Raw genomic sequence first — 56,842 nt, 5'->3', positions numbered from 1 at the left:
GTAAGCCATTCATCAACTCCATGGCGGCCTGCGCCGGCACTTCCCGATCCAGCATGACTCGTGCAACATCCTGGGCGAGCAGCGGATAAATTTCCGTCATGAAGTTGATCGCTGCCTGCCCCCGCTGCTTGCGCAACGCCAGTGCGGCTTGCTTATTGAACTGGAGCGTCGGAGCAAAGACCGCGCGACCATCATCGACAGGACGTGCCCGTGAGGGTAGTCCGCTACGAGAGAAAAGGATGATATTTGGCTCGTTACCTGACGGTTTATAGACGCCATCGGCAAAAATCCCCCCCCTGCCCCGGGTCAATTCAGCGATAGCATCCATGGCCGTCAAACCAAAACCTTGTATTCCGACAGTGCTGCCTGCCGGAATATTCAGGCTACTGAGTTCGGCGGTGTAGATATCAGCGATCATCTCTTGGCCGTTGGCCACTGGAAGCATATGACCGATAGCAACCACTACATGGTCACTGACAATTTTGCGCTGCGTAAGCAAACAGGTGACTTCTTTCTGCCCGGCCTGTTGTACATCGATAGCCTCGTCATCAATGTATTCCACTTGGCAATTCACCGGACAACGCTCCAACAAGCGCTGATACAGTTCATGGCAGTAAGCTCCAAACAGGCGTCTGGGTACGTAAGCGCCGGTATCCGCCGCGATCCCTTTTTGATTCAGCCAGGGCAAGAAATCAACAAACGTGCCTTTGAGCAATGATGTCTGAAATCCCCCCCCGGGGATCAAGGTCAGTAAGCCTGCCACTGTGTTCAGAAGAAACCTGTCAGAGAGGGACTGCTCATGAACGCCCTGCCCCGGCACGCCTTTATTAACGACAACGATCTGTACCTGCTGCTCCGGCTGTTGCGCGGCCAGCGACAAAATACGCTCCAGCACGCAAAGCCCTCGAGGACCCAGCCCGATAATGGTAATACTCACGGCTTTCATGGCATGTGACCTTGTGAATGACATTAAAACGCGTCGGATGTCGGTGCCTGGCGCTCGGAGAGAACCTTATGCGGCTGAGCAACCAGTGTTCTCAAGGCCTGAGCAATTCTTTGCGCTGCGCCAGCGCCTCCCAGCAAAACCCAGTTTGGCAGCGTAATGTGATGACGCCTTGCTGATTCAGCTTGGGGCAGTTGGTAACGCGTCGGCTCGAAATCGCCCTTATTGCTAAAGTTCTTTATTCGCGGGCTCGAGAGTGGGTTGTACAGCGTGAACTTATTCATCGGCTGATAAAGCGGGCTGACTTGAACATTCAACTCTTCGGTCATGGCCAGGGCCAAGGCGTCTATCGTGCATCCAGGGAAGTACTTTTCGAGCCCTACTTTCATTACCAGGTTGTAATAGGTACACCGTGTATTACGTGGATCACGTCGCAAGAAGGTGACGAAGTCCTCCTCACCTTTGAACAAAACCTGCAAGGTCTCTGCGCACTCTTCACGTTGCGCATTCTGCCGATCCAGGTGCTGCAGCCGGTCAAGCAATATGGCGGATTGAAATTCCGTCAGGCAAAAATTCTGCCCTTGTACCGTTCCTCGCTCTACCAGCTCCAAACGTCTCTCTTCAGGCGTCCCCGAAAACAGCCGGCCGTCAGCCCTCAATTGCTCAAGCTTCTCCGCCAGTACGGGATCCGATGTCACAACGGCTCCCCCTTCTCCTGAGGTCAGCACCTTGGCTTGTTGCATGCTGAAACATCCCAGGGCGCCAAATGTACCTACCTTGCGGCCACGCCACATTGCCCCGTGAGCCTGCGAGCAATCCTCAATAAGCGGGATTTTGTAACGCTCGCAAATGTCCACGAACGAGTCGATGTCCGCCGTTCGGCAGTAGGCATGTACAAGCAAGATCGCCTTTGTTTTCGAGTTAATCCGTGCTTCGGCCGCTTGCGGTGACATCGCCATGGACTCGGGATCAATATCAACCAGCACCGGGACTGCGCCCACGCTGCAGGTTGCGGAAGCGCAGGCCACCCAAGTCAGGCCGGGGATCAATACTTCGTCGCCCGCCCCTATGCCCAATGCCAGAAGCGAAATCGTCAGCGCAGAGGTTCCGCTAGTGACAGGCGTGCAATACCGAGTACCACAGTACTCGGCAAAAGCCCTTGCAAATCGTCGCTCATAGGCCTCTTGGCCGCTATAAGCTCCACTTATCGTCCACCGTGTCGACTTCAGCACCTCAGTAATGACTTTCAGAGTATCGCTGTCATGGGAAGGCCATTTTGGCCAAACGTGCGTTGTCACAGGTGTGTTGGAGCCAATTGAAGTTGTTGTATCGGTAATAGGAATACTCATGACTTTTCCTAATGATGGGTTATGGCCTGGTTAAAAGAAATGGCTCAAGAAATGAGATCCCAAAAAGGTTCGGAGCGATCGGACTTTCCAAGTGTGGTATGGGCGCGGTTGGTGCAGTTGGTACACATCTCGCAAGCACCTTTACGATTACCGATTTCCAACTCTCCTCGAATACGCGAGTAGTCATCACTGTTCCAAATCTCGGCAATGGACTGGTCGCATATATTGCCCATGACATGACTTCGATAGGCGTCCTCGTAACACAGGACAACATCTCCAGTGATCGTAACGATCAACATTTCCGTAGGTGCAAAACATCGTTGAGAGATATCCAGTTCCGTGGCCTTTGGCAGTTCCGCCATTTTTCCGCCACGATTGGTCAGCACCAGATCGTCTGAGAACTGGACAACTTGTTTGGGCCTGGGCGGGTGTGATTTTCCGCTGTGGGAAGTGATAACAATCATTTGCATGCCGGCATCGACCAGCGAGTCATACCGCTGCTGAGTAAGAAGATCCCCGTTTGTAAACAGTACAGGGCGGTATTTTGGAACCGCCTGTAAAATACGCCTGACGACACACTCCAAACCTTTATGTATTAGCGGTTCATTATAAAAATGAAAGGAAATTCTCCCGTCGAAATCTATTTCCTCCAACCGGAGAATAAACGACGACAGCACGTTCTCCTGAATTAATCTGGGCACCTGAGGGAAAGGCATAATCGACACAGGGCAATAGCTGCATTTTCGATTACACCGCGAATTTATTTCTATTTCAACGTTCAAAAGTCTCATAAAACCTCGCTTCGTAATTTTCAAATGACAGCGTTCACTATTGTTTTCAGCGGTGCTTCATCCTTTGACGATAGTTTCAATAGTGCGGCAGATTGCCAATGCATGTTTATGGTCAATAGCCGGGGAGCACAACATTTCAATACCGACCGGTAACGCATCTGGGCCCGTCACGGAGAAATTCATTGCAACTGTTTCAGCACAGCTGGAGACCGAAACATGGCGGGCCAGTGCCAGATGATCAGCTGAAAATTCATTTCGACTATTTATCGCAGGTGCTGCTATTCCGACGGTGGGATGTATCAGCACCTGGCATTTGCTTCTATTGAAATAATCGACAACGTCTTGCTTTATTTCCCCCGCGACCGCCTGAGCGCGCTCATACACGGGTAGACTAGGCCTGCCTGGTGGAAAAGCCAGTGCCTTGATTCTATTGGCTACCGAGGTATCACGACTTTCAAGTAGTTCTTCCAGTGACGCGGGCCCCTGTGATCGAGAACCGAGATAAGAGTTAAACGCTTCTAACAACTCATGGTTGACGATCGTTGCTAATGCATGAGCTGCCAACTCGAATGAGGCAGGTACCTCTTGCATGACAATATGGGCACCCGCGGCGGAAAGTTTAAATATTGCCTCGTGCATGCTCTCTTCAATACTCGGCGTCAATGCCGCCAGAGAAAAGTTTGCCGCAACGGCAATATGCAAATCGATAGGCTCTACGGCGGGTAACTCCTGGTACTCATGGATGAGACTGTCCAGCAACGAGATATCGTCAAGGGTATTCGCGATCAGCCCTAACCGATCGTAACCGGAGGACGTCAGCGGACAAACTCCATCCGTGGCAAACCCCGGGCAAGGCGCTCGATAAGCAGAAACGCCACAGAATGCCGCCGGGATACGTAGCGAACCCACTGTATCTTCGCCGACGGCGAAATAGACAGCACCGCCTGCTACTCCTGCTGCGCATCCACCGCTGCTCCCACCCGGAGAGTGATGAGGGTACGCAGGATTAACCACCTGCCCGAAGTAGGGGTTATCGGATGACCAGCCATAACTCATTTCATCCAGATTAGCTTTGCCGATACAAATGGCACCCAGGGATCTCAAGCGGCCAATAAGTGAATTATCAGCTGGCGGGTAATTGTTGTTCAGGACTAGAGTACCGTTAGTTGTCGGAAACCCTGCCACGTCAATACTATCCTTGACGATATAACTTATGCCGGAAAGTATTCCGTCTCGACGTTTCAATTCTGCACGGCCAGAAAAGTCACTTTCCGGAGCAGCAGATATCCGATTGACAAAGACGTGATAGTTGTCCACCCAGTCGCTGTCTTTATAAAACGGATGCGACGCATCCATTTTGATTGACGCCGATTGCTCCAACGCTTGACGCAGATTTTTCTTGCTAAGCATCTGCTGCACCCTCTGATATTTACCCTTGCGTACCGGAAAGACATGAGCGCAGAAAAGCGATATCGGCGTTCAGCCCATCCATGGAAAGTTTGGAGTAGTCATTTTCAAGGATGTAGGCTTCACAAAACCCCAGTTTCTCTATTCGTTCAATAATGGCAGCAACACGTCCTTCACCCTGCCCTAAAAGGGCATTACCATAACCAGGCAGTACACCATCCTTGACATGAACCTGGGAGAATAAATAGGGATGAACTGAAGAAATAATGTCTTCAACTGAATGCCCCCAGCGGACTGGATTAAAAATATCCAGAAGCACCCTGAAATTGGGTTCACCAACCTGCCCCACCAGCGCTAACTGTTTTTCCGCCGACAAACTGTTTTCGCTGGCAATCAAGACTTTGTGTTGTTGCGCCGATTGACACAACTCTTTGAAGAATACTGCCGTTTCGGCAAGGTCATCAGCCCCAACTATTTCATTTTTATTGAAGCTCGGGATATAAATGGCAGATATATCCAAAAATTCTGCTACATGGAAAACATGTAGGCAAAACTCAAAAAACTCAGTTTGGAATTTTTTCCCGGCATAACTATTCAGGCCAAAGTCCTCAACCAGATTCAATCCTAGGGCACTGATTTTCTGACGACTATCGCTACACCCCAGACATTGACGCAGCTGTTGCTCATTGCCGACACGACACGCCCTCAACATACGCATCTGGGACAGCGTCTGGATGCCCACGTGCATCATCATTCCATCAGGCAAAGTGCCAGGCAGGCCAGATTCGGGCAAGCTCCAGGCTGCGCAACCTACGTTAGTCATCGTAGGATTCCAGGTAAGTAACCGCCTGCTGCAACTGCCCGCAAGAAAGCTCACGCCAGTGTTCAATATAAGCAACCGTGCCAATCGTTACAGGGATAACCAGGTTCAGCGCTCCGGCACGATGCGCAACGATCGCCGCCAAGGATTCATACAGGGCTGCTGTCTCGACCTCTGCGGGGACAGTCACTCTCAAGCCTGCACTTTTCAGCGCATTAACAATGACATGGCAGGTATCCCACGCCAGCAGATTGCGTTGGGCACTGATAACGGCAGATACGGCAATGTCGATAGCCACGGCTTCACCATGACTCACTTTATAGTTAGTCGCCGATTCAATATGAGGGCTAAAGGTATGACCAAAGTCGACATACCGCTGATAACTATCAAGCTCATACAAATTCTCAGACAATTCCGTCAGCATGCCAGCCACAGAGCGGTCAATAACCTCCCAGCCTATTGCGCTTTGGAGTTTCTCCTCATTCATGTGAGCCGAGACGCTGACCAGTTGCCTGAAAAGTTTTGCATCCTTGATGATGGCTATTTTGATCGCTTCCGCAAAACCGGCTCTTAAATGCTCTACGGCGAGGGTCTTTAAAAAACAAGGGCAAACAAAGGTATACTCCGCCGGGTAAAATGCCCCCAAGACACTTTTTTTACCATCATAGTTAATTCCGTTCTTTATGCCGACCGAGGCATCAATCATGCCAATGAATGTAGTCGGAACCTTTATGCACTTTACACCGCGCCTGTATATCGAAGCTGCAAACCCGACAATGTCCAGGCATACGCCGCCACCGACGGCAATAATCTGGCCATTTCTTGGCAAGCTGACGTCCTTCGCCAGGCGACACACTTCCAGCGACATCTCAATTTCTTTATTTTCCTCGGTTACGGCAAGCTCAAAAAAATTGACACGCTCTCCTCCTTTCAACTGAGAGAATTTTCTGCGAATGGCTTCTCCATACAGAGCATTTACGGTCGGAGTGTAAATAACCATGACAGAGGCGGTGTCGACGATAGATTCCAGCAAGCCAGAGCTTTCTGAAAATATATTGTCAGAAAGAAAAATCTTGTACTCCCTTAATAGAGTGGTACTAATTGCATAACGATTGTCGCCCTGCTTTAGCTCAGATACTGAATGCCACCTATTTGAAAAGCTCATTAAGTTACTCATGATCTACGCCCCTCTTTATTCATTAACAACGTATCAAATCCCAGCGAAGTGGCGGCTACAGGCTCTGGTGCAACCTGCACAAGTCGCTTTATGACAAGTTTCACCGCACAACTACTGACTATCGCCTGAGATAGAAAAGCAAAGTTCGAGAGCAAGCATAACCATTGAAGGGTGACTTTGTTCAGACTGACCAGAAATAACAAGGGGAAAGCAAATATTGCCAGGCGAGTACAAATAGCCAGCAACGACCAGGCCGTTCGCCCGGACGCCTGTAATATCGAGCCATTGATATGTATCAGGCCCGATATCACAAAGTTCAACGAAATGCACGTCAGAAAATAGGCGGCCTTACCTTCTACATGGCTGTCGCTGGAAAAAAAAGACACCATGACACTTCCCCACAAAAAGCACCCTGCCGTCAAGCACAGCATAGTACTCACTACCATCGTCAACGAAACAACATATATTTTTTTGACTTTGCCAATATCGTTGGCGCCAAAACAGTATGCAGCTACTGGAACGCATCCATAAGCAACCGAAACGGATGGAATAAAAAGTGCCTGGATTAACATTAACCCAATCCCGACTGCCGCCTGCACTTGCGCGCCCAGTTTTGCAGCTGCCCAATACATCAGTCCGGTGTACACATAAATCACAAACGTTTCCAAGCCAGCTGGCAGGCCGACTGAGATGATTCGTCGTGCGATAACGCTCTCCCAGCAAAACGCTATTCTCGGCTGTGCAAAATGACGATAGCGAACAACCGCTCTATATAGGATGATCACCGCTGCAACCGAGGTTGCCAGGGTTGTAGCCATTCCTGCGCCTAACGTGCCAAGCCCGGTGATACCCGGTACACCGAAGATCAGTAACGGCGCCAAAACCAGGTTGATTGGAACGGAAATGCATTGAGCAACCAAGGGCCCATAGGGCTCGCCAGCTGCACGCAGCCCGAACGTTGTCACAGTGATAATAATTTGCAGCGCTAATCCAGGCATATAGCCATACAAATAGGATTCACCCATCTTTTGTGCGGCCTCACCTGAGGCAAACCCTGACATGGCGCGCCCGCCGCCCATATAACCCGCAACGACAACACATACACCGCAAGCGATAGCCATCAGCCCTGCATGAATAAAAACCGTACGCGCCTGTGCATACTTCCCTGCCCCCAACGCCTGGCCAATCAAGGACACAGCACCTATCCCCAGTAGTTGGCCAAACATGCCGGTAAGCAAAGCAGCGGTGGCTGTAGAGGTGACCCCTGCTATGGCATCAGCGCCCAACCGACTGACAAAAAACAAATCAATAACCAGATATAAGGATTGAATAACGATTCCCACCCCAATGGGAATTGACATGTGCGAAATGCTCTTTGCGACCCTTATATAATCAGCAAGCATAGCCTCTCACTCTAACGGAATTACAGCACTACGCGGGAGTGCCTTGCTGCAGTGCGAATGGGTAGAAGAATAGTACCTGCGTGGAAGCGCACAACTACCAAAATTGGTAGTTGTGCCTTAATTGCGTAGCCGGCACGATAACTGGTGAGCCATCGATTATCTGTCTGCCGAGGGGATGTTTTATATGGGTCATCGCACTTACGACAGCATTATAGACATGATCTTACATCACGTAACCGCTTCCCCTGATCGCGTCGCCGTTAAATGCGGGGCACAGTGGTTAACCTATAGGCAACTGAACGAACAAGCGGAGCGAGTGGCTGCGTACCTGGAGCAAACGGGTGCCGCAAACCATGGAATTATCGCTGTTGCCATGGAGAGAACAGTCCAACTGGTAGCCGTCTGCTTGGGAATCATGAAGCATGGCAGTGCCTATCTCCCAATAGACATCGAACACCCAAAGGAAAGAATCCAGAGCGTGCTGAACAACGCCAAGGTTGAGCATATTTTTTGCGACGCCCCTGTATCTTTTCCTCAGCGATTCTCTGAGAGGATCGTAAACCCCCAAGATATTGTCAATGATAGCTATCAACGGAAAAGGACGAATCTTCCAAATAGTGAGACGCCGGCTTACTGCATTTATACGTCTGGCTCGACAGGCGAATCTAAAGGAGTGCTAATAAGCCATGGTGGGTTACTGAATCATACCCAATGGTTTATAGATGAATTTGGCGTTACTGAAACAGACATCATATTGCAACGAACCTCGGTCGCATTTGACGCGTCCGTATGGGAACTGTGGACTGGGCTGGCGGCTGGCGCCTGTACGGTCATGCTGCCCGCCGCTTATGCTAAACATCCGTTTGGCATATTATTGACACTGCAACAAGAGCATATATCGATTGCGCAATTTGTTCCGACACTGCTACTTGAATTAGTGCGATTAAGGCAATTCGAGCATATTCCCTGCCGATTGGTCTTTTGCGGTGGTGAGTCATTAACCTGGGCGCTTGTCGATCAGTTCTTTTCGAAGACCCAAAGTCAGCTGGTTAATCTCTATGGGCCTACCGAAACGACCATCGACGCAACTTTTTGGCGCGTGAACCAGGATACCGGCAGAGATTTGCCTCCATCCATTGGTAACCCCATTCGCGGCATGCAGGTTTATCTGCTGGATGAACAGGGTGGCCCAGTCACGCGGGAGCAAGAGGGGGAAATTGCGATCGCTGGACCAGGTGTAGCGATAGGGTATGTCAATACTCCGGGCGATAACGCCCTGCGTTTTTCAACGCTCAACGTTGATGGAAAGCCAGTACGCATTTATAAAACCGGAGACATCGGGATTGTTTCAGCCTCCGGAGAGCTCTCCTTCCTGGGTCGGCGCGACAGTCAGCACAAGGTGAATGGGCACAGGGTCGAGCTATTGGCCATTGAGCAAATTGTCCAACAAACACCAGGAGTGCATTACGCCACCGTCTATCTCGACACTCTGGTTAGCGGAGAAAAACAGATTTGTGCGTGTTACGTAGCACAGGCCAACGTTGAGACTCACTTGCTTGAGCAAAGAATCAAACAGACAGTCTCAGCACAACTCCCCGCCTACATGCACCCCAGCCAGCTGTATTCGCTTGCCAATCTGCCTCTTTTGCCTAACGGAAAGGTCAATCACAACGCACTGCGTGAGATGAATGTAAAACCCAGTGTCATCATACCGTCAGTCACTGGCGACGCTTCGACATTGGATCGATTACAAGCTATCTGGAAAGAGATCCTCAGCCACCAGGCGATCTCGGCCGACAGCCATTTTTTTGAATGCGGCGCGACTTCCCTTTCGGTGATGATGCTGCTTGGCAGAATTGCCAACCTCTTCAATGTTGACCTGACCCCCAAAGATATTTTCGACCATCCGATACTGGCTCAGCAGGCGGGGTTGCTCAACGGCAGCGCACGCCAGGGTGATGAAAACAGCCTATTGCTGGACGCCCAAGCCTGGCGCAAGCGCGAAGGCGAAGATACGCCCGGACTGGCTCAACGCGAGATTCTTGAAAAGCCCCCCGAAACCCCAGCCTATCTGGAAAATGTGGTGATGGCGTTTTACATTCGAGGCGAGTGTTCAGTGGCCAGGGTTCGCGAAGCCTTCGGCGCCGTACTTGAACAGCAACCAGCGTTACGCTGCAGTTTCGAACTCAACTCACACGGCCAGTGGCGTCGTTCACAACACGCCCTTGATGAGTTTCCGTTGCCTTTTCACCTGATAAACCTGCCGCTTGAAAGCGATATCAGCCAAACCGTGGCCGATCTGATCGTTGAAGAATCATTGACCGCTTTTGACCTGAGACATCCACCGTTGATTCGGGCAACCTACCTTGAATGCCAAGGGACGGATGACGTGCTGATCATCACCGCCCATCACATTGCATTCGATGGCTGGTCAGGTGCGGTACTGATGGACCAGCTTTGCGCGCACTATCAGTCGTTACTCGCTACCGGCGTGCCTGACGAAGCCAAATATTGCCTGCAATACGCAGAATTTACTGATGCCCAACATCAACGTTTGGCTGAAAACCTGCTGGATAGACATAGCGCTTTTTGGCAAGAGACACTGAAACAACTGCCCGAACCCTTTCCGTTGCGCGGTGCTATTCAGCGGCCTCAGCAATTTACCTATCGCAGTGCCGTTCTACCGCTCAACCTGGATGCGCAATACCCCGCAATCGCGCAATTGTGCAGCCGAACAGGCTTCAGCCTTTATACCGTTATCCTCACTGCGTTCTTGGTTTCTCTCGCCAGAAACACAGGCACGATCGACCTCTACGTACGCTCTCCAGTAGCCAACCGGACCGACGCGGCCCTGGAGCCGGTAGTGGGGTATTTTGTTCACCCCATGGTGATTCGACCCCGGCTTTCTGAATGGTCTCCTTCTCTGCGGCTGCTGGAGCAGGTCAATCATTGTGTGTTGGATGCCTATGGCCACGCCATGCTGCCGCCGCATATTTTTGAGGCCAACTGTTCGCCCCGCGCTGTCGCTTACGGCTCCCGATTTCCCTATTGGTATAACCACCATAACTATCCCTCACGGCAGCGCCAATTAGGCACCTCACAGCTCCACGGTATCGGGGTTCCGTCCAGCGGGATTAAGACCGATGTTTCGCTTAACACACTACGTACCGAAAGCGGATTGGTCGGTAGTCTTTCCTACTACCGTGACGCCATTCCTGACGATTGCGTGCACGCCCTGTTGGTCAGCTTCAAGCAGGCATTGAATGAGTTACTTGCCATCGGGAAGTGACAGCAAGTAGTGGTGCAGTGTTAAGACACACTCTTTACAGGAGACGATCATTGTGATGGGTCAACTCACTGAAACACCTGAAAATAGTGATACATCGTTACTTCTGCATTTAGACGAACTGCCTAAGCTTGTAGAGAAGACAGTGAGATTCAGTGGCCGCTGCGAGGCTGTCCGGCAGCTGGGAGGCCTCACGTTCCTGCGAGTGGCCAGCCAATATTTTTCGTTGCAGGTCATTGTTCTGGATTCGACACTCAGAAACGCCACGGCCGAGATTAGCCGGGGGGACATCGTCTCGGTGAGCGGCCTGTTAAGATCAAGGCCGGATGCCCATGAGCGTCCAGCCAGCCCGCGAATAGATCCGAATAAATACGAGGTCGTTCTCCAGCAATTCTCCATCATTCTTCAATCGCAAAAAATTGATCTCTTGACGGAGAAGGATGCAAAAAGTCGGCAATCCCTCAGGCATCGCAATCATCAGGCCAGCCAACTCATATCGTTGGTCAGACTTCACCTTGAGCAGCAAGGCTTTGTGCAGCTTCAGGCGCCGTCGTCGACAGACTTCCATGAGCAGCAACGAATACGTGAGTTAACGGCACTGAGCGGTAACAGCTTTTTCAGCTCTCCCCTGTTCAGTGCTTACACGACCGAACAGTTGATGTTTGGCACGCAGCGTTTTTATTTTTTTGTCAAGGGAACAGGTGCCCTGCCCGACTTACTGCATCTCGTGATTGCTCATCATGAACCTGGTCTCCACGCGAACGAGAACTTACTGACCACCATCACTGGACATATTATCGAACTGCTCGCGCCTGATATTTCTTGGGAACTGGATGAGGCAACCGCTCGCTGGCAAGACTTGATCCTTCATACCCAGCCGTCACCTCGAATCTCCAGCAGTTACAACGGGTCCCCCCCAATTCAGCCCCTTGCCAGCGCGAAAAATGGTAAACGGATTGCGATACGTCGGCGCCTGCAAGGCGCGCGAGAAACGTCGGGCAGTATCGCCTCTGCCGTGAGTTTGACCCTGGGCCCACTCAAAGAGGCGCTGGAAGCAACCACCCCCACTAAACACCTCAAGCCCCCCGCGCACGAAGTTCTGGCAGACATGGACGCTGAAAACGGTACAGCCTACGAAGCCTACTCAAAACTGGAATCTGAACATCAGGCGCTGTTGGTCGAACAATCCTTACGGGCGTTCAACCCCTATCAAGACCTTGCTGCGGCCCAATGCTCATCCCGGGCAGCGCTACGCTACATGGAACCTGCCCTGCATCACTACGGAATTGATCCGGCCATGGCGCAACGATTTCTCTCGCTCCAGGCCCAGCTCCACGGAGACTTGAGCAACGCCGTTTGCCCCATTGTGCTGTTCCAGTTGCTGTGGACAGTGCTGGGCAATCCTTCGGCCAAACTGTTACTTCAGAGCAACACTAGCCGAGACCGCCTGCTTTCCACGTTTGTCAATCAACGGATCCTGACCGATATTCGTCAACTGGTGTTTATCCATCCCTCCGCGATCGACGCCCTGGAGTCGTTACTGGAGCGCATACGTGACAAAGATACGCTGGGGCGGCTTCGCACACTGTTGCGCAACGTGATCGCCAAAACGCCTACCGAGCTTGCCACGTTGCTGACCACCCTGGCCGCGATGGAACCCATCAGAGCAAACGCTGCAATTGCAGAAACAAAAATGCTCGAAAATGCCGTGAAGCACGGTCTTACCACACCTTACTGGATGTCTCTCTGTTTAGGTTGTAAAGACCTGGCGCCTTTCATCAACTCGTTACGCAGCAGCAATCTGCAATCCAGTCAGAGGATACTTGGCAATAATCCTGTTTTTTCACCAATATCAGAAAACAGCCTAAATATGCTTGATGGCGTAACTCTCGGTAACCACGAGAGCTTGCCGCTCGCCGAAACTATTTACACGCTATTCAGACCGGTCACCGCGGGCATTAGCGAGTTGAAAAACACACTATCTGAATTGCAAGACCATTGTGTGCATATAGAGCGCGCACGATTAAATAATTTCAGTCTGAATTTTATTCCACACCTGCACTGCTATCGCTACATTATCTGCCAACGGCGACAAATCCATGACCAGATCCGAATTTACCTATCTAAAAATGCAGCATCATTCTTTGCAAAATCAACGAGTGGAATTTGCACCGACATTAATCGGGAACTTTTCAAGCGAGCCGATCACTTCCATTTAAATATATTCAGTGAGCGTTTAGGAAAAGTAATAGGTAATGTACAGCTGTATACCTTAAGCATCCACTACGAAAATGCGCTGCTTATTCGCGGCATAAATCCGATAAAAAGCTATTCAACTGTTTACTTGGCGGATGAGCTATTGGATTGTGTCATTGCCTGCGCAAAGGATCTTGCGACCGAAAATGATTTTTCGCTGGTTTGCGTTGCAGAACAAAATGGCCTTTGGAATTCTAACTCCAATCGCCCTGAGATACGTGCCGCGCTGGCAAAACGGGTTGCGCATCAGGACCCTATTTTCTTGGAAGATCCCTTTCTTCTTTATAAACACTACACTACGGATATATATATTTCCTCCGTCTATCAGTTATGGCGTAGTCCACGTTAAACCACCCGGCGTACTTGTCAGCACTACGGGCTCCGGCGACGGCACCGAGTTTAACCAGGAAGGCACCGGTAACCAGGCAACCGGATTGCAACAATAATTGCGTAGTGGCCCTTGTGGGGATGGTCGCGATCTTTATTGCCGCACACGAAACTCAGGGAACGCATATTCTTCTGTAGATACCGTATTACCCCTCAAGGATTTTGCACATGCTGTCGACAGAAGACCTGGCACTGCTCGAAGCCATCCGCGAAACCGGCAGTCTGTCGCGGGCGGCGGCGCACTTGGGCTAGGCGCCGTCGACCGTGTCCTATGCGGCGCGGCAACTGGAGGAGCGCTTCGATGCGTTGCTGTTCGATCGCCGCCGCTACCGTTTGCAACTGACCCCGGCGGGCGAGTTGCTGGTCAACGAAGCGGCGCGGCTGATGCAGGACGTCTCGCGCCTGACCCAACGGGTCCAGCAAGTCGCCAACGGCTGGGAGAGCCGCTTGTGGATCGTGACCGACGAACTGCTGGAGTTCGAACCCCTGATCCCGGTGATCCACGAATTCGATGCGCTGCAATCCGGCGTGCCGCTGCGCATCACCCAGGAAGTGCTCAAAGGGGTCTGGGAAGCCCTGCGCGAAGGCCGTGCGGACCTGGTCATTGGTGCCACCAATGAACCGCCGGCCATTGCCAGCTTGCGCTGGATGCAATTGGGGGAAATGGAATGGGTGTTTGCGGTGTCGCCCAGACACCCGCTGGCCAAGGCCAAAGGCCCGATTACCCGGGCCATGGTCGCGCAGCACCGGGCGATTGTGGTGGCCGACTCGTCCAGAGTCACCGAGGGCAGCACCTACGGCGTCACCGGGGGGGCAACCGGTGCTGGCCGTGCCGACCATGCGCGCAAAAATCCTCGCCCAGTGCAATGTGCTGGGAGTGGGCTGGCTGCCGCGGCATAGGGTTGGCTCGCTGCTGAAAACGGCACGCTGGTTGAAAAGCCAATGGCCGACCCGCGAGAGCCGAACATCCTGTACGCCGGTTGGCGTGGCGACCATGACGGTCGCGCCCTGAGCTGGTGGCTGGAGCAGCTGAAGAAATCGTACCTGGCCACCTGACTGGTCCAGGGAACGGACCGGTTTACCTGACGCCCGACGTTCAGTTGGCAATCACGCTCATGTTCCGCCCACTGGCCTTGGCCACGTACAGCGCCTTGTCTGCCGCACCAATCAGGTCTTCGGGGCGGACCGGGGACGCGGCATTGCTGGCACAGACGCCGACACTGACAGTCACGGTGCCTTCCGGGCTGTCACTGTGGGCAATGTCGGCCTGCAGTACCGCACGGCGGATTTTCTCCGCCACCAGAAATGCCCCCACATAGTCGCTGCCGGGCAGCACCACGGCAAACTCTTCGCCACCATAGCGGGCGGCCAGGTCACCGGGACGCTTGATGCTGTCCGTGATGATCGCACTGACCTTGCGCAAACACTCGTCACCGGCCAGGTGGCCGTAGCGGTCGTTGAACGGTTTGAAATGGTCGACATCAATCATCAACAGCGCCAATTCGGACTGGCTGCGTCGGGCACGGCCCATTTCGGCATCGATGAAAGCGTCGAGCTGACGGCGGTTGGCCAGCCCCGTCAGCGCGTCCTTGAGGGCCAGGCCTTCGAGGTTGCGATTGACCTCCAGGAGCTTGTCCTGGGTGTCCAGCAACTCGACCTGCACCAGATTCTGCTGCCTCATCAGCTTGATAAGCCGAAACCCCAGTACCCCGAGAAAACCCAGCAACAGCGTGACGATACCGGCGCTGAGCAGCGTCTCCTTGCGCCAGCTGCCGAGCACTTCATCCTTGTTCACCGCGGTAAAAACGATCAGCGGATAACCCTCGACCCGGCGATAGCCAGTCACCCGCTCAACACCGTCAACGATCGACCTGAGCGTGGCGGTACCTGCGTCGCCCTTGGGCAACAACTCGTTGAACAACGGGCTCTTGGCGAGGCTGGTGCCGATGTCCGCCTCCTTGAAGGGTCTGCGAATGACAATGCTGGCATTGTCGGCGATCAGGTTGATCACGCCGTTACTGCCCATGTCGATGCTGTCGTAGAGCTGCAGGAAATGGCTGAGGTAAATCGTCGCCACCGCCACCCCGGCAAAGCTGCCGTCGGGATGATTGAACCGGCGCGAAACCGTCATGATCCATTCACCGCTCGAACGGCTCTTGATCGACGGCCCGATGTGCGGCCCACGACTGGGGTTATCGCGATGGAAGGTGAAGTATTCGCGGTCGGAATTGTTGACGCCGGTTTGGCCGGCGCCGTTGGAGTTGGCGATCCATTGCCCTTTTTCGTCGAAAACGAACACGCCATGGAGCTGACTCAACTCACTGCGCTGGGCATTGAGCAATGCCGGCAGCCGGGATTGATCCACACCCTCGTGCTCCAGCCGATCGACCAGGGTGAACAACAGTGTGTCGGCCTGCTTGATCGTTGCCTGCGCTTGCGATGCCAGGGTCTGCGCAAGGTTGGACATCGTCACTTCCTTGTCATGCAGGTAGTACTGGCGCGAGCTCCAGGCTTCCCAGATCACGATAGCCACCATCGACAGGCACACTGCGAGCAGCAGGATCACCGCCGAGCGAACCTTGAGCCGGGGCACCGCTGGCCGGAGCATTTCAATATGATCGTTGATCGATGGATGTCCCATGGTGCTCCCTGATTGTCTGTGACAGGGCGACTCTTCCTGATCGCCTCTTTTGCTGACTATGCCTGATACAGGCTCGCAATGATGTTAGCGCGACGCCTGCTTTACCGCCTCCAGCCACGTCGGATCCAGCCGCGTCTGTTCGGTGTCGATGCCCAGCGCTTGCATTCGTTCCTTGTGCTGATCCATTTCGCGGAGCAACTGGCCATGGTCGCTGGAGTTGCCATCGAGTTGATGCATCTGGTTCAACCCCAAATGGTAGAAACGCAACAGCTTCATCGCAACCGGATCGCCCTTTTCCACGGCCGCCGTTACATGATGCATGACATTGGTAACGCTCATCAGGCTGCGCTTGAGTTGCCAACTGTAGACCGCCGGCGCCATCCATTCCTGGCGCCAGAACACCTTGCGCATCAACGCTGCCATCGCCAGCACCGCAACGAACACGCCACCGGCATTGAAGCGCAGATTGTCGCCTCCCGGCGTGCCGAACAGAGCCACCGCCGCCGTGGACAGCACCATCGCCAGCGCCAGAAAGATCAGGGCAATGATGACCGTGCTGCGCCGTGTCTGTTGCCGGTAGGTCTGGGCGTTCATCGGCTGGATTTCGAACATTGCGTCGGGTTTCCTGAGCTTCAATGGTAAAAAGGGGTTTGAGGCAAAAAGACTGCGGGCCATTATCGCCTCTGCGCGGGATTTAGCTATGCTGGGGCCCCTTTTCATCTTTTCATCGTCAAGCGGGGACATGGCGAGACTGCGCAGTTCGTGCCATCTTCTTTCATGAATACACATTATTCGGATGCCATTCGTTGTTGTTGTGTGAATGACATCGTTTTAAGGATCATTGAATGACCCAACGCCAAGTTATCAACGCCTCCGTCAGTCCCAAAGGCAGCCTGGAAACACTCTCGCAACGGGAAGTCCAGCAATTGAGCGAAGCCGGTTCCGGCAGCACCTACACCCTCTTCCGCCAGTGCGCCCTGGCCATCCTCAACACCGGCGCCCATGTCGACAACGCCAAGACCATCCTTGAAGCCTACAAGGATTTTGAAATCCGCATTCACCAGCAGGACCGTGGCGTGCGCCTGGAACTGCTGAACGCCCCGGCCGACGCCTTCGTCGACGGTGAAATGATCGCCAGCACCCGGGAAATGCTGTTCAGCGCCCTGCGTGACATCGTCTACACCGAAAACGAACTCGACAGCCAACGCATCGACCTGAGCAGCTCCCAGGGCATCAGCGATTACGTCTTCCACCTGCTGCGCAACGCCCGCACCCTGCGCCCTGGCGTCGAGCCGAAGATCGTGGTGTGCTGGGGCGGGCACTCGATCAACACCGAAGAATACAAATACACCAAGAAAGTCGGCCACGAACTGGGCCTGCGCAGCCTGGACATCTGCACCGGTTGCGGCCCCGGCGTGATGAAAGGCCCGATGAAAGGCGCCACCATCGCCCACGCCAAGCAACGTATCCACGGCGGCCGCTACCTGGGCCTGACCGAACCTGGAATCATCGCCGCCGAGGCGCCGAACCCGATCGTCAACGAACTGGTAATCCTGCCGGACATCGAAAAACGCCTGGAAGCCTTCGTCCGCGTCGGCCACGGCATCATCATCTTCCCGGGCGGCGCCGGTACGGCCGAAGAGTTCCTGTACCTGCTGGGCATCCTGATGCACCCGGGCAATGAAGGCCTGCCCTTCCCGGTCATCCTCACCGGGCCGAAACACGCCGCGCCGTACCTGGAACAACTGGACGCATTCGTCGGTGCGACCCTGGGCGAAACCGCCAAGCAGCACTACCAGATCATCATCGATGACCCGGCCGAAGTGGCGCGGCAGATGACCCAGGGCCTCAAGGCGGTCAAGCAGTTCCGCCGCGAGCGCAACGACGCGTTCCACTTCAACTGGCTGCTGAAAATCGACGAAGGCTTCCAGCGCCCGTTCGACCCGACCCACGAAAACATGGCCAACCTGAAACTGAGCCTCGACCTGCCGTCCCACGAACTGGCAGCGAACCTGCGCCGCGCGTTCTCCGGCATCGTCGCCGGCAACGTCAAGGACAAGGGCATCCGCCTGATCGAAGAACACGGGCCGTACCAGATCCGTGGCGACGCGGCGATCATGCAACCGCTGGACCTGCTGCTCAAAGCCTTCGTCGCCCAGCACCGGATGAAACTGCCGGGCGGCGCGGCGTATGTGCCGTGTTATCGGGTGGTGGCATAACCCTTTCGGTGTAATAACGCCGACATGAGCTTTACCGTCGCGAGCCGCAGTGAAAGCTGCGGTTCGCGGCACTCTATGGAAAGAAAAAATGCGCCAACGTAATTCCGCCAGACTGCTGGTGATCAATCCCTCGCAACAGGTTCTGCTGTTTCACTTCCAACACAAAAACGATGCCCTCGCTGGCCAAAGCCACTGGGCGACGCCCGGTGGGGGGCTTGAACAGGGTGAATCCTTTGAGGTTGCGGCGGTTCGTGAACTGTTTGAAGAGACGGGTTTACGCATCGACACGGTGGGGCCGAGCGTTGCAGAACGCAGTTTTCCGATGATGCTGCCAAGCGGCGAAACGGTGTTGTCCGTTGAGCGCTATTTCGTGGTTCGTACCGACAGTGAACACCTGTCCCGGGAGGGATGGACGGCGAACGAAGTCCGGGTAATGGCTGACCATAAATGGTGGTCGGTGGCAGAGCTGCAAGAGACCCGAGAAACGGTGTGGCCGGAGCAGTTGATCACGATGCTGGAAAACGCCTGAAGCGTGCAAGCGAACACAACTCCTGTGGTGAGGGGGCTTGCCCCCGTTCGGCTGCGCAGCAGTCGCAAATCCACTCAGCGCGGTCAGCCTGAAAAACCGCATTGCCTGATTTTGGGGCCGCTGCGCAGCCCAACGGGGGCAAGCCCCCTCGCCACAAAGGTTCTGTGGTTAGTCCAATGGGGCAACATTATCCAGAGCGCGGTTGACCGCCAGGTCCGCCAGCATGATCACCTGCTGGATACCCAGCAGCATGCTGCGCTGGGGGCCGTCCAGAAACGTGGCGAAATCAGTCGCCATCACGCTTGCTGAAGCCAGCGATTCACAGGCGTGGGCCAACAGGGTTTCGGTGTCGATGTTCGGGGCGATGACGAACATCGTGCTGGGATTGTGAGGGGCGATGCTTTTGAGGATGGCAGGTTTCAGGTGGAGAGTTGATGCACGCTGACTGGTATCGGCTTTTGATTCGGGGGGATTTGGCGTGGGTTTGACCATGACGAAGCTCCTTGATTGATGGAGCCGCCACAATTCGCTGCGAAACGAAGAAGGAGGCGGCCATACGCGGGTTCGCAGACCGGGAATCAAGGAACCCGGCAGACCCGAAAGTCTCCCGCGCACAGCCGCCATAACGCAAAACAGTGGGCGAACAAAAGCGCCAACTGCAAGGAAACGGTGGCGCTGAGCGCCTTGATTAACCTGGGCTGCGAAACCCGATCGCTGAATTTGCAGCGACCCGGCAACGATAGAATCAGGGTCCAAGGCCCACAAGCCGGCGGATTCTGGCGTAGATGTAGGCAACGACGCAAGGCGGTGTAGCCTCACTCCTGGTCCTACAGCCGCCTCTGACATCCACAAATTCCTGTGGTGTGAGCCAAAGGATTATCGTTGGTTGTAAGACCGCCATCGCGAGCAAGCTCGCTCCCACAGAAGAGCAAAAAGCAGAGCATCCCGCACCACCGCGTCGCTTCTCACCACTCATCAGGCCGAGCGTTAGCTCGCCTGCAGCTTTTGATCTTGATCCACCCGCCCCCTCGGAAGGCTGAGTGGAGGTGTTTATCCGGGGATTGGCGCGCAGCGCCGTTCGACGCAGTCGAACTCATTGCATGTAGGTCGAAGCGAAGCCGACCGGAGGGCAATGCCCCCGGATGAATACCGCAGCGAAGGAACGCCGAGCCTCAGCGAGGGGCCGTACGTAAGGGGCGAGACTTTTTGGTTCCTTTTGTGTCGTTTGACAAAAGGGACTCGCCGTAAGGGCGAAACCATAAGCAGCCGTTACCGCAGCAATGGATATGTACACGGTCAACAAAAAGACAGGTCGGCTGTCAGGCCGCCTTCGCAAGCAATCCCGCTCCTGCGATTCAAGGCTGCAATGCCTGGGGCCCGGTGGACTGTTCTTTCGGCGGCCCGTCGGTACCTTCGAAGGAGACTTTCTCGGCCACAAACTGCCAATCCTTGTAGCTGGCCATGCCTTTGAAGTCCGCCCACTGGTTGGGAAAATTCTCTTGCTTGAGCGGCTTCTGCTCGGACGGGCAGTACACACCGCTGATCCGCCCGTCAAAATCACGCATCAGCTCCCATTCGCCCCCTGTCATCGGCTCCGGGTACAACTGCCGCAGATGATGCCTGGCCGACGGGAAACGCTCGTCCTGCAACAGGTCCTTGAGTTCTTTCGGATACTGGGCCATACCGGGCGAACTGCGGTAATAGCTGCGCAGCGCCTGGGCATATTGCGTACCGACCCAGAGCAACTGGTTTTCGCGATCGCGGCGCGAAGCGGTGGCCCACAACTCGCCGGCACTGGCCAGGCCCATGCCCAGCACGACGACCAGAAACAGCACACCCAGGTAGGTGAAGCCGTCCTGGTTCGAAGGTTTACCACTCGGAATACAGGCTGCCATCACGCGCCCTCCCGCTGGCCCCACTCTTGATATCGGCCACCCCGCCCGCCACGCCATCCGGTGGCGCGACTATGACCCAGGTGTCCTTGCGCTCGGCAATCGGGTCCAGAGGCTGGTTGCGCAGGTAGCGCAGTTCGACCAGCTGTTCGATGGAATCGGGATAACGCCCGGTGTCTCCATAGTAATGATCCAGCGCCTCGCGCATGGACGACAGGCTCTGATGCAAGGTGGTCTCTTTGGAAGCTTCCAGGCTGCTGAAGTAGCGTGGCAAGGCGATCGTCATCAGGGTCGCGATGATTGCCATGACCACCATCAGTTCAATCAGGGTAAAGCCCTTTTGCCGACGCATATGCTCACCACTCTCGGTAGGCGATGCCATTGAGGCCCTTGCCGCGGGCCTTGGAGTAAACGTCAAAGACGTCCTGGCCCTCGCGCGGGTTCTCAGCCGAACTGTCATAGGAACGCAGGCCCCAGCCGCCCTCGTCGTCACGCTTGACGGCTGCCAGCGGGTCACGGGGGATGCGCCGCAGGAAGTAGAACTTGGCGCCCTTTGCGCTGCGCGTGTCACGCACACCCTCGACCAGTACTTGCAGGTTCGGCGGGTAGCCGCTGCTGTCGATCGACTTCTCGATGTAGCCCGCGTCGAAGGCTTGTTTGTAAGCGTCGATGGCATCGCGGATCTGGTACAGCGCGGTTCGCAGGTCCTGCTCTTTGCCCCGACGCACCACGGTCTCGGTCAACGGTGCGGCCATGCCGGCCAGCAGGCCGACCAGGGCGAGCGTCACCACGACTTCGACCAGGGTAAAACCGCGTTGCGAGGCGTTCATGATCAAGGCTTCCCGACGGTAACGGTGGTGGCGATCGGGGCGGTCATGGGGTTGGCCTGAACCGTGGTGCTCATCGAACGGTCCGGTGCCTGGATGTGCATGCTGGTTTCGGTACCGGTCGGGAATTCCATGTCCGACGGACTCTGGTACGGCAGATTGCGCACGATCCGCGGGGTGATCGACAGCACCAGTTCGGATTTGATGACGTCGTCCCTGTTGCTGCCGAACAGGCGACCCAGGCCGGGAATGTCGCCAAGGCCGGGAATCTTGTTGCCGGTGGCGCCGTGGTCGTCGCGCACCAGACCGGCGAGGATCTGGGTTTCGCCGTCATGCAGACGCAAGGTGGTCTGGGCGTTGCGGGTATCGACCTGGACCGGAATGGTGCCCTGAGCGGTCGGTGTCAGCGGCGTGGCGTTACTGACTTCCAGCGCGATCTTGATCGCCACTTCGTTGTTCAGGTGCACGATGGGCTGCACTTCGAGCTTCAGACCGACGTCGAGGTAGGTCACGCTTTCGGTGATCACCGGGCCCTGGGTCGAAGGCACCGAGGTGGCGCTGATGATCGGTACGCGCTGACCGATGTGGATGCGCGCCTGTTCGCGGTTGCTGACCCGAATCACGGGGCTGGCCAGGGTATTGATGTCCTTGTCCTGGGCATTGATCTTGGCCTGGGGCGATGGCGAGATCGTGATACGGCCGGAGTTGATGCCCTTGAGCTGATCGAGAAGGGTCACCGCCGACCCATCGCTGTTGACCACGCCGAAGGTGTTTGGCCATTGCAGGCCAAGGTCGAGAATGCGCTGGCGGGCGACTTCCATCACTTCCACTTCCAGCACCACTTCCGGGTTGGACTGGTCCTGCGATTGCAGGAGTTTTTCCGCCATGCGCACCGCGTCACCGGTATCGCGCATGGTCAGGGTGTTGAGGCGCTCATCGACGAACACATCGCGGGTCTTGAGCATGGTCTTGATCATGTTCAACGCCGTGTTGGCATCGATGCTGGTCAGGTAGAAGGTGCGCATCACCAGCTCCTGGTAATCCTTGAGTTTCTGCGGCGAGTCCGGGTAGATCAGCACGGTGTTTTCATTGACCACTTTCTGATGCAGCTGGTTCTGTTGCAGCAACAGATCCACGGCGTCTTCGATACGCACGTCACGTACGAAGATCGTGGCTTTCATGTCCGGGCGCAGGTCCTTGTCGAAGATGAAGTTCAGGCCGGCGACCTGGGACAGCACTTCGAAAATGGTCTTGAGGTTGGCATCGCGAAATTCCAGGGTCACCGGCCGGTCAAGGCGCGTGCGCAGTTGTGGGTACTGCACCACGTTGCGGCTCTGCACCAGGCGGATGCTGCCTTGCAGTTCCAGGGCGCCTTCGTTCTTCGGGTCCAGTTCGAGAATCTGTCTGACCTGGCGGTCGGCACCGTAGATGTCACCGCGACGCAGGTCGCCACGGGCCAGTTCGAGTTTCTCATCCATGCTGCGCAGGTAGTCGAGCTGGCGCAGGGAATCCTGGGCACGGCGGTTGTTCGGTTCGATGTTCAAGACCCGGCTGTAAGTCATGCGGGCCCCGGCGAAATTACGCTGGGTGCGGTCCATGTCGGCCTGGGTCAGCAGCGCCGTCACGGCGCGGGCCCGTCCGCTGTTGAGAGCCATGTGCAGTTCGGTATCGCGAGGGTTTTCCCGCAATCCCTCTTCGATGCGCGCCAGACCGGCTTCATACTGGCCCGATTCGATCAGGGCCGAAGCTTCATCCCTGGCAACCTGCGCCGAACTGCATGCGGCCAGCCCCGCGCAGAGACAAAGGCTCATCAGCAAACGGGATTTGTTCATTCCGTACTCCCCACAGACAAGGTCTGCGCCAAATGCAGAGGCAGGTAGACCAGGCTCAGTTCCTTATCGGAAATCCGCTCGATCCGCCAGGTTTCGTCGATGACATCCCCTTTGCGCACGACGTATATTTTTTCGCCGCTCTGCAAAAACACCTGCAGATCGGAACGGTCATCCAGCCTGCCGACAAACTGGAAGGGCAACGGTGGTGCAGTGGGGACTTGCACCACAGGAGTAACGACTACCGGTTGTTCAGTGACGGTGCCAAGGGCCGGCGCCGCTATCCAGCTGCGGGCGGCGAACAGGTCGCCTGCCGGGCTCAGGTCCTTGATCGGCGCCAGCGCAGCGGCGCTCGATGCAGCCGTCGATGCGCCAGGGGTCTTGCCCTTGGCTGGCGTAGCCACGGTGGCCACCGCAAGGTCGCTGTCGCCGGTCTGATTGAAGTATTCGGGGAGCCAGGCGAGCGCAGCCGCTACACCGAAGAACGCCACCCAACCCGACACTCGTTTGGTATTCATCATGACCTCGACAGGTAAAGGGTCATGCGGATCCGCCCGGTCAGGTCGGTATCGGCGATATTCTTGCGCTGTAGCTCCACATCCTCGAGCACCACCGCCGGCAACTGGCCGAGCAAGGCGTGCAGGAAACGCCGCAGTTGCGGATAGCTGCCACGTACCGGCAGCAGAATCTGATAACGGGCCAGGTGGGTCTTGGGGTCCACGCCCAGGGAGTACTCACCCCGGGACAAGGTGATGCGTTCCTGGGCGGCCAGGGCGTAGATCTTGTCGATGGCCACGGTGGCCTGGGGCTGGGACGGCAACTTGCTGCGAAAATCGTCGAGCTGGCGCTGCGGCACCACCGGCGCGGCCACGCTGCCGTCTTCGACCTTGGCCAGGTACTCGGTGGCTTCGCGAGTTTGCTGGCTGAGGCTTTGCAGCGACTCCCAGTTCGGCAGCAACCCCACCAGGCCATAGCTCAGCGCCAGCACCAGCATGGCCATCCCTGCCAGCCCCGGAACGCCCAGGCCTTGCAGGTATTCGTGGACGATCAATTTATGGATTTGCATCGCCGATCTCCCAGGTAGCCGACAGGTTGAACTGCACCGGGTGTTCCGGCACGTTGGCGACAATTTCGTGGCTCAGCAGCGATACGTCGGACAGCTCGTCGCTGGCTTCGAGACGGCGGTGGAAATCGAGCATGGCGTCCAGGTCCAGCGCCTCGGCGCTGATCCGCACCTGGCCCTTGCGGGCGTCCGGGGTCAGGGTCAGCAGAGCAATGTTGTCCCGCGGCATGGCTTCGAGGGTGGCGAACAGGCGTTCCCAAGGGCGACGCAACTGCTGGGAGACCTTGCGCATTTCCGCCAGGTTATGCGCCTGTTCGCGAATTTGCGCCGGGGTCAGGCTGAGCTTGCTGCCGGTATCGCCGGTGAGCACTCGCTGTGTGATTTGCAGATGACCTTGCTGTTGTTCGGCCTCGTGGCTCAGGTGCTGTTGCACCAGCAGGCAGGTCAGTGTCAGCACCACGCCACCGGCCAGCAGGCTCCAGCCCAAGGGGCCTGCACGGCGGCGCGGCTGAAAGTCGAGCATCAGGGGGCGCATGTCAGGCCACCGCCCGAGACATGAGGTACAGGCAATCGCGTACGGCTGTCCGGTCTTCTTCGAGGGTGCGCAGATGCACACCAGGCACGTCAGGAGGGGAATCGATGCGCGCCGGTGCATGCAGGTAGACATTCAACGGCCGTTCGCTGCTGGAAGCCTGCAACTGGTGTTCTCGACCGATCAACGCGGTCAGCGCCGCATCGCTGTCGCTGCTGCCCACCGATCGCACCGAGGTCCAGCGCCCTTCCCTGGCCAGCAGCAACACGCTGCGCACCGGTTCGGCGACCACGAACAGGAAATCCCCGGCCTCAAAGCTTTTATCGAAATGGTTGAACGCCGTCATCAGGTACGGCTGTACCGAACGCAAGCGCAAACCGCGAGCCCTGACCAGGGCGCGCAGGCGTTCGAGCAAGTCCTGTGGCAGCGCGGTGGCGATGCGGTCGTAACCGGCGGGTTCGGCCGACAGCACCAGGCTCCAGGGTTGTGTCGGGGCACCGTAGAGGTCTTCGAAACACAGTTGGGCGAAGCCGAGCAATTCGGCCGGGCTACTGATCTGCTCACTCCAGGGCACCAGGCAATAGCGACTGAAGTGCCCGGAGATCACCACCGTCAGTTCCGCCCTGGCAACGGTGTGTTCGGCCAACAAACGGTCGAGGGTATCGAGGGCCACCGTCCAGGCCTGGAAGCCTTCGTCAATGTAGCCGACGCTGCCCAGCCAGTGGGTTGCAGCGCCTTGCCGCTGCCCCAGGCCAACACCGCTTGCGCCGAGCACGGCGACAAATTGCTCACGAGATAAAAGTGACACGATTGATCTCCTCGAGAGTCGTCCGGCCTTGTTCCACCATCTCCAGCGCCGACTCGCGCAACAGGCGCAAGCCACGTTTACAGGCGTGCGCCTTGATTTTCGAAATGGGTTGGCGCTCGACGATCATTTGCCGCAATTCGTCGTCCAGGTGCAGCAACTCGGCAATTGCGCTACGCCCGCGATAACCGGTACCCCGACAATGCCCGCAGCCCTTGCCGTGGACGAACCGGTAGTGAGCGACCTTTTGCGGATCAAGCCCCGAGACCTCCAGCTCTTCTTGCGTCGGGCTGTAGGGGCTGCTGCAACTGGTGCAGACCAGGCGGATCAAACGCTGGGCCAGTACGGCATTGAGTGCCGAGACCAGGCTGTAGGGATCGATTTCCATCTGGGTGAAACGGCCGATGACGTCGAACACGTTGTTGGCGTGAATGGTGGTGAACACAAGGTGACCGGTGAGCGCCGATTGCACGGCGATCTGTGCGGTGTCCGGGTCGCGGATTTCACCGACCATGATCTTGTCCGGGTCATGGCGCAGGATCGAGCGCAGGCCCCGGGCGAAGGTCAGGCCTTTCTTCTCGTTGACGGGGATTTGCAGCACGCCCGGCAGTTGATATTCCACCGGGTCTTCAATGGTGATGATCTTGTCCACGCCGTGGTTGATCTCGGTGATCATCGCGTACAGGGTAGTGGTCTTGCCGCTCCCGGTCGGCCCGGTCACCAGCACCATGCCGTAGGGTTCGGCGGCCAGCCGGCGCAGCTGGCGCAGGGTTTCTTCTTCAAAGCCCAGGGCCTGCAACTGCACGCCACAGACCTTGTCCGCCAGGTCCTGTTTGTCGAGTACCCGCAGCACCGCGTCTTCGCCGAAAATGCTCGGCATGATCGACACCCGGAAGTCGATCTGCCGGCCGCTGATGCCGATCTTGAAGCGACCATCCTGGGGCACGCGTTTTTCGCCGATGTCCAGTTCGGCCATGACCTTGACCCGGGAAATCACTTGCTCGGCGAACTCGCTGCCCTGGATTTTGCTGATGTTGTTGAGCACGCCGTCGATCCGGTACTTGATCACCAGACCGCTGCCGGTGGTGCCGAGGTGGATGTCGCTGGCGTGCATTTTCAGCGCGTCGTACAGGGTCGAGTTGACCAGTTTGACCACGACGCTGGAATCTTCGCTGATGCTGGTCAGGGACAGGCTTTGCAGGTTATCGATTTCGGCGCCGGCGTCGCTCTGGGCGTTGAGCGACTCCACCGCATGGAAGCTTTCTTCGTGACGCGCCAGATAGGCCTTCAGGTCATCGGCATGCACCAGGTACAGCGGCGCGCCTTGCAGGCACTCATCGATCCAGGCCAGGCGCGCACTGTCGAAGGGGTCGGCGAACACTCCGATGACCGCATCGTTGTGACGCAACAGGGTGAATTCGCGCTTGAGGCATTGGGCCAGGGTCACCCGGTCGAACACCGGCGTGGAATTGAACAGGCTGTCGGTGTCGAGCACCGGGTAGTGCAGGGTTACGCCGAGGCATTGAATGAAAGGCATGGGAGCCAGTGCGCACAGCCGCCCCAGGGCGTCCAGCATCCGCTCGCCGGAACTGGTGGCCAGGGCTCGGGCCTGGGCCAGTTGCTCACTGGTAAAACGAGTCGGTGAACATTCCGGTTGCGCCGGTTCTACGGCAAAGGATAGACGGTCCATGGCTTGCTCTCCTACGCCCGGGGCTTTGGGCCCTGTCGGCGCGGCGAGCCATTCGGCGGAGGCCGGAACGTCTTGTCGCGCCACTACTCCCCGGTGAGCAACTGTTCGTCGTCTGGCGCCTTGGAGGCCGATGTATTTTTTCGGCGATCTGCCAGCACCCAGCTACCGTCGTACAACTGCAGCGGGAAACTCTCGGTCCTGCTCTGGCGTCGTTCGACAAAGCCTTCGGAAGTGCTCACCCCCACTTTGGGTTCGCGTTGCCTGCCCAGAAGATCAAGCACGGCACGGGCCAATTCCGCCAATGGAAACGGTTTGAACAGGATATGGCTGACACCCAGTTGCCGGGCCCGCTCGCAAACCTCTGCGGTTGGATGCCCTGTGATCAGCACGAAATGACACTTCCTGTTCTGGCGGACGGCATCGAGCACCTGAAAGCCTTCCATATCGGGCAAGCGGTAATCGAACACCATCACATCGGGTGCGAAATCATCGGCTTCAGCGATTCCTTTCGCACCGTCGTGGGCAATCCGGACTTCCAGTGCTTGCGCCTGCAGGTAACCCTGGAGGTTCTCCGCCAGCAACTGTTCGTCATCAACAACCAGTACTTTATTCAACAAGGTGGACTCCTTGAAACCGCAGGTCCGGATTTTGAACCTGACGGAGTGCGCGTCCTGACAGGACTAACGCACACTTCATGCCAGGCTGGGCACCGGTAATTTGAGGACTTCATGTCCTTGAATTTAAAAAACAATGCCATTTCGTAGCGCAGTTCCATCCCCCAAAAACGGGGAAAGCGACGTGATTAGCACTGGACTTTTCCCCCCACTGTTGGGGAAACCCCCTATTGATCGGCAATCCGTTCGATTCGATTGCGCGAGCGCAATGGCGCCGACGCCCTCATCCCGGTTAAGCGTAGCCCTGCGGTTTCGCCAGTGGAAGCGTCTGCACCGGGCGGTATCGAGTTTCATGATCGGCCTCCGGTCAGGGCGTGGCAGCAATAGGTTTATAGGGTGCGACCAAATAGAAACGCTGGTCCGGCAGATCCACCGTGACGATATGGGCACCGCTCAAGCCCAGGCGCCGGCCCGGACCAAAGCTGATCAGCGGTGTCAGCCCGGTATCGAAGTCACGCAAGCCTTCCAGGGCCCTGACCAGCTTCTCGCGACTGGCATTGCGCCCGGCCTGCTTCATGCCTTCGCTGAGCAGCATCATCGAACTGAACGCGCCCACTTGCAGCACCGCATGCTGGCCACCGAGGCCCTGGTGTTCGCGCAACTGGGTCAAGGCCAGGCGCCCGGCCTGGGTCCAGTCGCTTGGCACGAACGGATAGGCCAGGAATACCCGTCGGGAAAATCCGCTGGGCACCTGCATCAGATTGCCCGCCACCTGGTTCGAGGCGGCGAACAGGTAAGGCACCTGCCCCGCCGTTTGCAAGCGCTCGGCCAGACGACTGAAGCCGCTGCTGCTGCCCAGGTAAAACACCGAGCGCGACCCCAAGGGAAAATCATCCCCGGCCGGGTCATAGGCTTGCAGGCGCACCTTTTGCCAGGCGTGCCCCTGCAAGTACTTGCTGAGTTCCTGCGCCGCCAGGCGTTGGCCGGGTTCGTCCGGATAGGCGATCAGCGTCGGCCCCTGAAGCACCCGCAGGCTCGTACTGGCGTAGTTGGCCAGGGCGATCAATTGGTCGCGAAGGCCCGGCAGTGGCTCGAATATCTGCGGGCTGGTGTGGAGCGTGCCCTGCAAGGACAGCGGCCCGATCAGGGGAATGCCGGCCTGTTCCAGACGCATGGCGAAGTTCAGGTCCAATGCCGGCGCCATCGGTGCGATCAGGGCAAACACCTGCTCTTCATTGATCAACCGGTCCAGCGCCTTTTCGGCACTGGCGCGGTCGGCACCGGGGTCGAGGATGGTCAGGCGCAACTGCCGGCCATGAATTCCGCCCGCCTCGTTGATTCGCGCCACGCAGCCATTGAGCACCGCCGCCACCGTGATGCCCTCTTCGCCCAAGGGGCCGGATCCCGGCAACAACGTACCCAGGTGCAGACTGTCGGGGGCCAGTCCCGGAACGCGGTCTTCGGCCAGGTGTTTGAGGTACGCCGTGAGGTTGCGTTGATCGATCATCGACAACACGAACCGTGGCATCGTCGGATCGAGCCGATTGTTGCCCGGGTCGCGCCCCTCCTGCACCGCCCGCGCCAGGGTGATTTCGCTGTAGGCCGGATAACTGCGGCCGTTGATGTGCTGCTGGCCTTGACTGCTGGCCAGTCGAGACCAGCGCAGGTCCGGCGGTCGCACCTCGCCTTCCGGGCGCCCGAGGCCATCCTCGCCATGACAATTGGCGCACGGCAGGCGGGTGGCCGGCAGCAGCACGCCCGCTGCGCCGACCCGGACCATGATCGGTTCGCCGCTGGCCGACACGCCTTCGTGGTACAACCGTTTACCGGCACTTTCGCTGAGGCTCAGCGGCAGCGCCTGGGCGGTGAGCGCGATGCTGCCGAAGAGCAGCAGGCCAAGGACGAGGGCAGTATTCATGGCCGTGGCTCAGCGACGGGCCACGGGCATTGTCAGCAACTGTAAGCGCTGGGCAATGTCGGCGGGACGGATTTTGCTCCAGCGCTTGTTCGCCGCGTCACCGACGATCAACCGTGTGGAGTGCTGCAAGGGGGTCGGCACGATCTGGTCGATGCGACCCCATACAAGGTCCATTTGCACCTTGTCTTCGGTAAGAAAAAACCAGTGGGGCCCATCGATGCCCTGTTTCAAGGTGCAAGCCTTGAGTACCGCTGGCGTGTTGCGCAGCGGATCACTGGTAAGGGAGATAAAGGTGCTGCCGTTCTGGTCCTGCACGGGTATGTCGGGGAAGCAGGTTTTCCTGTCGAAGGCGCTCATGGCTGGTGCTCCATGGCGATGGCGGTGTGCTTGGCGTGGGCGTTGCGTTCGCCTCTGAGCCTCTCGACGGCCCGGGCCAGCTCTGTCGGTTCGGTGAGACCGTAGTAGCGGGTCCAGTAGCGGTTGTTGCCGTCCCCCACCAGAATCAGTGGCGAGTGGTTCTCGAAGTTGCCGCTGTAGACACCCAGGCCCTTGAGGGTGGCATCGACCGCCTGCGGCGAACCGGTCAGCCAGCTCCAGCCCGGCCCTTTCTGGAAGGTGCGGGCGTAGTCGTTCAGGCGTTGGGGATCATCACGCTGCGGGTCGATGCTGATGGACACCAATTGCACCTCGGTGCCGACCCGCGCGCCCAAATGTTTCTGTACCCTGCCCATGATCGAGGACATCACCGGGCAGACCGTGGTGCAACGGGTGTAAATGAAACCCATGACCACGATTTTGTTGCTGACCAGGTCTTTTTCCAGGTTGACGACCTTGCCGTTCTGGTCCAGCAAGGCCACGTCGGCAAATCTGATCCGGGCGTTCTCCGGGCTGGCGGTGCTGGCCGCCGTGTCGTGCCCGGTGTGCTCGTCCGCCGAGTGAGCCAGCGCCTGGTCGATACCGAAGGCCAACAGGCAAAACGTCAGCAGGCCGCAATGCGCGAATCGGTCCATGTCGGTTTCCTCGTTAGTGGGTATCACCGGGACTGACCCGAAATCCCGGCACGACGCCGGACAAGGGTTGGTCCTGTTTTCAGCAACATTCCTCTTTACCGATCTGTACCTGTCTTACCCGCCCCGTTGTGGGAGCGAGCTTGCTCGCGATAGCGGACTGACAATCGACATCGTTGGCGACTGGAAAGCAGTCATCGCGAGCAAGCTCGCTCCCACAGGGGGGGTAAGCAAATCAATCAAGGACCAAGCGTGGGATATGCCGATCATGGACTCGGGCCTCGCTGCGGGTTATCGGGGGAACACTTCTCGATAAATCGACCGGAGCAATCCGCATGCCACAAAAAAATACGTTATTAATCAGCTTGTTATGATCACGACTTGATAGGCCGGGGGATATTCCCCACCCAATCCCCCCCCTTTTTCGCCGGGGCCACTATTCCCCACTATTGGGGAAATTTCCCCGGGTGTTCGATCACAGCGGCGCATCCGCGGGCAACCCCTGCAAACGCCGATACTGCTTCAGCACACTGGGCACATAACGCTGGGTTTCGGCGAACGGCGGGACCACGTTGCCCCGGCTGAGCACCGCTTGCGGGCCGGCGTTATAGGCCGCCACGGCGAGCCGGATATCGTTGTCGAACATCGTCATCAGGCGCTTGAGATAGCGGGCGCCACCCTGGATGTTGGCCTTGGGGTCGTAGACATTGGTCACCCCCATTTCGCGGGCGGTGGCGGGCATCAATTGCATCAGCCCGCGAGCGCCCTTGGGTGAGGTGGCGCGGGCGTTGTAGCTCGATTCGGTCTTGATCACTGCATGCAGCAGCGCCGCCGGCAGTTCGTTGGCCGTGGCCGCCGCCGCCACCAGCTCGGCATAGGGTTGCGCGGCGATCATCTGCGGTTGCTGATCGAGGCTGACCACCGGCGCATCGGGCTCACGAATCACCCGTTCATAGTGGCGTCCGGGGCGGTGGACATTGGACAGGACGTAGCCGCCATTGGCGTCCACGGAAACAAACACATCGGCCTGTGCGGCGCTGGCCAACACAAGGAAACCCAGCAATCCGGCGGTGAGTGTCTTCATTGTTATACCTCCCCTTTCCGGCCCCGAAAATTGGGGGTATTGCCCCAATGGCCAGTCGTGCACCAGCCATACGCAAGCACTGTGCCGTAAGCGAGAAGGCCCGTAGCAAGGGGGGCGCGCAAGGGTCAGCAATCGTGAGCATGGCAATTGCATGCAACTACATGGCAACTCTGCTGCCGACTGTTATGAGGTCATCATGAATCAGCGACTGTGTTATGCCCGGCGAACCCAAAGCGGGTTCACCTTGCTCGAACTGTTGGTGGTGCTGGTGGTATTGGGGCTGTTGGCCGGCATCGTGGCGCCGAAGTATTTCGCCCAACTGGGCCGCTCCGAAGTGAAAGTGGCCAAGGCGCAGATAGAAGGCTTGAGCAAGGCACTGGACCTTTACCGTCTGGAAGTTGGCCATTACCCGTCCACCGAACAGGGTTTGCAGGCGCTGGTCACCGCCCCCGCCGACGAACCGCGCTGGACCGGCCCGTACCTGCAGAAAAAACTCCCGCAAGACCCCTGGGGGCGCAACTACGCCTATCGCTATCCCGGTGAAAACAGCGAGTACGACCTGTTGTCCATGGGCAAGGACGGGCAGCCCGGTGGCGAAGGCGAGAACGCCGAAGTCACCAACTGGAACTGACGGGAATGGCGACCATGCGCTTTCATCTCAAGGCCGTCGGCAAGGCCGGTGTGGTCTCGATGACCGTCGAGGCACCGGGGCACAGCGAAGCCAGGCGCATCGCCGAAGATCAGGGCCTGCGGGTGGTCAGCCTGCACGCCGAACGACATTGGCGCGCCTTGCGCCTGCACAAGCGCGAGACGTTCAACCTGGTGTTGTTCAGCCAGGAACTGACCACCCTGCTCAACGCCGGCCTACCGTTGATCGATGCCCTGGAAAGCCTGGCGGAAAAGGAAAACGCGCCACAGGCCCGCAAGACCTTGAACGAGTTGGTCCGCCTGCTTTACGAGGGCAAATCGTTTTCCCAGGCCCTGAGCCAGCTGTCGGCGGTTTTCCCCCCGTTGTACGTGGCGCTGGTGCAGTCCAGTGAAAAGACCGGTGCCGTGGGCGATGCCCTGGGCCGCTATGTCAGCTATCGCCAGCGCATGGACGAGGTTCGCCAAAAGATCATCAGCGCGTCGATCTACCCCTTGCTGTTGCTGGTGGTGGGCGGTGGCGTGGTTTTGTTTTTGATGGGGTATGTCGTGCCGCGCTTCAGCCTGGTGTTTGAAGGACTGGGGTCGAACCTGCCCTGGATGTCGCAGATCCTGATGAGCAGCGGCATGTTCCTGCACGCCCACCAGGGTGAATTCTTCGGTGGCTTGCTGGCCATCATCGTCGCCCTCACCCTGCTCCAGCGCCAGCCGGCCTTTCGTCGGGGGCTGGACCACCTGATCGAAAAACTCCCTGCGGTGCACCAGCGCATCTTCATGTATGAACTGGCGCGCTTCTACCGTTCACTGGGGATTCTGCTGCAAGGCGGCATTCCCCTGGTCACCGCCATGGGCATGGTCCGTGGCCTGCTCACCGTCGCCTCCCGCACGCGCCTGGACCAGGCCTGCGACCGGGTGCGCGAGGGGCAATCACTTTCTGCCGCGCTGGAACTCAATCACCTGGTGACCCCCGTGTCCCTGCGCCTGCTGCGAGCCGGCGAACAGTCCGGCAACCTCGGGCAGATGATGGAGCGCAGCGCCGACTTCTACGACGAAGAAATCAGCCGCTGGATCGAATGGTTCGTGCGGCTGTTCGAACCCTTGCTCATGACCTTCATCGGTCTGTTGATCGGGGTGATCGTGATTCTGATGTACATCCCGATTTTCGAGCTGGCCTCGAGCATTCACTGACTCTTTGAAACTGACCCTTCAGACGCGGGTCCGGCTGAACGCTGCACTCTTTTTCAATTTTCCCGCCGAATAAATCGGTGCGCTGAACTGTTCATCAAGTTCCCTCGGGGAAAAAATCAGCACATTACACTGTTCATCAAGGTTCCAATCTGAATTAAAGGACGGAGAACGACATGCTCATCAATAAGCTTTTACTGGCAGTAGCTATTGGCGCGGTTCTGTCGGCGTCTACCGTATTGATTCCGGACAGTCTGTCTGGAGTTTCCAGTGCTCAGGCCAAGGATGGGGGTAGTGGTGGCGGTGGTGGCGGAAGTGGTGGTGGCGGCAGTCACGGTGGCGGCGGTGGTGGTAGCGGTGGTGGCGGCGGCAGTGGCAGCGGTGGCGGCGGCGGCAGTCATGGTGGAAGCGGCAGTGGTGGCAACAGCGGCAGCGGCCACAGTGGCGACCATGGCAGCAACAGTGGCCATGGCAGTGCCAACAGCGGTTCGAGCCACTCCGGATCGGTCTCGTCCTCAGGACGCAGCGGCACCCATGATGAACCCGGGGACGACCATGGCGTTCATCGGTCCGGTGAAGTCGGCGACGATCATGGCGTCCATGCCAATGGCGAGCCCGGTGATGACCGCGGTGTCCATGCCGAGCCCGGTGATGACAAAAGGAGCTGATTCCCACTGATTCCCATGCAACACAAAACCCTGTGGGAGCGAGCTTGCTCGCGATGGCGGAGTGTCAGACGACTTCAATGTTGGATGACAGGACGCCATCGCGAGCAAGCTCGCTCCCACAGTGGCCGATGTGAGTCAGGCAATCCGCCGCTCTACAACCCACCCTCAGACTGATCCAGTTCCTCGCGCAAGAACTCAACCAGCGCCTGCACCGGCCGCGAACTCTGCCGGTGTTGCGGATAGACCGCCGACAACGTCAGCGGCTCCGGCCGAAAATCCTCCAGCACTTCCACCAGCCGTCCATCCTTCAACGCCGAGCCGACAATGAACGTTGGCAAATACGTGATCCCCAGCCCGGCAATCGCCGCGTCCTTGAGCAATTCACCGTTGTTGACCCGCATCCGCCCGCTGACATTGACGCTCAATGGCTTGCCCTGCCCTGCAAACCGCCATTGCACCTGTCGACCATGGCCGTACGGCAGGCAGTCGTGACCGTGCAAATCTTCAGGCTTGAGCGGTGTGCCGCGTTCGGTCAGGTACGCAGGGCTTGCGCAGTACACCCGCTCAATGGAGGCAATGCGTCGGGCGATCAGTGTCGAGTCTTCCAGTGTGCCGATGCGCAGCGCCAGGTCGTAGCCCTCACCGAGCAAATCCACGGGACGATCGCTCAAATCCATCTCCACCGTCACGTCGCGATAGCGCTGCAAAAACACCGGCAACAGGCAGCCCAGATGCGCCAGCGCGAACGACAGCGGCGCACTCACACGAATGGTCCCCCGTGGCTCGGTGGTCTGGCCGGCGATGCCCTGCTCCACTTGTTCGACTTCGCTGAGCAGGCGCAAGGCTGACTCGTAATAGCTCTGCCCCAGCGGCGTGACATCCAGGCGCCGGGTCGAACGATTGAGCAAGCGAACGCCCAGGCGCTCTTCGAGTTGCATCAAGCGGCGGCTGACAAACTGCTTGGACAGCCCCAGTTGATCGGCGGCCGCCGTGAAGCTGCCGGAGTCCATGACCTGGCAAAAAATACGCATATCTTCGAATGGGTTCATTGTCACTTCCCGGTTGACAGTCAAACACTTTATAGCCGCTTGTTCCCTTTCAGGCACACCATTAATCTTCGTTCACCGCACTGAAATCACCTTCCCCGAAGGATCTGCGATCTGTTTGCCTCAAGCATTTAAATGGAGTTTCCCCATGTCCTTTCTCCTCGGTCACCTGCTCTCACTGAGCACCCTGCTGCTGGCCATCGACGCCCTGCTCTGGCACCTCGCGCCGTTCAAGCATCGCGTCAGCCGGGTCGGTGTGCGCCTGGCGCTGTTTGTGCTGTTCAGCGCGGTGCTCATCAACGCCGGCGTCAGCCCGTTGCAGGCGCCGTTGTTTGCCGATGATCGCGTGGCACAACTGGGGGCCACGGCACTGGGGATTCTCTGGTGGCTGTACGCCGCGCGGGTGCTGACCGAAGTGATCGGCCTGGCCCTGATGCGGCGCATCGGCCATAGCGGCCGGCTGTTGCAGGATGTCATCGGTGCACTGGTGTTCCTGATTGCCGTGGTGGCCGCCGCCGGCTACGTGCTGGAGCTGCCGGTGAAAGGTTTGCTGGCGACCTCCGGCGTCGTCGCCATCGTGGTGGGTCTGGCATTGCAGAGCACCTTGAGCGACGTGTTCTCCGGCATCGTGCTCAATACCACCAAGCCGTATCAGGTCGATGACCGGGTTTCCATCGACGGTATTGAAGGCAAGGTGCTGGACATCGACTGGCGCGCCACCCACCTGCTGACCAGCGCCGGCAGCACCGCTGTAGTGCCGAACTCGGTGGCGGCCAAGGCAAAGATCGTCAATCTCAGCCGCCCGTTCAATATGCACGGCGTGTCGATCAGCATTCAGGTGCCCAACCACATCCGCCCGCGTCGGGTACTCGATGCCCTGGACCGCACCCTTCAGGGCAGTAGCAGCCTGCTGCTCGATCCGGCGCCGAAAGCCGTGCTCAAGGAGGCCGGCGAAACCATGTCCGAATACGTGGCCAGCGGCTTCATCGCCGAATTGGGCAAAAAGGGTGAAGTACGCAATCAACTGTTCGACCTGGCCCATCGGCACCTTGAAGCGGCGGGCATTTCCCGGCAACCCGATGGCGTGATCGAGCCGTCGACCCGCGCACGGGCCTTGCTCGATGAAGTGAAAATATTTCGCTCCCTGAGCGCCGAGGAACGGGATCACCTGGCCCAGAACATGGTGGCGCAGCAATACGCGGCCGGTGAGGTGGTGCTGGATCTGGATGAAGTACCGGACAGCCTGTTCGTCATCGCCACCGGCGTGGTCAGCGCCACCGTCCCCAACGGCAGCACGCAGATCGAAGCCGGGCGCATGGGGCCGAGTGAAGTCATGGGCGAACAAAGCATCCTCGCCGACACGCCGTCCCAGGCACGGTTCACGGCCATGACCTCAAGCATCATCTACCGCCTCGACAAATCACTGACCCGCAACTGCATGGCGCAACGGCGGGAAGTCGACCGGGCGTTGAACAAGCTGCAGGCGGTGCGCCAGCAGAACAGCCGGATGGCGTTGATGGCCAAACCGGTAGCGGTCAGGAAAGGTGGGTTTTTGAGTTGGTTGCAGAGTCGCTGATCAAGTGATCACACAAAAAATCTGTGGGAGCGAGCTTGCTCGCGATAGCTTTCTGTCAGTCAACATGTGTGTCGACTGATACGCCGCCATCGCGAGCAAGCTCGCTCCCACAGGTGTACTTCTTACTTGGCAGTAAATTTGGTGTAGCTGTTGATCAGGTTGCGATAGTTCGGCAGGCGTTCGGACAGCAGGTTGGCCAGGCCTTCCATGTCGTTGCGCCAGTCGCCTTGCAGCTCGCAGGCCACGGAGAACCAGTTCAGCAGTTGTGCACCGGCGGCCGACATGCGCGCCCAGGCCGCTTGTTGCACGGTGGTGTTGAAGGTGCCGGAAGCGTCGGTCACCACAAACACCTCAAAGCCTTCGGCAATGGCTGACAGTGTCGGGAACGCCACGCACACGTCGGTCACCACACCGGCAATGATCAGTTGCTTGCGACCGGTGGCCTTGATCGCCTTGACGAAGTCTTCGTTGTCCCAGGCGTTGATCTGGCCCGGGCGTGCAATGAACGGCGCGTCCGGGAACTGCGCCTTGAGCTCCGGCACGATCGGACCGTTCGGACCGCTGTCGAAACTGGTGGTGAGGATGGTCGGCAGTTTGAAGAACTTGGCGATGTCGCCCAGCGCCAGTACGTTGTTCTTGAACTCGTTGGGCGAGAAATCCTGTACCAGCGAGATCAGACCGGTCTGGTGGTCGACCAGCAATACCACAGCATCGTCTTTGTTCAGGCGTTTGTACGGAACGTTGCTCATTGGAAACTCCTTGGTGGATGGTTGTTGCAGTCAGCGCCGACCTGTTGGGCCGGCGCTTTTTTAAAAGAGTCAGAAGGCAAAACACGAGCAGCCAAAGGCGCCCCAGAAACCGGCGAAATCGCTGACCGGCGCGTTCGACAGACGCGCCCGTTCATGACTGTGGGAATGCACCGCGCACGGGCCGCTGCAATGGTGAACCTGGGCCTGCATCGGCGAAGTCGGGCGCCAGTGGCCCGGCACCTTCACCACCGGCGACCAGTCCGGCAGCACCGGCACGCTGGCCGGCCCGAGCTTCTCGAAGTCACCGGCGCCATACACCACCTTGCCGCCGACCACGGTCAACACCGACTCGATCCACTTGATCGCCTCTTCATCGACGCTGAAAAAATCCGCACTGAGGGCCGCGACGTCAGCCAGTTGCCCAACCTTGATCTGGCCCTTCTTGCCTTGCTCCGAGGAGAACCAGGCGCTGCCGTGGGTGAACAGCTCCAGCGCCGTCAGGCGTGAAAGGCCTTCGGCGTGCAATTCCATACCTCCGACGGTGCGACCGCTGACCATCCAGTACAGCGAGGTCCACGGGTTGTAGCTCGACACCCGCGTGGCGTCGGTACCGGCACCCACCGGTACGCCTTCGGCCAGCATGCGTTTGATCGGTGGCGTGGCTTCGGCCGCTTTCGCGCCGTAACGCTCGACGAAATATTCACCCTGGAACGCCATGCGATCCTGAATCGCGATGCCGCCGCCCAGCGCCCTCACCCGCTCGATGTTCTGCGGGGTGATGGTTTCGGCGTGGTCGAAAAACCACGGCAAGCCGTTGAACGGAATGTCGCGATTAACCTTCTCGAACACATCGAGCATGCGGCTGATGGATTCGTTGTAGGTGGCGTGCAAACGGAACGGCCAGCGTTGCTCGACCAGATGGCGCACCACCGGCTCCAGTTCGGCTTCCATGGTTTGCGGCAGGTCCGGGCGCGGTTCGAGGAAGTCTTCGAAGTCCGCCGCCGAGAACACCAGCATTTCCCCGGCGCCGTTGTGTCGCAGGAAATCATCGCCCTGGTGCAGCTTCACGCTGCCGGTCCAGTTCTTGAAGTCGGTCAACTCTTCCTTCGGTTTCTGGGTGAACAGGTTGTAGGCGATGCGCACGGTCAGTTGCTCGTCCTTTGCCAACTGCTCGATCACCTGGTAATCGTCCGGGTAATTCTGGAAACCGCCGCCGGCATCGATGGCACTGGTCAGGCCCAGGCGATTGAGTTCGCGCATGAACTGACGGGTCGAGTTGACCTGATACTCCAGCGGCAGCTTCGGCCCCTTGGCCAGGGTCGAGTACAGAATCATCGCGTTGGGTCGCGCCACCAGCATGCCGGTCGGCTCGCCATTGGCGTCACGCACGATCTCGCCGCCTGGCGGATTCGGTGTATCACGGGTGTAGCCGGCGACACGCAACGCGGCGCGGTTGAGCAAGGCGCGGTCGTACAGGTGCAGCACGAAAACCGGCGTGTCTGGCGCCGCCTGATTGAGTTCCGCCAGGGTCGGCATGCGCTTCTCAGCGAACTGGAACTCGTTCCAGCCACCGACCACCCGCACCCACTGCGGGGTCGGCGTGCGGTCGGCCTGCTCCTTGAGCATGCGTAAGGCATCGGCCAGTGACGGCACACCTTCCCAACGCAGTTCCAGGTTGTAGTTCAAGCCGCCACGGATCAGGTGCAAGTGTGAGTCGTTGAGCCCGGGGATCACGCAACGCCCCTTGAGGTCGATCACCTGGGTGTTCGAGCCCCGCAGGGCCATGGCTTCGGCATCGTTGCCGACCACGACAAAACGCCCGTCGCTGATCGCCACGGCGCTGGCGAGCGGTTTTGTGCGGTCAACGGTATGGAATTGACCATTGAACAGAATCAGATCGGCGTTCATCACGGTTCCTCGTGCAATGTGGCGGGAGACAGCCAGGGCGCGAACAGACGCGTCGCCATGGGCATGAAGATGTAAACCACCGACAGCACGATGGTCAGGGTGATCAGAAACGTGGCCACCACGTAATTGGAGAGCAAGGCGTTGAGCCGCAACAACGGCCCCCAAAGCAGCGGCACCAGCAAGGTGTGCGGCAGGATCACCAGCAGCGTCACCACGGCCTGCTTCCAGCGCGGCGGTGGCGTACTGGCCTCGGCCTGGGGCGAGAACCAGAACTCGTTGACCGGATTGACTTCGGTCTGGTCGCCATCGGCCAGCATCGGCGCGGCTTCATCGACCAGTTCCTGGCGTTGCGGTGAATCGAGCCAGCGCTGCATCGCCTCGGTCGAACAAAAGCGCAGCACGCAGGTGTAGGTGTCCAGGCCGGCATTCTTGCCACGCACCACATCCACGCCCAAGTGCCCGACGTTCTGCGCGGCCACCTTGACGATGTTGCGCAGCCAGGCTGCATAAGGCACTTCGAAACCGGCCTTGACCCGGTGCTTGACGATCAGGGTCACCACCTCATCAGGCCCCGGACTTGCCGGCTCACGGCGATTGGATTCAGACATAACGCAAGGCTCCGGCGAAACGGACATTGAGTGCCAGGCGTCCCGGCCCGGCGATGAAAATGCTGGTGAACACGATCAGCAGCCAGCCGAACTGGCCTTCGAAGAGTGTCCACTGCGGATGCACGATCAACATCGACACCCACAGCAAAAACAGAATAGGCAAACACGCTAGACGCGCCAGCAACCCGGCGACGATCAGCAGCGGGCACACCACCTCGGCGAAAATCGCCAGCATCAGCGTCAGATTCGTGCCCAGGTGGAAAGGGTCTTCGATGTTTTGCAGCTCGGCACTGTAGTGAAGCAACTTGGGCAAGCCATGTACCCACAACAGGAACAACCCGCCGCTGACCCGCAGGAACAGCAGCCCCCAGTCTTGCGCCCGATCATCACTTCGCGAAGTGTCCATGGCCTACCCGCACAAATGAAAAACCACCGGCGTCAATGCGCCGGGACAGGATTCGATAGTGCCGGGGCGGAGGAAGGAAAAATTGAATGTACGTGCTCTGTTTGCGTGAAGACCGAGATCGACCAAACGACATAGAACCCTGTAGGAGCGAGCTTGCTCGCGATGGCGGCATTACATCCGGCATTGGTGTTGACTGATACACCGCTATCGCGAGCAAGCTCGCTCCTACTACAGTGGATCAGCGTATGTCTGTGAGAGATTGGTCGGCTGTCAGGCCGCCTTCGCGGGCAAGCCCGCTCCCACAGGTACTGAGTACATCAGCAAGTGATTGGGCGGCTGGCAGGCCGTCTTCGCGAGCAGGCTCGCTCCTACAGTGGATCAGCGTATGTCTGTGAGAGATTGGTCGGCTGTCAGGCCGCCTTCGCGGGCAAGCCCGCTCCCACAGGTGCTGAGTACATCTGCAAGTAATTGGGCGGCTGTCAGGTTGCCTTCGCGAGCAGGCTCGCTCCTACAGTTGGGCTGGGTACACTCGTAAGAAAGTGGTCGGCTGTCAGGCCGCCATCGCGAGCAAGCTTGCTCCCACAGAAGAGCAAAAAGCAGAGCATCCCGCACCACCGCGTCGCTTCTCACCACTCATCAGGCCGAGCGTTAGCTCGCCTGCAGCTTTTGATCTTGATCCACCCGCCCCCTCGGCAGGCTGAGCGGAGGTGTTTATCCGGGGATTGGCGCGCAGCGCCGTTCGACGCAGTCGAACTCATTTGCATGTAGGTCGAAGCGAAGCCGACCGGAGGGCAATGCCCCCGGATGAATACCGCAGCGAAGGAACCCCGAGCCTAAGCGAGGGGCCGTACGTAAGGGGCGAGACCTTTTGGTTCCTTTTGGGGCGTTTGCCAAAAGGGACTCGCCGTAAGGGCGAAACCATAAGCCGCCGTTACCGCAGCAACGGATATGTACTCAATCAACCAAGAACCTGGTCGGCCCAGAGGCCGCCAAGGTCAACACCTATGAAACATCCAAAGCCACAGACATGAACTGACCGATCCGCGACCGCAACCACCGCTCCGCCGGATCATTGTCATGCACCCCGCTCCAGGCCATCGACAACTGCGCCGCCTCAATCTCGAACGGCGGATCCTCAGCGCGCAAGCCACAGCCCTCGACCAACGCACACGCCGCATAATCCGGCACAGTGGCAATCATCTCGGTCCCGGCGAGCAACGCCCGCAACCCACTGAACTGCGGCACCCCCAGCACCACACGACGACTACGCCCGACCTTCGCCAGATCCAGGTCGATGTTGCCACTCAGGTCGCCGGAAAAAGACACCATCGCATGGGGCCGCTCGCAGTACTCATCCAGGGTCAGCGTCCCCGGCCGGGTGTCGCCGCGCAGCACTTTGCAGGGGATATCGCGCAGCTTCTTGCGCTTGGCATTGGCCGGCAGATCCGTGGTGTAGCTCACGCCCACCGAAATTTCCCCCGACGCCAACAGCGCTGGCATCAACAGGTAATTGGCTCGCCGCACAACCACGACGATGCCCGGTGCTTCCTCTTGCAACTGACGCAGCAACGGTGGAAACAAACCGAACTCGGCATCGTCCGACAACCCGATGCGAAACACATCGCAACTGGTCGCAGGATCGAATTCCTTGGCCCGGCTGACCGCACCGGAGATGGTGTCCATCGCTGGCTGCAATTCCTTGAGAATCGCCAATGCGCGCGCCGTCGGTTCCATGCCGCGTCCGTTGCGCAGCAGCAACGGATCGTCGAACAGATCGCGCAAACGCCCCAGCGCGGCGCTCACCGCCGGTTGGCCCATGAACAGTTTTTCCGCGACTCGGGTCAGGTTCTTTTCGAACATCAGGGCCTCGAAAATCACCAGCAGGTTCATGTCGACGCGACGCAGATCGTTACGGTTCATAGGCACGGGTTCCTTATGTGTGTTCGGCCGGGCGCGAGGATGAGAATTGTGTCTGACTTTACCCAAGACTTCCCGCGGTGAGCGAGAAATTAACAACGATTAACTCGTAAGCCAGAGCCTTCGGGTCCAAGAATGAAGCCTACCGACACGGACATTCGCCATGGCTCACGTTCAGCAAAATGCCGCCCCCGCGTCATTCACGCCGGTGCCAAAGAAAAGCACCGGCGGCCTCAGCCCGCAGCGCGAAAAGCTGGTCAAACAACTGATCCTCGAACGCTTGGGCGACAGCCTGGAAGTCACCGAACTGGCGCAGGCCTGCGCCCTGTCGCGCAGTCACTTCTCCCGCGCGTTCAAGTGCAGCACCGGCCTCTCGCCACAGGACTGGATTCGCCAGCAGCGCATTGCCCTGGCCAAGCAATTGATCCAGCACACCAACCTCAGCCTCACGCAGATCAGCCTCGAATGCGGCTTCTGCGATCAGGCGCACTTCTGCCACATCTTCACCCGCAGCGAAGGCATCAATCCGTTTGCCTGGCGCTGTCAGTTTGTCCGCGGCATCGTCCACAATGGCAAAAGATCGCAGCCTTCGGCAGCGCCTACGGGTATGCACGTTACCGTGTAGGCGCTGGCGAAACCTGCGATCCCTTGATCCGGCTTTTTAACCTTTCAAGAACGCCAACAGGTCAGCGTTGAGCTGATCCTTATGGGTGTCCGTCAAACCGTGAGGGGCGCCCGGGTAAATCTTCAGGGTCGAGCCCTTTACCAGTTTGGCGCAGGAGACGCCCGCCGCTTCATACGGCACGACCTGATCCGCGTCGCCATGCACCACCAGCGTCGGCACGTCGAACTTCTGCAGGTCTTCGGTGAAGTCGGTTTCCGAGAACGCCTTGATGCAGTCATAGGCGTTCTTGTGGCCGGCCATCATGCCCTGCATCCAGAACCAGTCGATCATGCCCTGGGACGGTTTCGCGTCAGGCTTGTTGAAGCCGAAGAACGGGCCGCTGGCGAGGTCGATGTACAGCTGCGAGCGATCGACCAGCGAGGCCTGGCGGATGCCGTCGAACACTTCCAGCGGCAGGCCGCCGGGGTTGGCTTCGGTCTTGAGCATCAGCGGTGGCACCGCGGAAATCAGCCCGGCCTTGGCCACGCGGCCGGTGCCGTGGCGACCGATGTAACGCGCCACCTCGCCACCGCCGGTGGAGAAGCCGAACAGCACGGCGTTTTGCAGGTCGAGCAGCTCGATCAACTGCGCCAGATCGTCGGCGTAATGGTCCATGTCATTGCCCGACCACGGCTGGCTGGAACGCCCATGACCGCGACGGTCGTGGGCGATGACCCGATAGCCCTTGGAGGCCAGGAAGATCATCTGCGACTCCCAGCTGTCGGCGTTCAGTGGCCAGCCGTGACTGAAGACAATCGGCTGACCGGTGCCCCAGTCCTTGTAGTAAATCTCGACGCCATCGCGGGTAGTGAAAGTGCTCATTGGTGATGCCTCCTTAACGAGGGTTGGGGGTGAATCAAACGGGTCAGTGGCGCAGGCGATCGGCCAGACGCGCCACCCGCTCGCCCAGGTGCGCGGCGGTGCAGCGATCCTCGGGCGGAGGGGCATCGTCGGGGGATTGCTCGACATTCGACTGGGCCATGGCGCCCAGTGAGCTGCCCAGGCGATTGAGTTGGCCGTTGAACGCGCCGGTGCTGGAGCGTGCCGGCAGCAGGTCGAGGCCGACCCAGATCATCGAGTGCTGGGAGGCGAACACCGTCATTTGCAGCAAGGTGTTGAGCTTGTCGCCGCACAGGCTGCCGGAATTGGTGAAGCCCGCCGCGAGTTTGTCGCGCCAGGGCTGGGTCAGGTAGAACGCCGCCGTGGCCTCCATGAACGCCTTGAAGGCCGCCGAGGCGCTGCCCATGTAGGTCGGCGCGCCGAAAATGATGGCGTCGGCGTAGTGCAGCCGCTCCCAGTGCTCGTCTACCTCTTCGACCGGGATCAACTGGCAGGTGCTGCCAAGGTGCCGTTCCACGCCACCGGCCACGGCTTCGGCCATGACCCGGGTGTGCCCGTAGCCACTGTGATAGACCACCACCACGTTGCTCATTGGTTTGTCCTTGAGATGGGTTGAAATCCCTTGTAGGAGCGAGCTTGCTCGCGATGGAGTATCAGTCGACACCCATGTGGCTGACACACCATCGCGAGCAAGCTCGCTCCTACAGGGAAGAGAGTTTTGGGCGCAGACCGGACGCAGGACGAGTTAAACGTTGTTAATTTTCCCTGGCGCGCAAAAAGCCCCGGCAAACGCTGTCCATCTGTCGCGCCCAACGATCACGGGGCCGACAGCCGCTGGCCGATACGCTAGAGTCAATGCCTGCCCCTTCAGTCACCCAAGCGACGCATTGCGCTCCGTAAAAAACCTGAGGAATATGCTCGAAAACCGCGTACCAGACGGATGCAGCAGGAGCGACTCGTTGACCCTTTCCCCCGAACAGGCTGTGCATTTCGGCCCCTACCGGGTCTACCCCGGACAACGCCTGGTGATGGAGGCCGACCAGCCTTTGCGCCTGGGGCGGCGCGCCATGGACATCCTGTTGATCCTGCTTGAGCACGCCGGCAACGTGGTCAGCAAGCAGCAACTGATCGCCCGGGTCTGGCCCAACAGCGTGGTCGAAGACATCAACCTGCGGGTGCACATGGCCGCGTTGCGCAAGGCGCTCGGCGACGGTCAGGCCGGCCAGCGCTACATCGTCACCGTGGCCCAGCGCGGGTACAGCTTCGTCGCCCCGCACTCACTGGAGCAGGCCGAGCAACCGCCAGCGCCCGAGGCTTGCGCACCGAGCCGGCATAACCTGCCGGTGCGCCGCACGCGAATGATCGGCCGGCAGACCCTGGTCGACAATCTGGTGGTGCAACTGCCACGCCAGCGCTTCATCACCCTCGTCGGTCCCGGCGGCATCGGCAAGACCACCGTGGCCTTGCGGGTCGCCGAACAAATGATCGGTCGCTACCGGGACGGCATTCGCCTGCTGGACCTGGCCCCGATCAACTGCCCGCTGATGATCGACGGTCATCTGGCGACGTTGCTCGAACTGGCCCTGCACAACGACGCCCCCCTGAGCGGTCTTGCCGACTGTCTGCGCGACAGGCAAATGCTGTTGGTCATCGACAACTGCGAGCACCTGGTCGACGCCATCGCCCATCTCTGCGAAACCATTCTGCGCAGTGCGCCGCACGTGCATATTCTCGCCACCAGCCGCGAGAGCCTGCGGGCCGAAGGCGAATTCGTCCAGCGCCTGGAATCACTCGACTGCCCGCCGCCCATCGCCGTCCTCGACCGCGCCCAGGCCATGACCTTTTCCGCCCTGCAACTGTTTGTCGAGCGGGCCATGGCCAGCCATGACAGCTTTGAACTGACGGACAATGAACTGCCGCTGTTGATCGACATCTGCCACCGACTGGACGGCATTCCACTGGCCATCGAACTGGCGGCGGCGCAAGTGGGCAACTTCGGATTGCCCGGCTTGTTGACGCAGTTGCAAAGCAATTTCCGGGTGTTGACCCAGCCCTGCCAGACGCCCCTGGCACGCCATCAGACCCTGCGCGCGACACTGGACTGGAGCTTCGAGCTACTCAGCGCCTGCGAAAAGACCTGCTTTCGCCGACTGAGTGTGTTTCGCGGCGGTTTCACCCTGGAGTCGGCAGCGGCGGTGATTGTCGGCGAACACATCGAACCCCGCGAGGTGTTCGGCTCGATCACCCAATTGGTCGCCAAATCCCTGTTGAACGTGGAGGTGGGCGACGAGGATGTTTACTACCGCCTGCTCGATACCACCCGCAGCTATGCCCTGGAAAAACTTGCGCAAACCACCGACCTGCCCGGGACGCGGGAGCGGCATGCCGAGCGTTGCCTGGCAACGATGCAACAGGCGCAGGACGACTGGGAGAAAACGTCCACCGGCTTGTGGCTCGAACGCTATGGCCGGGCCCTGGAGGACATCCGTGCAGCCCTCGATTGGGGTTTGCACGGGCAAGGGCCGCAGGCACTGGCGATACGCCTGGCCGCGACGTCCACGCCGCTGTGGCAGGAGTTGTCACTGCTCAAGGAACACGGCGGTTATGTGCGCAAGGCGCTGGCCTTGCTCGAGCAGTCTGCCGAGCCTTGCCCGCGCTTGCAGATGGCCCTCAAGCTGGCTTTGGGCAGTGCCTGTTATCACGTTCAAGGAGGTAGCAGCGAAACCGTTGGCGCCTTCGTCAGCGCCAGAGCCCTGGCCAGCCAACTCAACGATGTGGCCGGTCAGTTGCGGGCGATTTCCGGGCACCTGGCGGTCAATCTCAGCTGCGGCCAATACCAGATGGCCCTGGAACAGAGTCGGCAATTCGATCACCTGGGGCTGCATGACGACGCCCTGATGTCCCTGAGCATGCATCGATTGCGGGTGCTCGCCCTGCACTTCTCCGGCAACCAGCATCAGGCTGGGGAGCATGCCGAACAAGTGCTGCAACGCATGGCCCACAGCGGTCATCTCAACCGTTTCACCCATGGCTTTGGCGTGCAATACGACCAGAGTGTGGCGGCGCTGACCCTCCACGCGCGCATCCTCTGGCTGCAAGGCCAGCCGGAACAGGCCTGGCGCACTGCCCGCCAAGCGCTGGACATCGCATTGCAGATCAACCACGGGACGTCGATCTGCTACACCCTGGCGCTCGCCGGCTGCCTGATCGCCCACTACAACGGCGATACCCGCAGCGCCCGCGAACTCCTGCGCCTGCTGCTGCAACAAGCGCGGAAACACTCGGTCCTGCTGTTCCATGACTGGGCGCAACACTATGCGCGGGTGATCGGCGGTACCGATGTTCAGCCAATCGGCCGACAAAGCGTCGGTTTGATCAAGGACATCATGGTCACGCTGGATTCAACCTGTGTCGACGATGATTTGCTCGAACGTGCGCAAAGCGGTGTTTCGGACTGGAGCACGGCAGAGATACTGCGGGCCAGGGCCAGGACGTTGCTGGCAACCGATTGCCCGCTCCAGACCGCGACGGCCGAAACCATGCTGCTCAAGGCACTCAACGTGGCAAAGGCCCAGGGTGCCCTGGCCTGGGAGCTGCGTAGCGCCACCTCACTGGCGCAGTTGTGGCAGCGTCAGGGCGATCCCCAACGGGCGCATCAATTGCTGGCGCCGATCTACCAGCGCTACACCGAAGGTTTCGCCACGCCAGACTTGATGACCGTTCGCCGGCTACTCGACGAGCTGCAATGCCACCTGCCCGCCTGAAGGCCAGCGCGCTTGACTGACGTAACCGGCATAACGCATTTCAAGGGCGCGCAAATCACCACTGAGCTCGAGTTTTTCCAGCGCATAGGTGCGGGTGGTGTTGAGGAAGCGGTAACGGGCCACTTCCCTCCCCTGCTCCAGGGTCAGTAGCGACTTGAGGGCCAGGCTTTCCATCACCTTGACCAGGTCGGCGGCGGGCAGCCTGTCGCAGCAGATCACGCCGATCGCTGCGTCCCGGGTGAAGGCCATTTTGAACACCGCCAGGCGCTGCAACACGGTTTGCTCCGCGGCTGTCAAACGTTCGTAGCTCCAGTCCAGCGCCGCCTTGAGCGTCTGGTGCCGGGGCACGGCCGTACGGCGGCCTTGGGACAGCAATTGAAAACAGTTATCGAGTTGCGCTTGCAACCCCACCAGCGCCAGCGCATCGATTTGCGCCGCCGCCAATTCAATCGCCAGCGGCAGGCCGTCGAGGCGCCGGCAGATTTCCCGTACAGTCTTGAGGTCTTGTTCGCGCAGGGTGAACCCTTGCTGACGAGCCCGGGCACGGCTGACGAATAACTGCACCGCCGAATAGCCCATGACCTCGTCAACACTGCGCAACGCTGACACCGGCGGCACCGCCAGCGGTGGCAGACGCAATACGGTTTCGCCCGCCGCCTGGAGCGGCTCGCGGCTGGTGGCGAGGATCGACAGACGAGGCAGCGAAGCCAGCAGTGTTTCGATCAACGTCTGGCAGCGTTCGAGCAGGTGTTCGCAGTTGTCCAGAACCAACAAGGCATGCCGCTGCGCCAGCGCCTCCAGCGTGGTGCCGACCTCCAGCCCAAGGGTTCGTGTGACGTGGTCGGTCACTTGCGCCGGGTCATCGATCGCCGCCAGGTCCACCAGCCACACGCCGTGCCGATAGTGCTGCAACAACAGTTCGGCCACGCGCAGCGCCACGGTGGTCTTGCCGATCCCGCAAGGCCCGACCAGGGTCATGAATCGGCGCACCGGCAACTGCCGCACCAGGCTGCCGACAACCGCATCGCGCCCGGTGATTGGCGTGAGCCGCGCCGGCAAGTTGTGCAGGGGCTTTTTTACGGTCTCGCTCGGGAACGAGACGGGCTGCGGCGAATGCTGTACCGGGGCGACAAAGCTGTAACCGCGCTGGGGAATGTTGACGATGTAGCACTGGCCGTTCTGGCCGTCGCCCAGGGCTCGGCGCAAGGCGGCAATGTGTACCCGCAGGTTGATCTCTTCGACCACGGAGCGCGGCCAGACCTGCGCAATCAACTCCTCCTTGCTGACGACCGAGCCTGCGTGCTCGACCAGCACCTGCAACACGTCAAGGGCGCGGCCGCCCAGGCGCAGCGGTCGATCGCCCTCCAGCACCAGTCGCTGACTGAGGTGGAAAGCGTAGGGCCCGAATTGCAGCACCGCTTCGCTGTTTATATCTCTGAGACTGTTCATGAGCTGTCACTCGCTGCAAGCCTGGCTTCCAGCCCAGGCTCCGCACCGTCCTTGCAATGAGTTCAGCGGTATCTTGGCAGGCCTCGGTGACGGTACAACTGCCGCGGGGGGAGCGTCACGGCCATTGCGGTGCGCACGACGGACATACGCGCTAGCTGAACTGCTCGCGGTATTGGGTCGGGGTCAGGCCGAGCTTTTCACTGAACAGAAAACGCATGTGCCGCACGCTGCCGAAGCCGCTTTTGAAGGCCACGGTCTTGAGTGGCAACTCGGTGGTTTCCAGCAGGTTCCTGGCGCAATCGATACGCGCGCTTTGCAGAAACTCCATTGGCGTCATGTTCACATCCCGGGCAAACACCCTGGCGAAATGACGCGGGCTCATGTTGGCCAGCCCGGCCATGGACTCGATGCTGTAGGTTTCATCGAGATGTTCAAGCACATGGTTCTGCACCCGGGTAATCGCCGTTTCGTGAGGGGCCACCGCCGCCATCAACGGGCTGAACTGCGCCTGCCCGCCCTGGCGCTTCATCACCACCAGCAACACCTTGGCCACGTCCTGGGCGACTTTTTTGCCATGGTCCTGGGCGACCACCGACAACGCCAGGTCGATCCCGGCGGTGACGCCACCGGAAGTGATCAGGTTGCGGTCCTGAACGAAGATCTGATCGGTCTCGACGGTCGCCTTCGGAAAGCCCTTGATCAGCCGCTCGGTGTAGTGCCAGTGGGTGGTGACGCGATAGCCGTCGAGCAAACCCGCATGCCCCAACACGAACGCCCCGGTGCAGATCGAGCCATAACCGGCGGACCGGCTGACGTTGTGCCTGAGCCAGTCGAGCAATGGCGGATGCTTTTCGTTGTAGGCACCGGGACCACCGGGCACCAGCAGCAAATCAAACCCCTCGCAGGCCTGATCGATGTGCCGGTCGGCGTGCACGCTCACCCCGTTGGACGCCCGCAGTGCGCCGGGCTCGGTGCCGATGGTCGTCAGCACATAGTGATCTTCGGGTTTCAGATAACGATTGGCGATGGAAAACACTTCCATGGGCCCGGCCATGTCGAGCAGGAGAAAGTCGGGAAACAGCACCATTGCCACGGTTTTCATGGATTGGAATTCACTGGGATCAAATAAGGTCGGTTTGTCGAGCGCTAGCCCTTTGTGGGAGCGAGCTTGCTCGCGATGGCAGTATCACATTCGACAGATGAGGTGACTGGAAAATTGCTATCGCGAGCAAGCTCGCTCCCACAGGTTTCGGTACTGTGCATTATGGACAAACACAGGCCAGACATCGGAAAAGAATAACTGATTCGTGCCCGAATACTGTCAACCTGAACGAGACAGTATTTCAATTTCAACCTACTTATTGAATCAACCAGTAACCATTAACCTTCTCCTCACTCGGACGAATTCACGTCCCCAAAGGAGATTTCATCATGCTGACTCTTCGCAAAGCCTCGGATCGTGGCCTGGCCAATCACGGCTGGTTGAAGTCGTTCCATACCTTTTCCTTCGCCAGCTATCGCAACCCGAAAGAGCAGGGTTTTTCCGACCTGTTGGTGATCAACGACGACCGCGTCGCCGCCGGCAAAGGCTTCGGCCAGCACCCGCACCGCGACATGGAGATTTTCTCCTATGTGCTTGAAGGTGCCCTGGAACACAAGGACACCCTGGGCACAGGTTCCGTGATCCGCCCCGGCGACGTGCAACTGATGAGCGCAGGCAGCGGTGTGGCCCACAGTGAATTCAACCACTCCGGAACCCGGCCGGTGCACTTTCTGCAAATCTGGATCGTGCCCGACGTCAGCGGCGCCAAACCGCGCTATCAGCAAGAGCATTTCAGCCCCCAGAAGAAACGCGGGCGCCTGCAACTGATCATCTCGCCGGACGGCGCCAAGGGTTCGCTGAAGGTGCGTCAGGATGCACGGGTGTATGCCGGCCTGATCGACGGCAAGGAAAGCGCCACCCTGGAGCTCGCCGCCAACCGCTACGCCTATGTGCATGTGGCCCGGGGCAGCGTTGAACTCAACGGTGTGTTGTTGCAGGAAGGCGACGGTGTGCGGGTTCGCGAAGAACAGGTGCTGACCTTGAGCAATGGCGTGGATGCTGAAGTATTGGTCTTCGATCTGCGGCCACAGGAACTGCCGGAAATGCCATGACGAAACCCTGCTCGCGAAGGCGGAGTGCCAGACAACATCATTGTTGAATGACCTATCGCTTTCGCGAGCAGGCTCGCTCCCACAGTTTGTGTAAATCTGCTCGTCCTGCGGGTGGATCGTTGATGGTTCAGGGATCGCAGGAAGCTTCAAGGGTAGCGATCTCTGCGCCCTGCTCCCCCTGATAACGGGCCCGATAGCGCCCGGGGCTTTCCCCGGTCCACTTCTTGAACGCCCGATGGAAGGCGCTGGGTTCCTGGAAACCCAGTTGTTCAGCGATATCGCTGATGCTCGCGTCGCTCTGACGCAATTGCTCAAAGGCCACGCCACGGCGGACTTCGTCCTTGATCTCTTGGTAGGAACAGCCTTCACGCTCCAGTTTGCGGCGGAAGGTGCTGGGGCTCAGGTGCTGTTCCAGGGCAAAGGCCTGCAACGTCGGCCACTGACTGTAATGACTGCCGCGCAAGCGCTGATGAACCTGGGATGCCAGGCCATGCTGGTTGCGGAAGCGGATCACCAGCCATTGCGGTGCGGTACGCAGAAACACTTTCAGCGACGCCAGGTCCTGAACCACGGGCAGGCGCAAGTAGTGGCTGGCAAATTCGATTTCGGTGCGCTCGGCACCGAAGGTCAGGTTGGGGCCCCACAGCAGGCGGTCGTCACCCAGCGACAGGCGCGAATGGCGGAAGTCCGCACGGTCAATGGGAATGCGCCGCCCGCCCAGCCAGCACAGCAGACTGATCATCAACACCAGGAAAGTTTCTTCACCAAACCGGCTGGCATCGTTGTCCGTCGAACGGGTGTCGAGGCTGATGACCGCACGCTTGCCACGCACGGCCAGAGAGCCGCGAAAGTCGCGCAGGAACAAGCCGAAGTTGGCCAGGCATTGACGCATGGCCTTGTGCAGATCGGGCTCCTGAATCAAGGCACGGCAAATCAGGGCGAAACTGCCCGGCGGCATGCCATGGGAATCGAGCCCGAAAAACTCATCGTCGAGCTCGCGGATCTGGATCAGCCACAACGCCGCAAACGCATTGGCCGGCACCCGCGCCGTGGGTTGGTGCATGACCGCCGGATCAATGCCCGCCTGTTCGAGCACGGCCGTCACGCGCTGCGGATCATCGCGCAGCCCATGGATCATTGCCTGCACGAAATAGGCGGCAACCGAGTCCTTTTCCCGCATTGGTTCGCTTCTCTCTCATCACCCGAATGGCAAAAAACATCAGTGCCGTTGAACAGTTTTGGCATAGGACAACCGCCCTGCCGGCTCTAGACTCGCGGCAATAGTACGCCTTCGGCCGCAATCGCGGCCAAGGTATCGCAGGGTTTGATCGAAGGATGGGAAGATGAATCTGCAAAACATCGGGGTGATCGGTGCGGGCACCATGGGCAACGGCATCGCACAAGTCTGCGCCATGGCCGGTTTCAACGTGACCTTGCTCGACATTTCCGAAAGCGCTTTGCAAAAAGCCGTCGCAACGGTCGGCAAAAACCTGGACCGGCAGATCGCCAAGGAAACCCTGACGCCGGAGCAGAAACAGGCCGCTCTCGACAAAATCCGCACCAGCACCGACTACAGCAGCCTGCAAAATGCGCAGCTGGTCATTGAAGCTGCGACGGAAAATCTCGACCTGAAACTGCGCGTGCTGCAACAGATTGCCGCGCAAGTCAGCAGCGAATGCGTCATTGCCTCCAATACCTCGTCGCTGTCGATCACCCAACTCGCCGCCAGTGTCAGCCAGCCTGAGCGCTTCATCGGCCTGCATTTCTTCAACCCGGTGCCGGTGATGGGCCTGATCGAAGTCATCCGTGGCCTGCAAACCAGTGACGCGACCCACCAACTGGCGCTGGACATGGCGACCACCCTCGGCAAAACCGCGATCACTGCCGGTAATCGCCCGGGATTCGTGGTCAACCGGATCCTGGTACCGATGATCAACGAAGCGATCCTGGTGTTCCAGGAAGGCCTGGCCAGCGCCGAAGACATCGACGCCGGTATGCGCCTGGGCTGCAACCAGCCTATCGGCCCGTTGGCCCTGGCGGACCTGATTGGCCTGGACACCCTGTTGTCGATCCTCGAAGCCTTCTATGACGGTTTCAACGACAGCAAATATCGCCCGGCGCCGTTGCTCAAGGAAATGGTCGCCGCCGGTTACCTGGGACGTAAAACGGGGCGCGGCTTCCATGCCTATGCCTGAGCGTTGCTCGCGCTTTGCCGAGTACCGGGACAAGGTCCTGGAGCTGTTTGCCTGCAAGGGGTTCGGCCAGGTCGGCATGCGTGAGCTCGCGACGTGCCTGGGGCTCTCCCCAGGCTCGCTGTATCACCATTACCCCAGCAAACAGCATCTGCTGCTCGACCTGATCGAGGAGTTCTACGAGGAGCTGCTGGCCACCCTGGGACGTATCCAGCAAAAGGCCCCAGGCAAGCGCGACAAACTCAACAGTCTGATCCGCGCCCATCTGAACCTGCATCGGGAGATGCCCTGGCATTTCCGCCTGGTGGAGCGCGACAGCGGTTGCCTGAACGAAGAGCAACAGGATCGGGTCCGGCAATTGCGCGAGCAATACGAACGCACGTTGCTGAGGATGCTGGGCGCCAAGTCCCGCTTCAGCGAGCAAGGCCTGCTGGCCGCCGGGCATGCCATTGGCGCCCTGCTCAACAGTGCTCCCAGCTGGCTGACACCCCATGTGCTGGACGAGCAGGAACGTGAGGAGCTGCTCGAGAGCATGGTCAGCGGCGCCATCGAACGTGTGCTTGCGCCACGGCGTGTGCCGGAGGCAATAAGCCTGGCGCGTCCTATTGAAAAAACATCTAAAGAAACACAAGCTTCGACGAAGATTTAGCGCTTTGCTTGTCGGCTCGACACAATCGGAATTCGCCGAAAAAACCGGCGTCCAAACCGATGTATGTACTCGAGCACCTGGAGCCGACCATGAAAATCAATCCCTACCTTATCTTCAACGGCGACTGCAAAGCTGCCTTCACGTTCTACGCGCAGTGCCTGCAAGGCCAGATCGAAGCCATGATGACCTTCGGCGAAACGCCTGCCGGTGAGCATGTCCCCACGGATCTGCACAACCTGATCATCCATACCCGCCTGATCGTGGGCGACCAGGCGATCATGGGGTCGGACACCACTCCAGATCGTCCCGTGGATAAAATGAGCGCCTGTTCGATTTCACTCAACGTCGACAGCATTGCCGAGGCCGAGCGGGTCTTCAATGCGCTGGCGGACGGTGGCGCTGTGCAAATGCCACTGGAGACCACGTTCTGGGCAGCACGCTTCGGCATGCTGGTCGACCGTTTTGGTGTGTCGTGGATGGTCAATTGCGAAAAGGATCAGTGAAAGGCCTTGGTCGATCGAGAGTATTGAAGGCACAAAAAAGCCCGACCTGAAAAGGTTGGGCTTTCTGGCAACTCCCGGCCTGTCTGCTACCGTCAACTAGCCATACGGATAGCAGCGAACCTGAGGAGGATACCCACTATGCCGGCCCACGACGCGTCCTGGCCCACCCGTTGCAAGCTCTTGCTACTGGCCGGTGGAATGATCGCCAGCCTGCTGACCCTCAATGGTTGCGCCACTGTCGATGCACAGACCACCGCCTATGTCGGTGTAGAACATCCGGCACCGACATCGCCGGACCAGGTTGTCGTGCTGCGCTCGGAGCCTCTGCGCCCACATGTGCGCCTGGGTGAAGTGTTGATCGACGCCAGCATCGACCCTGCCCCGCCGATTACCGAAGTCGAACAGAAGCTGCGGGAAGAGTCCGCCAAACTCGGTGGCGACGCCGTGGTGGTCGTCTATGACCACATTCAAGCGGTGGGTGCCTATGCCAGCGGGCCGCTGTGGGCACGCGATGTGAGGACCATCGAGGGACGCAAGCTCAAAGGTATCGTGATCAAGTACCAGTAGATATCTCCCCTTGGGGGACAGCGTCAACGGAGGTTGAATTTGAATGACGTGGTGATCGCCCTCATCGTTTTCGCCTGCCTGTCCGCCAGCGCACTGATGGGCTCGTACGTGAGGGAGCGATTACCGAGCCATCATCTGAGCGATGACTCCGTGGCGGTGGTGAAGCTGGCCACCGGCCTCATTGCAACGATGTCGGCGCTGGTCCTCGGCCTGCTCGTTTCCTCTGCCAAAGGCACCTTCGATACGGCCAATGCCGAACTGGAGGGCGCAGCGGCGAAAGTGGTTCAATTCGACCGCTTGCTGGCCCGCTACGGCCCCGACACCCAGGGCATCCGCACCGAGCTCAAGCACAACTACGCCGAAGTCACCCAGGTGCTCGCGACCCGCGATCACCGTCAGATTGAAAAACTCGATAGCCCAGAAGTGATCCGTCGCTCCGAAGGCCTGCAACGCCAGGTCGAGTCACTGACGCCCGGCAACGATGATCAGCGCGCGCTCAAAGCCAAGGCATTGCAAGACATGGACACCGTGTTTGCCGCCCGCTGGCTGACCCTGCTGCAGGCCAATCAATCGATTCCACCGGTGATGCTGGTGATCCTGGTGACGTGGCTGGGGATTATCTTCGGTTCGTTCGGCCTGTTTGCACCCTGCAACGGCACCATTGTCGCCGTATTGCTGATGTGTGCCCTGTCGACGGGGGCAACCATCTTGCTGGTAGAGGAACTCAATCGACCGCTTGATGGTTTTATCTGTGTGTCGCTGGATCCCCTGGAGCACACGCTGGAGCGGTTGGGGCAGTAATTTCATTTCCCGCGGACAAAAACAAAACCCCTACCTGCATACGCAGATAGGGGTTTCGGAATTTAATCTTGACGATGACCTA

General features: G+C 58.8%; 50 protein-coding genes and 2 pseudogenes (1 of these 52 cut by a window edge). 17 read left to right on the top strand and 35 right to left on the bottom strand.

All coding sequences use genetic code 11. The features are described from left to right. The 7 genes in view from AC1Q6Y_RS24970 to AC1Q6Y_RS24940 are tightly spaced (at most 57 nt apart) and all read right to left on the bottom strand, a layout consistent with a single transcriptional unit that may run on beyond the window. Window positions 1-946: the 5' portion of an FAD/NAD(P)-binding protein gene (locus AC1Q6Y_RS24970; protein WP_492625378.1), read on the bottom strand. The gene continues 743 nt to the left of window position 1, outside the view; the window shows 946 of its 1,689 coding nt (coding positions 1-946); the start codon lies at window positions 944-946; the stop codon falls past the left edge of the window. 23 nt (window positions 947-969) lie between these two features. Next, window positions 970-2,292, bottom strand: a complete 1,323-nt coding sequence (locus AC1Q6Y_RS24965) for a DegT/DnrJ/EryC1/StrS family aminotransferase (protein ID WP_492625377.1) — start codon at window positions 2,290-2,292, stop codon at window positions 970-972. A 44-nt stretch (window positions 2,293-2,336) separates the two neighbouring features. Next, window positions 2,337-3,083 carry a radical SAM/SPASM domain-containing protein gene (locus tag AC1Q6Y_RS24960; protein WP_492625376.1) on the bottom strand — a complete coding sequence of 249 codons (747 nt, stop codon included), beginning with the start codon at window positions 3,081-3,083 and terminating at the stop codon, window positions 2,337-2,339. Window positions 3,084-3,140: 57 nt separating this feature from the next. After that, the gene (locus AC1Q6Y_RS24955; RefSeq protein WP_492625375.1) at window positions 3,141-4,493 is read right to left on the bottom strand and encodes an amidase family protein; all 1,353 of its coding nucleotides are present in this window, start codon (window positions 4,491-4,493) and stop codon (window positions 3,141-3,143) included. 19 nt (window positions 4,494-4,512) lie between these two features. After that, complete coding sequence (locus AC1Q6Y_RS24950; RefSeq protein WP_492625374.1) at window positions 4,513-5,313, bottom strand: sugar phosphate isomerase/epimerase family protein; 801 nt, start codon at window positions 5,311-5,313, stop codon at window positions 4,513-4,515. Then, on the bottom strand, window positions 5,306-6,487 hold the full coding sequence (locus AC1Q6Y_RS24945) for a 3-dehydroquinate synthase family protein (protein WP_492625373.1): 1,182 nt from the start codon (window positions 6,485-6,487) through the stop codon (window positions 5,306-5,308). The genes AC1Q6Y_RS24950 and AC1Q6Y_RS24945 overlap by 8 nt, the downstream gene beginning before the upstream one ends. Further along, complete coding sequence (locus AC1Q6Y_RS24940) at window positions 6,484-7,848, bottom strand: MATE family efflux transporter (protein WP_492625372.1); 1,365 nt, start codon at window positions 7,846-7,848, stop codon at window positions 6,484-6,486. Before AC1Q6Y_RS24940 ends, AC1Q6Y_RS24945 begins: the two co-directional genes overlap by 4 nt. 226 nt (window positions 7,849-8,074) lie before the next feature. Between AC1Q6Y_RS24940 and AC1Q6Y_RS24935 the strand changes: the two genes are divergently transcribed. The 3 genes and pseudogenes from AC1Q6Y_RS24935 to AC1Q6Y_RS24925 all read left to right on the top strand — a co-directional run bounded on the left by AC1Q6Y_RS24935 (window position 8,075) and on the right by AC1Q6Y_RS24925 (window position 14,875). Next, a complete protein-coding gene (locus AC1Q6Y_RS24935) occupies window positions 8,075-11,179 on the top strand; it encodes an amino acid adenylation domain-containing protein (RefSeq protein WP_492625371.1) in 3,105 nt (1,034 codons plus the stop codon). Window positions 11,180-11,234: 55 nt separating this feature from the next. Beyond that, window positions 11,235-13,781 (top strand): hypothetical protein, encoded by a 2,547-nt coding sequence (locus tag AC1Q6Y_RS24930; RefSeq protein ID WP_492625370.1) that lies wholly within the window; start codon window positions 11,235-11,237, stop codon window positions 13,779-13,781. 206 nt (window positions 13,782-13,987) lie between these two features. Beyond that, a pseudogene (locus tag AC1Q6Y_RS24925) lies at window positions 13,988-14,875 on the top strand (LysR family transcriptional regulator). Between the two features lie 40 nt (window positions 14,876-14,915). Here the strand turns inward: AC1Q6Y_RS24925 and AC1Q6Y_RS24920 are convergent. Beyond that, complete coding sequence (locus AC1Q6Y_RS24920; protein WP_492625369.1) at window positions 14,916-16,460, bottom strand: sensor domain-containing diguanylate cyclase; 1,545 nt, start codon at window positions 16,458-16,460, stop codon at window positions 14,916-14,918. A gap of 84 nt (window positions 16,461-16,544) precedes the next feature. Continuing rightward, window positions 16,545-17,072 carry a DUF3087 family protein gene (locus AC1Q6Y_RS24915; protein ID WP_492588030.1) on the bottom strand — a complete coding sequence of 176 codons (528 nt, stop codon included), beginning with the start codon at window positions 17,070-17,072 and terminating at the stop codon, window positions 16,545-16,547. Between the two features lie 233 nt (window positions 17,073-17,305). Here AC1Q6Y_RS24915 and ppnN point away from each other — a divergent pair, with 233 nt between their 5' ends. Both ppnN and AC1Q6Y_RS24905 read left to right on the top strand, forming a co-directional pair. After that, complete coding sequence (gene ppnN / locus AC1Q6Y_RS24910; RefSeq protein ID WP_057715483.1) at window positions 17,306-18,679, top strand: nucleotide 5'-monophosphate nucleosidase PpnN; 1,374 nt, start codon at window positions 17,306-17,308, stop codon at window positions 18,677-18,679. A gap of 88 nt (window positions 18,680-18,767) precedes the next feature. Further along, window positions 18,768-19,208, top strand: a complete 441-nt coding sequence (locus tag AC1Q6Y_RS24905) for an NUDIX hydrolase (protein WP_090454722.1) — start codon at window positions 18,768-18,770, stop codon at window positions 19,206-19,208. A gap of 168 nt (window positions 19,209-19,376) precedes the next feature. Here the strand turns inward: AC1Q6Y_RS24905 and AC1Q6Y_RS24900 are convergent, their stop codons facing one another. From AC1Q6Y_RS24900 to AC1Q6Y_RS24830, 15 genes and pseudogenes are all read right to left on the bottom strand, one after another. Beyond that, a complete protein-coding gene (locus AC1Q6Y_RS24900) occupies window positions 19,377-19,700 on the bottom strand; it encodes a DUF6124 family protein (protein ID WP_057715485.1) in 324 nt (107 codons plus the stop codon). An 863-nt stretch (window positions 19,701-20,563) separates the two neighbouring features. Beyond that, window positions 20,564-21,103 carry a type II secretion system protein gene (locus tag AC1Q6Y_RS24895; protein WP_492625368.1) on the bottom strand — a complete coding sequence of 180 codons (540 nt, stop codon included), beginning with the start codon at window positions 21,101-21,103 and terminating at the stop codon, window positions 20,564-20,566. Then, entirely contained in the window at window positions 21,078-21,452 is a 375-nt protein-coding gene (locus tag AC1Q6Y_RS24890; protein WP_057715487.1) for a type II secretion system protein, read from the bottom strand. The genes AC1Q6Y_RS24895 and AC1Q6Y_RS24890 overlap by 26 nt, the downstream gene beginning before the upstream one ends. A 4-nt stretch (window positions 21,453-21,456) precedes the next feature. Next, on the bottom strand, window positions 21,457-21,930 hold the full coding sequence (locus AC1Q6Y_RS24885; protein ID WP_492625367.1) for a type II secretion system protein: 474 nt from the start codon (window positions 21,928-21,930) through the stop codon (window positions 21,457-21,459). Between the two features lie 2 nt (window positions 21,931-21,932). Continuing rightward, window positions 21,933-23,759: a secretin GspD/PilQ domain-containing protein gene (locus AC1Q6Y_RS24880; RefSeq protein ID WP_407516118.1), complete on the bottom strand. Its 1,827-nt coding sequence runs from the start codon at window positions 23,757-23,759 to the stop codon at window positions 21,933-21,935. Next, window positions 23,756-24,274 (bottom strand): hypothetical protein, encoded by a 519-nt coding sequence (locus AC1Q6Y_RS24875; RefSeq protein WP_349736061.1) that lies wholly within the window; start codon window positions 24,272-24,274, stop codon window positions 23,756-23,758. The genes AC1Q6Y_RS24880 and AC1Q6Y_RS24875 overlap by 4 nt, the downstream gene beginning before the upstream one ends. Further along, complete coding sequence (locus AC1Q6Y_RS24870) at window positions 24,274-24,822, bottom strand: GspMb/PilO family protein (RefSeq protein WP_090454711.1); 549 nt, start codon at window positions 24,820-24,822, stop codon at window positions 24,274-24,276. The genes AC1Q6Y_RS24875 and AC1Q6Y_RS24870 overlap by 1 nt, the downstream gene beginning before the upstream one ends. Continuing rightward, window positions 24,809-25,354 carry a PilN domain-containing protein gene (locus AC1Q6Y_RS24865; RefSeq protein ID WP_057715492.1) on the bottom strand — a complete coding sequence of 182 codons (546 nt, stop codon included), beginning with the start codon at window positions 25,352-25,354 and terminating at the stop codon, window positions 24,809-24,811. Before AC1Q6Y_RS24865 ends, AC1Q6Y_RS24870 begins: the two co-directional genes overlap by 14 nt. A gap of 1 nt (window position 25,355) precedes the next feature. Further along, window positions 25,356-26,159: a hypothetical protein gene (locus tag AC1Q6Y_RS24860; RefSeq protein WP_057715493.1), complete on the bottom strand. Its 804-nt coding sequence runs from the start codon at window positions 26,157-26,159 to the stop codon at window positions 25,356-25,358. Beyond that, window positions 26,140-27,846 (bottom strand): GspE/PulE family protein, encoded by a 1,707-nt coding sequence (locus AC1Q6Y_RS24855; RefSeq protein ID WP_090454707.1) that lies wholly within the window; start codon window positions 27,844-27,846, stop codon window positions 26,140-26,142. The genes AC1Q6Y_RS24860 and AC1Q6Y_RS24855 overlap by 20 nt, the downstream gene beginning before the upstream one ends. A gap of 83 nt (window positions 27,847-27,929) precedes the next feature. After that, the gene (locus tag AC1Q6Y_RS24850) at window positions 27,930-28,463 is read right to left on the bottom strand and encodes a response regulator (RefSeq protein ID WP_057715495.1); all 534 of its coding nucleotides are present in this window, start codon (window positions 28,461-28,463) and stop codon (window positions 27,930-27,932) included. Window positions 28,464-28,827: 364 nt separating this feature from the next. After that, a complete protein-coding gene (locus tag AC1Q6Y_RS24845; RefSeq protein WP_492625366.1) occupies window positions 28,828-30,378 on the bottom strand; it encodes an ABC transporter substrate-binding protein in 1,551 nt (516 codons plus the stop codon). A 9-nt stretch (window positions 30,379-30,387) separates the two neighbouring features. Beyond that, window positions 30,388-30,744: pseudogene (locus tag AC1Q6Y_RS24840) on the bottom strand (thioredoxin domain-containing protein); the annotation flags it as partial. After that, window positions 30,732-31,388 carry an SCO family protein gene (locus AC1Q6Y_RS24835; RefSeq protein WP_492625365.1) on the bottom strand — a complete coding sequence of 219 codons (657 nt, stop codon included), beginning with the start codon at window positions 31,386-31,388 and terminating at the stop codon, window positions 30,732-30,734. The gene AC1Q6Y_RS24835 and the pseudogene AC1Q6Y_RS24840, both read right to left, overlap by 13 nt. A gap of 472 nt (window positions 31,389-31,860) precedes the next feature. Beyond that, on the bottom strand, window positions 31,861-32,469 hold the full coding sequence (locus AC1Q6Y_RS24830) for a transglycosylase SLT domain-containing protein (protein WP_057715500.1): 609 nt from the start codon (window positions 32,467-32,469) through the stop codon (window positions 31,861-31,863). Between the two features lie 196 nt (window positions 32,470-32,665). Between AC1Q6Y_RS24830 and gspG the strand changes: the two genes are divergently transcribed. The 3 genes from gspG (at window position 32,666) to AC1Q6Y_RS24815 (ending at window position 34,967) form a co-directional block, all read left to right on the top strand. Then, complete coding sequence (gene gspG / locus AC1Q6Y_RS24825) at window positions 32,666-33,100, top strand: type II secretion system major pseudopilin GspG (RefSeq protein ID WP_057715501.1); 435 nt, start codon at window positions 32,666-32,668, stop codon at window positions 33,098-33,100. A gap of 14 nt (window positions 33,101-33,114) precedes the next feature. Beyond that, window positions 33,115-34,302 (top strand): type II secretion system F family protein, encoded by a 1,188-nt coding sequence (locus tag AC1Q6Y_RS24820; RefSeq protein WP_154862394.1) that lies wholly within the window; start codon window positions 33,115-33,117, stop codon window positions 34,300-34,302. A gap of 173 nt (window positions 34,303-34,475) precedes the next feature. Continuing rightward, window positions 34,476-34,967, top strand: a complete 492-nt coding sequence (locus AC1Q6Y_RS24815) for a hypothetical protein (RefSeq protein ID WP_492625364.1) — start codon at window positions 34,476-34,478, stop codon at window positions 34,965-34,967. A 152-nt stretch (window positions 34,968-35,119) separates the two neighbouring features. Here AC1Q6Y_RS24815 and AC1Q6Y_RS24810 read toward each other — a convergent pair whose 3' ends face one another. Beyond that, window positions 35,120-36,016 carry a LysR family transcriptional regulator gene (locus tag AC1Q6Y_RS24810; protein ID WP_218498343.1) on the bottom strand — a complete coding sequence of 299 codons (897 nt, stop codon included), beginning with the start codon at window positions 36,014-36,016 and terminating at the stop codon, window positions 35,120-35,122. A gap of 145 nt (window positions 36,017-36,161) precedes the next feature. On the opposite strand from AC1Q6Y_RS24810, the gene AC1Q6Y_RS24805 reads away from it, so the two are divergent. Beyond that, window positions 36,162-37,589 carry a mechanosensitive ion channel domain-containing protein gene (locus tag AC1Q6Y_RS24805; RefSeq protein ID WP_492625363.1) on the top strand — a complete coding sequence of 476 codons (1,428 nt, stop codon included), beginning with the start codon at window positions 36,162-36,164 and terminating at the stop codon, window positions 37,587-37,589. A gap of 122 nt (window positions 37,590-37,711) precedes the next feature. Here the strand turns inward: AC1Q6Y_RS24805 and ycaC are convergent, their stop codons facing one another. From ycaC to AC1Q6Y_RS24780, 5 genes are all read right to left on the bottom strand, one after another. Then, window positions 37,712-38,338, bottom strand: coding sequence for an isochorismate family cysteine hydrolase YcaC (gene ycaC / locus AC1Q6Y_RS24800; protein WP_008004800.1), 627 nt, complete (start codon window positions 38,336-38,338; stop codon window positions 37,712-37,714). Window positions 38,339-38,407: 69 nt separating this feature from the next. After that, complete coding sequence (locus AC1Q6Y_RS24795) at window positions 38,408-40,246, bottom strand: amidohydrolase (protein ID WP_429522069.1); 1,839 nt, start codon at window positions 40,244-40,246, stop codon at window positions 38,408-38,410. Beyond that, window positions 40,246-40,854: an antibiotic biosynthesis monooxygenase gene (locus AC1Q6Y_RS24790; RefSeq protein WP_154947830.1), complete on the bottom strand. Its 609-nt coding sequence runs from the start codon at window positions 40,852-40,854 to the stop codon at window positions 40,246-40,248. Before AC1Q6Y_RS24790 ends, AC1Q6Y_RS24795 begins: the two co-directional genes overlap by 1 nt. After that, a complete protein-coding gene (locus tag AC1Q6Y_RS24785) occupies window positions 40,847-41,260 on the bottom strand; it encodes a DoxX family protein (protein WP_492625362.1) in 414 nt (137 codons plus the stop codon). The genes AC1Q6Y_RS24790 and AC1Q6Y_RS24785 overlap by 8 nt, the downstream gene beginning before the upstream one ends. Window positions 41,261-42,262: 1,002 nt before the next feature. Beyond that, window positions 42,263-43,180: a LysR family transcriptional regulator gene (locus tag AC1Q6Y_RS24780; protein ID WP_057715510.1), complete on the bottom strand. Its 918-nt coding sequence runs from the start codon at window positions 43,178-43,180 to the stop codon at window positions 42,263-42,265. 160 nt (window positions 43,181-43,340) lie between these two features. Between AC1Q6Y_RS24780 and AC1Q6Y_RS24775 the strand changes: the two genes are divergently transcribed. Then, window positions 43,341-43,802: a helix-turn-helix domain-containing protein gene (locus AC1Q6Y_RS24775; protein WP_492625361.1), complete on the top strand. Its 462-nt coding sequence runs from the start codon at window positions 43,341-43,343 to the stop codon at window positions 43,800-43,802. Between the two features lie 36 nt (window positions 43,803-43,838). Here AC1Q6Y_RS24775 and AC1Q6Y_RS24770 read toward each other — a convergent pair whose 3' ends face one another. Beyond that, a complete protein-coding gene (locus AC1Q6Y_RS24770) occupies window positions 43,839-44,663 on the bottom strand; it encodes an alpha/beta fold hydrolase (RefSeq protein ID WP_150814709.1) in 825 nt (274 codons plus the stop codon). Between the two features lie 43 nt (window positions 44,664-44,706). Beyond that, window positions 44,707-45,273, bottom strand: a complete 567-nt coding sequence (locus tag AC1Q6Y_RS24765) for a flavodoxin family protein (RefSeq protein WP_492625360.1) — start codon at window positions 45,271-45,273, stop codon at window positions 44,707-44,709. 367 nt (window positions 45,274-45,640) lie between these two features. On the opposite strand from AC1Q6Y_RS24765, the gene AC1Q6Y_RS24760 reads away from it, so the two are divergent. Further along, window positions 45,641-48,445: an ATP-binding protein gene (locus tag AC1Q6Y_RS24760; protein ID WP_492625359.1), complete on the top strand. Its 2,805-nt coding sequence runs from the start codon at window positions 45,641-45,643 to the stop codon at window positions 48,443-48,445. On the opposite strand, the gene AC1Q6Y_RS24755 is transcribed toward AC1Q6Y_RS24760, so the two are convergent. After that, entirely contained in the window at window positions 48,410-49,894 is a 1,485-nt protein-coding gene (locus AC1Q6Y_RS24755) for an ATP-binding protein (protein ID WP_492625358.1), read from the bottom strand. The two genes, AC1Q6Y_RS24760 and AC1Q6Y_RS24755, sit on opposite strands and share 36 nt — an antisense overlap. 151 nt (window positions 49,895-50,045) lie before the next feature. Next, entirely contained in the window at window positions 50,046-50,996 is a 951-nt protein-coding gene (locus AC1Q6Y_RS24750; RefSeq protein WP_150814713.1) for a GlxA family transcriptional regulator, read from the bottom strand. A 329-nt stretch (window positions 50,997-51,325) separates the two neighbouring features. Between AC1Q6Y_RS24750 and AC1Q6Y_RS24745 the strand changes: the two genes are divergently transcribed. After that, window positions 51,326-52,048, top strand: coding sequence for a pirin family protein (locus AC1Q6Y_RS24745; RefSeq protein WP_057715517.1), 723 nt, complete (start codon window positions 51,326-51,328; stop codon window positions 52,046-52,048). Window positions 52,049-52,175: 127 nt separating this feature from the next. Here AC1Q6Y_RS24745 and AC1Q6Y_RS24740 read toward each other — a convergent pair whose 3' ends face one another. Further along, window positions 52,176-53,228 (bottom strand): AraC family transcriptional regulator, encoded by a 1,053-nt coding sequence (locus AC1Q6Y_RS24740; RefSeq protein WP_492588011.1) that lies wholly within the window; start codon window positions 53,226-53,228, stop codon window positions 52,176-52,178. Window positions 53,229-53,391: 163 nt separating this feature from the next. Here AC1Q6Y_RS24740 and AC1Q6Y_RS24735 point away from each other — a divergent pair, with 163 nt between their 5' ends. The 5 genes from AC1Q6Y_RS24735 to AC1Q6Y_RS24715 all read left to right on the top strand — a co-directional run bounded on the left by AC1Q6Y_RS24735 (window position 53,392) and on the right by AC1Q6Y_RS24715 (window position 56,760). Further along, complete coding sequence (locus AC1Q6Y_RS24735; RefSeq protein ID WP_057715519.1) at window positions 53,392-54,243, top strand: 3-hydroxybutyryl-CoA dehydrogenase; 852 nt, start codon at window positions 53,392-53,394, stop codon at window positions 54,241-54,243. Next, window positions 54,230-54,889, top strand: coding sequence for a TetR/AcrR family transcriptional regulator (locus AC1Q6Y_RS24730; RefSeq protein WP_057715520.1), 660 nt, complete (start codon window positions 54,230-54,232; stop codon window positions 54,887-54,889). The genes AC1Q6Y_RS24735 and AC1Q6Y_RS24730 overlap by 14 nt, the downstream gene beginning before the upstream one ends. A gap of 89 nt (window positions 54,890-54,978) precedes the next feature. Beyond that, window positions 54,979-55,392: a VOC family protein gene (locus tag AC1Q6Y_RS24725; RefSeq protein ID WP_218498357.1), complete on the top strand. Its 414-nt coding sequence runs from the start codon at window positions 54,979-54,981 to the stop codon at window positions 55,390-55,392. Between the two features lie 138 nt (window positions 55,393-55,530). Then, window positions 55,531-55,959 (top strand): hypothetical protein, encoded by a 429-nt coding sequence (locus AC1Q6Y_RS24720; protein WP_090454675.1) that lies wholly within the window; start codon window positions 55,531-55,533, stop codon window positions 55,957-55,959. A gap of 48 nt (window positions 55,960-56,007) precedes the next feature. Beyond that, window positions 56,008-56,760: a bestrophin-like domain gene (locus AC1Q6Y_RS24715; protein WP_223473825.1), complete on the top strand. Its 753-nt coding sequence runs from the start codon at window positions 56,008-56,010 to the stop codon at window positions 56,758-56,760. Window positions 56,761-56,842: the final 82 nt, after the last annotated feature.

This window comes from Pseudomonas sp. GW823-FHT06E10, from assembly GCF_058794995.1.
Note: the sequence above shows the minus strand (reverse complement) of the source record. Positions and strands in the feature narration are given on the sequence as shown.

Bases quoted from the DNA above. Each gene is read 5' to 3' on its own strand.
- AC1Q6Y_RS24965 (WP_492625377.1), bottom strand. From the start codon at position 2,292: ATGAGTATTCCTATTACCGATACAACAACTTCAATTGGCTCCAACACA.
- AC1Q6Y_RS24960 (WP_492625376.1), bottom strand. From the start codon at position 3,083: ATGAGACTTTTGAACGTTGAAATAGAAATAAATTCGCGGTGTAATCGA.
- AC1Q6Y_RS24955 (WP_492625375.1), bottom strand. From the start codon at position 4,493: ATGCTTAGCAAGAAAAATCTGCGTCAAGCGTTGGAGCAATCGGCGTCA.
- AC1Q6Y_RS24950 (WP_492625374.1), bottom strand. From the start codon at position 5,313: ATGACTAACGTAGGTTGCGCAGCCTGGAGCTTGCCCGAATCTGGCCTG.
- AC1Q6Y_RS24945 (WP_492625373.1), bottom strand. From the start codon at position 6,487: ATGAGTAACTTAATGAGCTTTTCAAATAGGTGGCATTCAGTATCTGAG.
- AC1Q6Y_RS24940 (WP_492625372.1), bottom strand. From the start codon at position 7,848: ATGTCAATTCCCATTGGGGTGGGAATCGTTATTCAATCCTTATATCTG.
- AC1Q6Y_RS24935 (WP_492625371.1), top strand. From the start codon at position 8,075: ATGGGTCATCGCACTTACGACAGCATTATAGACATGATCTTACATCAC.
- AC1Q6Y_RS24930 (WP_492625370.1), top strand. From the start codon at position 11,235: ATGGGTCAACTCACTGAAACACCTGAAAATAGTGATACATCGTTACTT.
- AC1Q6Y_RS24920 (WP_492625369.1), bottom strand. From the start codon at position 16,460: ATGGGACATCCATCGATCAACGATCATATTGAAATGCTCCGGCCAGCG.
- AC1Q6Y_RS24915 (WP_492588030.1), bottom strand. From the start codon at position 17,072: ATGTTCGAAATCCAGCCGATGAACGCCCAGACCTACCGGCAACAGACA.
- ppnN (WP_057715483.1), top strand. From the start codon at position 17,306: ATGACCCAACGCCAAGTTATCAACGCCTCCGTCAGTCCCAAAGGCAGC.
- AC1Q6Y_RS24905 (WP_090454722.1), top strand. From the start codon at position 18,768: ATGCGCCAACGTAATTCCGCCAGACTGCTGGTGATCAATCCCTCGCAA.
- AC1Q6Y_RS24900 (WP_057715485.1), bottom strand. From the start codon at position 19,700: ATGGTCAAACCCACGCCAAATCCCCCCGAATCAAAAGCCGATACCAGT.
- AC1Q6Y_RS24895 (WP_492625368.1), bottom strand. From the start codon at position 21,103: ATGGCAGCCTGTATTCCGAGTGGTAAACCTTCGAACCAGGACGGCTTC.
- AC1Q6Y_RS24890 (WP_057715487.1), bottom strand. From the start codon at position 21,452: ATGCGTCGGCAAAAGGGCTTTACCCTGATTGAACTGATGGTGGTCATG.
- AC1Q6Y_RS24885 (WP_492625367.1), bottom strand. From the start codon at position 21,930: ATGAACGCCTCGCAACGCGGTTTTACCCTGGTCGAAGTCGTGGTGACG.
- AC1Q6Y_RS24880 (WP_407516118.1), bottom strand. From the start codon at position 23,759: ATGAACAAATCCCGTTTGCTGATGAGCCTTTGTCTCTGCGCGGGGCTG.
- AC1Q6Y_RS24875 (WP_349736061.1), bottom strand. From the start codon at position 24,274: ATGAATACCAAACGAGTGTCGGGTTGGGTGGCGTTCTTCGGTGTAGCG.
- AC1Q6Y_RS24870 (WP_090454711.1), bottom strand. From the start codon at position 24,822: ATGCAAATCCATAAATTGATCGTCCACGAATACCTGCAAGGCCTGGGC.
- AC1Q6Y_RS24865 (WP_057715492.1), bottom strand. From the start codon at position 25,354: ATGCGCCCCCTGATGCTCGACTTTCAGCCGCGCCGCCGTGCAGGCCCC.
- AC1Q6Y_RS24855 (WP_090454707.1), bottom strand. From the start codon at position 27,846: ATGGACCGTCTATCCTTTGCCGTAGAACCGGCGCAACCGGAATGTTCA.
- AC1Q6Y_RS24845 (WP_492625366.1), bottom strand. From the start codon at position 30,378: ATGAATACTGCCCTCGTCCTTGGCCTGCTGCTCTTCGGCAGCATCGCG.
- AC1Q6Y_RS24835 (WP_492625365.1), bottom strand. From the start codon at position 31,388: ATGGACCGATTCGCGCATTGCGGCCTGCTGACGTTTTGCCTGTTGGCC.
- AC1Q6Y_RS24830 (WP_057715500.1), bottom strand. From the start codon at position 32,469: ATGAAGACACTCACCGCCGGATTGCTGGGTTTCCTTGTGTTGGCCAGC.
- gspG (WP_057715501.1), top strand. From the start codon at position 32,666: ATGAATCAGCGACTGTGTTATGCCCGGCGAACCCAAAGCGGGTTCACC.
- AC1Q6Y_RS24820 (WP_154862394.1), top strand. From the start codon at position 33,115: ATGCGCTTTCATCTCAAGGCCGTCGGCAAGGCCGGTGTGGTCTCGATG.
- AC1Q6Y_RS24815 (WP_492625364.1), top strand. From the start codon at position 34,476: ATGCTCATCAATAAGCTTTTACTGGCAGTAGCTATTGGCGCGGTTCTG.
- AC1Q6Y_RS24810 (WP_218498343.1), bottom strand. From the start codon at position 36,016: ATGAACCCATTCGAAGATATGCGTATTTTTTGCCAGGTCATGGACTCC.
- AC1Q6Y_RS24805 (WP_492625363.1), top strand. From the start codon at position 36,162: ATGTCCTTTCTCCTCGGTCACCTGCTCTCACTGAGCACCCTGCTGCTG.
- ycaC (WP_008004800.1), bottom strand. From the start codon at position 38,338: ATGAGCAACGTTCCGTACAAACGCCTGAACAAAGACGATGCTGTGGTA.
- AC1Q6Y_RS24795 (WP_429522069.1), bottom strand. From the start codon at position 40,246: ATGAACGCCGATCTGATTCTGTTCAATGGTCAATTCCATACCGTTGAC.
- AC1Q6Y_RS24790 (WP_154947830.1), bottom strand. From the start codon at position 40,854: ATGTCTGAATCCAATCGCCGTGAGCCGGCAAGTCCGGGGCCTGATGAG.
- AC1Q6Y_RS24785 (WP_492625362.1), bottom strand. From the start codon at position 41,260: ATGGACACTTCGCGAAGTGATGATCGGGCGCAAGACTGGGGGCTGCTG.
- AC1Q6Y_RS24780 (WP_057715510.1), bottom strand. From the start codon at position 43,180: ATGAACCGTAACGATCTGCGTCGCGTCGACATGAACCTGCTGGTGATT.
- AC1Q6Y_RS24775 (WP_492625361.1), top strand. From the start codon at position 43,341: ATGGCTCACGTTCAGCAAAATGCCGCCCCCGCGTCATTCACGCCGGTG.
- AC1Q6Y_RS24770 (WP_150814709.1), bottom strand. From the start codon at position 44,663: ATGAGCACTTTCACTACCCGCGATGGCGTCGAGATTTACTACAAGGAC.
- AC1Q6Y_RS24765 (WP_492625360.1), bottom strand. From the start codon at position 45,273: ATGAGCAACGTGGTGGTGGTCTATCACAGTGGCTACGGGCACACCCGG.
- AC1Q6Y_RS24755 (WP_492625358.1), bottom strand. From the start codon at position 49,894: ATGAACAGTCTCAGAGATATAAACAGCGAAGCGGTGCTGCAATTCGGG.
- AC1Q6Y_RS24750 (WP_150814713.1), bottom strand. From the start codon at position 50,996: ATGAAAACCGTGGCAATGGTGCTGTTTCCCGACTTTCTCCTGCTCGAC.
- AC1Q6Y_RS24745 (WP_057715517.1), top strand. From the start codon at position 51,326: ATGCTGACTCTTCGCAAAGCCTCGGATCGTGGCCTGGCCAATCACGGC.
- AC1Q6Y_RS24740 (WP_492588011.1), bottom strand. From the start codon at position 53,228: ATGCGGGAAAAGGACTCGGTTGCCGCCTATTTCGTGCAGGCAATGATC.
- AC1Q6Y_RS24735 (WP_057715519.1), top strand. From the start codon at position 53,392: ATGAATCTGCAAAACATCGGGGTGATCGGTGCGGGCACCATGGGCAAC.
- AC1Q6Y_RS24730 (WP_057715520.1), top strand. From the start codon at position 54,230: ATGCCTATGCCTGAGCGTTGCTCGCGCTTTGCCGAGTACCGGGACAAG.
- AC1Q6Y_RS24725 (WP_218498357.1), top strand. From the start codon at position 54,979: ATGAAAATCAATCCCTACCTTATCTTCAACGGCGACTGCAAAGCTGCC.
- AC1Q6Y_RS24720 (WP_090454675.1), top strand. From the start codon at position 55,531: ATGCCGGCCCACGACGCGTCCTGGCCCACCCGTTGCAAGCTCTTGCTA.